A 55,910-nucleotide genomic window follows, 5' to 3' on the forward strand; every position below is an offset into this window, starting at 1 on the left:
CCCCCGGCCCTTCCGCCCGCGCCGCCGGAGGCGACAGGCGGGGGCCGGCCGTCGCCACCGGGACCGGTTCGACCTCGCCCAGGTGCCGTTCGGGGCCGCCGAGCGGGGTGAACCCGTCCACCGGCACCAGGTACGGCTCCACCGCCCGCGCGGTGAACTCCATCGCCCCCGAAGCCGACTTGCGCAGGTCCAGGTGGTGCAGCCAGCCCGCGTCGTTCCGCTCCGGATGGTCGGTCCGCTCGTGGTACAGGCCCCAGCGGGACTCGGTCCGGGCCAGCGAGGCCCGGGCGGCCATCTCCGCGCAGTCCCGGATGAAGGACACCTCCGCGCACCGCATGAGCTCGTGCGCGGTGGTGGCCCCCATCCGCTCGATCTCCCCGGCCATGCGGGCGAACGCCTCGACGGCCAGCGACAGCTTCGCGCCGGTCTTGGGCGGAGCCACGTAGTCGTTGACGAAGCGCCGGAGCTTGTACTCCACCTGCGGCTGCGGCGGCCCGTCCGGGTTGCGCAGCGGCCGGTAGACCAGCTCGTGGGCCGCCGCCAGCTGGTCGGCCGGCAACTCGCCCTCGTACGCGGTGTACCGGGACGCGTCCTCGCCCGCCAGGTCGCCGAAGACGAACGCCCCGATCATGTAGTTGTGCGGTACGGAGGCCAGGTCCCCGGCCGCGTACAGCCGGGGCACGGTGGTGCGGGCGTGCGCGTCGACCCGTACGCCCGAGGCGGAGTGGCCGCCGCACAGGCCGATCTCCGAGATGTGCATCTCGATGTCGTGGGTGCGGTAGTCGTGGCCCCGGTTCGCGTGGAAGGTGCCGCGCGTCGGCCGCTCGGTGGTGTGCAGGATCGATTCGAGGGCGGCGACGGACTCCTCGGGAAGGTGGCTTAGCTTGAGGTACACCGGGCCCCGGTCAGAGGCGAGTTCGGCCGCGAACTCCGACATCATCTGGCCCGACCAGTAGTCGCAGTCCACGAACCGCTCGCCGTGCCGGTTGACCTGGTAGCCGCCGAAGGGGTTCGCGACGTAGGCGCACGCCGGGCCGTTGTAGTCCTTGATCAGCGGATTGATCTGGAAGCACTCGATCCCGGTCAGCGCGGCGCCCGCGTGGTAGGCCATGGCGTAGCCGTCGCCCGCGTTCGTGGGGTTCTCGTAGGTTCCGTAGAGGTATCCGGAAGCCGGGAGTCCGAGTCGTCCGCAAGGTCCGGTGGCGAGGATCACCGCGCCCGCGCGGACCGTCACGAAGGCGCCGGTACGGGTGTTGAGGGCGGCGGCGCCGACGGCCCGGCCGTCCTCGGGCGAGGTCAGGACGCGGACGGGCATCACCCGGTTCTCGATGCGGATGCGCTCGCGCATCTCGCGGCGGCGCAGCTGCCGGTAGAGGACCTTCTTGACGTCCTTGCCCTCGGGCATCGGCAGCACGTACGAGCCGGAGCGGTGGACCTGGCGGACCGCGTACTCGCCGTGCTCGTCCTTCTCGAACTTCACCCCGTACGACTCCAGGCGCCGCACCATCGCGAAGCCGCGGGTGGCGGTCTGGCGGACCGTGGACTGGTCGACGACGCCGTCGTTGGCGCGGGTGATCTCGGCGACGTAGTCGTCGGGCTCGGCGCGGCCGGGGATGACGGCGTTGTTGACCCCGTCCATGCCCATGGCGAGGGCGCCGGAGTGGCGCACGTGGGCCTTCTCCAGCAGCAGGACCCGCGCGCCGCGCTCGGCGGCGGTCAGCGCGGCCATGGTGCCGGCCGTGCCGCCGCCGATGACGAGGACGTCGCAGGAGAGTTCCTCGGCGTCGCCGAGCGCGGGGATGTCCATGGTGGGGCCCTTCAGAGGGAGTCGATGATCTGCCGGCGGAGGTCGGCGCGGGCGGGGTGCGGGGCGCGCGAACGGGGCTGGGGGACGTCCAGCACGCGGACCGTGTCACCGCCGAGGAGGGCGACGCGGTCGCCGAGGAACAGGGCCTCGTCGACGTCGTGGGTCACGAAGACGACGGTGGCGCCGGTGCCGGCGAGGACGTCCACGAGGAGGTCCTGCATCCCGGCGCGGGTCTGGGCGTCGAGCGCGCCGAACGGTTCGTCCATGAGGACGGCGCGGGGGCGCGCGGCGAGGGCGCGGGCCAGCTGGACGCGCTGGCGCTGGCCGCCGGAGAGCTGGTGCGGGAGCCTCCGCGCGTGCTCGGCGAGGCCGACGCGGGCCAGCCAGTCCTCGGCGCCACGGCGCCGCTCGCCGCGCGGGACGCGGCGGATGGCGAGGGGCAGCTCGACGTTGCCGCGGACGGTGCGCCAGGGCAGGAGGGCGTCGTCCTGGAACACCAGCGCCCGGTCGGCGTCCGGGCGGGTGATCTCCCGCCCGTCCTGCCGTACGGTGCCGGCGAGCGGGGGCAGCAGCCCGGCCAGGGTGCGCAGCAGCGTGGACTTCCCGCACCCGGAGGGCCCCACGACGGCCAGCACCTCCCCGGCGCGGACCCGGAGCCCGAGCCCGTCGAGGACGGGGCTGCCGTCCCGGCCGAGCCGGACCCCGTCCAGGTGGAGGTCGGCGCCGGGGGGTGCGGTGGCGGGCGCGGTGCCGGTGAGCGCCGGCGCGGTCGCGGGCATGGGTCACTCCTGTCGGTCGAGTCGTCGGACGCCGGTCGCGCCGCGGGTGTGCCGCTGCGCGGACGGTTCCGGGGTGTCCCGGGGTGTCCCGGAGGGTCACGGAGCGGCTGGTTCGCGGGGCGCGCGGCGCGGTCGCGGGCGGGACGACGCCGCGGTGGGGGCGCGCGACGGCAGCCACCGCGTCAGCCGCAGGCCCAGGCGTTCCACCGCCGTCGACGTCAGCCACCCCAGGGCGCCGATGGTGGCCATGCCGACGAAGACGCCGGGGTAGTCCACCACCGTGTAGTCCTGCCAGGTCCGGTACCCGACCCCGTACTCGCCGGAGATCATCTCCGCCGAGATCACGCAGATCCAGGACACCCCGATCCCGACCGACAGCCCGCCGAAGACCCCCGGGAGCGCCCCCGGCAGGACCACCGAGAACAGCACGCGCCGCCGCCCCCCGCCCATCGTCAGCACCGCCTCCTCCCACACCGGGGACTGAGCCGCCACCGCGTGCCGCGTCGAGACCAGCACCGGGAAGAACGCCGCCGCGCAGGTGATGAAGACGATCCCCTGCTCGTTGGACGGGAAGAGCAGGATCGCGACCGGGACCAGCGCGATCGCCGGGATCGGCCGCAGCACCTCCACGAGCGGTCCCACCAGGTCGCAGACGGTCCGCGACCGGGCGATCGCCGTGCCCGCCGCCACCCCCAGCACCGCCGCCAGCGCGAAGCCCGCCGCGATCCGGCGCAGGCTGTAGCCGAGGTCCTGCCAGTACGGGCCGGTCGACGCCCGCTCCGCGAACCTGGCCGCGACCTCCCCGACGGTCGGGAACTGCTCGAAGCGGAGCCACAGGTTCACGTCGAGCGAAGTCAGCAGCTGCCACAGTGCGAGGGCCGCCCCGAGGGACGCCACCCGCAGCAGCCGGCGACCCGGGCTCATGAGGCCAGGCCTGCGGCCTCGGCATACGACACGATCCGCGCGGCGGACCCCCCGCGCCGGTCGACGTACGACTTGGCACCCGACCCGGTGACGAACGCCCGCAGTTCGGAACCCTCCGCCACCCACACGGCCTTGTCCGCGAACCAGAGCGTGCCGGTCACCGCGTCCGGGACGTAGGCCGCCCGGACCTCCTTGCCGCGCGCCGCCCTGAGCAGGGCCGCGGGGGAGTCGAACGTCTCGGCGCGGGAGGCGCCCTGCACCCACAGCTCGGCGCGGGGCGTACCCGCGCCCGCCGACGGGTACGCGGCCGCGCCCGCCGACACCCGCTCCAGCGGCTCCGCGTCCACGAACGCGTCCACGTCCACGTCGTCGACCAGCTTCGCGTCCTTCAGCACCGGCACGTCCTGCTTCAGCGCCTCGATCAGCTCCGGCCGCAGCGCGGGGTCGAAGGTCGCGATGCCGTTCGCGCCGTTGTAGAGGTAGACCACCTCCGCCGGAAGCCCGGTCTCCTTCGCCACCGACTCGGCCGCCGCGACCGGCTCGGCGCGCAGGTAGTCCGTCGCCTTTCGCTGCGCCCGCAGGAAGTCGTCCAGTACGCCGGGCCGCGCGGCCGCGAACTTCTGCCGTACGGTCACGCCGTGGAAGGTCGGCCGGTTCAGCTCGGCGCCGTCGTACAGGGCCTTGGCCTTCCCCTCGTACACCAGCTGCCCCGGCCAGGCCACGAACTGCGACAGCGCGTCCGCGCTGCCCGCCTGGAGCGCCGAAGCGCCCACGCTGGGCTGCTGGTTGAGCTTCTGGATCCCCTTCTCCGGATCGATCCCGGCGCGCCGCAGGGCCCGTACGAGGGTGCCGTCCGCCGCCGAGCCGACGGAGGTCGAGACCTTGCGGCCCCGCAGGTCGGCGAGGGAGTCCAGCTTCGAACCGGGCGCCGTCACCACGGTGTTCAGGCCGCCGCGCAGGTTGTAGCCGGTCACGGACACGAGGCGGGTCGGCTGCTTCAGCTCCCTGCCGCGCGCCGCGTTGATGAGCAGCGGAAAGTCGCCCATCGAGCCGATGTCGATCTTCCCGGCGGTCATCTGGGCGGTGATGGGCGCGCCCGTGGCGTAGTCCTGCCAGTCGACCTTGTACGTGACCCCGTCCTTCTTGCCGCGCGCGGCCAGCTCCTCCTCGAAGTAGCCGAGGGAACGCAGCAGGGTGCCGGCGGTGACGGTGTTGATCGTCTTGGACTGGTAGCCGACGGTCACGGTCACCGTCTTCGGGCCGCCCTTGGCGTCGGCGTCGCCGCCGCACGCGGTGACCAGCGGTGCGAGCAGCAGCAGGAGGGCGGCGGGTGCGGCGGGTGCGAGGGCTCTCGTACGGCGCATCGGATGGGGGCCTTTCACCGGAGCAGGTAGGGCATGTTGACGGTCACCGCGCCCGTGGGGCAGCGGGCGGCGCACGGGCCGCAGTACCAGCACTCGTCCACGTGCATGTACGCCTTGCCGTTGTCCTCGCGGATCGCGAGCGAGTCGAGCGGACACATGTCGACGCAGAGGGTGCAGCCGTCGATGCACAGGGATTCGTCGATGGTCACGGGCACGTCGGCGCGCTGGGGGACCAGAGGCACGGCTGTCTCCAGGGAAGGGGTGAGGGGAAGGCTCAGAGGGAGCGGCGCAGCAGGCCGCTCATGGTGATCCGGTCGCCGCGGAAGCGGATGAACTCCAGGTCCACGGGCCTGCCGTCGCGCAGGTGGGTGAGGCGTTCCAGCATCAGGACGGCGGCCCCGCGCGGGGCCTGGAGCACGGCGGCGGAGTGCGCGTCGGCGTTGACGGCCTCCAGGGTGATCTCGGCGTGGCCGAGGGGCTGCCCGGTCAAGGTCTCCAGCAGCCGGAAGACGTCCGTGTTCTCCAGGTCGCAGCCGAGCAGTCCGGCGCCGATGTCGAGGGGGACGTAGGTGAGGTCGAGGGAGAGCGGCAGCCCGTTCAGCCGCCGCAGCCGTTCGATGTAGAGCACCTCGGCGTGCTCGGGCAGCCGCAGCCGGCCGGCGACGGGGGCGGGCGCGCGGACGGGGCCGACGGTACGGACCTCGTTGGTCACCCGGCCGTGTTCGTGCAGGGTCTCGGCGAGGCCCTGGAGGCGGTCGAGGCCGTGCGGGTACTTCTCGCAGACTACGACGGTGCCCACGCCCGGCCGACGCTCCACGAGCTGCTCGCCGCGCAGCAGGTCGAGGGCCTGGCGGACGGTGTTGCGGCCGGCGCCGTAGTCGGCGGCGAGGGTGTCTTCGAGGGGCAGGACCCCGTCGGGGTAGCCGCCCGCCAGGATTTGGTGGCGCAGCAGGTCGGCGAGCTGCCGCGCCTGGTCCGCGCGCAGCCGGCGCCGGCGCGCGGCGGCGACCGGGACGGTGTGCTCACGGGTGCGTTCGGCTGGCATGGCACGGAACATACCGACGGGCCCCGGCCCGTGGTGTTGCCGCAGTGTTGCGCCACCGGGCGGCGCTCACGCACCGCTGTGACCTGTGGTTTCGGCGGGGCGGCGGGAAGATCCGCCACCCCGCCGACGCGGGTCGTCCCGAGGTGTGGACTAGCGGGATCCCACGATGCGGCCGATGACCTCGCCGAGGCCCACCCGGGTGCCGTTGGCGCCGGGCGCCCACGCGGTCAGGGTGACGGTGTCGCCGTCCTCCAGGAAGGTGCGCTTGCCGTCGGCGAGTTCGATCGCGTCGCGGCCGTTCCAGGTCAGCTCCAGCAGCGAGCCGCGCTGGTCGACGTCCGGGCCGCTGACGGTGCCGGAGCCGTAGACGTCGCCGGTGCGCAGGGAGGCGCCGTTGACCGTCATGTGCGCCAGCTGCTGGGCGGCGGTCCAGTACATGGTGGCGAACGGCGGGCGCGCCACCTCCTGGCCGTTGATGGAGACGGTGATGTGCAGGTCGAAGCCGCCGGGGCGGTCGCTGTCGGCGTCGTCGAGGTAGGGCAGCAGCGGGAAGTCCCGGGCGGGCGGGGCGACGCGGGCCGCGTCGAGGGCCTCCAGCGGGGTGACCCAGGCGGAGACGGAGGTCGCGAAGGACTTGCCGAGGAAGGGGCCCAGCGGCACGTACTCCCAGGCCTGGATGTCGCGCGCGGACCAGTCGTTGAGCAGGAACAGGCCGAAGACGTGGTCCTCGAAATCGGCCAGCGGGACCGGGCTGCCCAGCTCGGAGGGGGCGCCGACGACGAAGCCGACCTCGGCCTCGATGTCGAGCTTGACGGACGGGCCGAAGACGGGCGCCGGGTCGGTGGGCGCCTTGCGCTGCCCGCAGGGGCGTACGACGTCGGTGCCGGACACGACGATGGTGCCGGAGCGGCCGTGGTAACCGATCGGCAGGTGCTTCCAGTTGGGCGTGAGCGCGTCGCCGTCGGGGCGGAACATCTTGCCGACGTTGGTGGCGTGGTGCTCGCTCGCGTAGAAGTCGACGTAGTCGGCGACCTCGTACGGGAGGTGCAGCGCGACCTCGTCCAGCGGCAGCAGGTGCGGCTCGACGGTCGGGCGGTGACCGGGGTCGGTGACCCAGGCGGTCAGCGCGCGGCGCACGTCCCGCCAGGCGGTGCGGCCGGCGGCCAGCAGCGGGTTGAGCGAGGCCTGTCCGAGCAGTCCGGCGTAGGGGGACCCGAGCGCGACCGCGGCCGCCCCGGCGTCGAGCACGTGCCCGCCGATGCGCACGCCGATCCGGCGGCGGGGGTCCCCGGAGGTGGAGAAGACGCCGTACGGGAGGTTGTGCGGGCCGAACGGATCGCCCTCGGGAACATCGAGGGGGCTCTGCTGGGGCATGGGGTACTGCCTCACTTTCGATGCGGTCCGGGGGTGTCCCGGGGGCTGGTTGACACGTTACGTGGCTGATGGGGCCTGTGGGAGGCCGGATTCGGGCGCTATTTGTAGGACTTGTCCAACGAGGTCCGTATCCTTGGCGCCGTGACTTCCGCCCCGCCTCCGGCCCTCCCTTATGCCTTGATCGCCACTGACCTGGACGGGACTCTGCTGCGCGCCGGAGACACCGTCTCGGCCCGCTCGTACGCGGCCCTCGCGACGGCGCGCGCCGCCGGCGCACAGCACATCATCGTGACCGGACGCCCCGTCCCGCAGGTACGCCACGTCCTGGACGGTCTTGGCTACACGGGGCTCGCGGTGTGCGGGCAGGGCGCGCAGGTGTACGACACGGCGTCCGGCACGCTGCTGCGCTCCGTGTCGATGGACCGGGAGCTGGCGGAGGTGGCGCTCGGGAAGATCGAGGCGGAGATCGGCGAGGTCTACGCGGCGGTCAACCAGGAGGGGGTGGACGCGGAGATGCTGATAGGGCCGGGCTACCGGATGTGGCATCCGCACCTGCCGACGGTCCGGGTGCGGCGGCGGGCCGATCTGTGGGCCGCGCCGATCAACAAGGTGCTGTTGCAGCACCCGGAGCTGGACGACGACGAGCTGACGCGGGTGGCGCGGGGAGTGGTGGGCCACCTGGTGAACGTCACCATGGCCGGGGAACACACGGTGGAACTCCAGCCGCCGGGCATCGACAAGGCGAGCGGGCTGGCCCTGGCGGCCGAACTCCTGGGCGTCGGCCGGTCCGGGACGATCGCGTTCGGGGACATGCCGAACGACGTCCCGATGTTCGCGTGGGCCGCGCACGGGGTGGCCATGGCCAACGCGCACCGCGAGCTGGTGGCGGTGGCCGACGAGCTGACCCTGTCGAACGAGGAGGACGGCATCGCGGTCGTCCTGGAACGCCTGTTCGCCTAGCGGCGAGCCGCCGGGGAAGGTCCGGCCCCGCCGGTGATCGGGTGACGGGGGCCCGGCCGGTCAGACGGCTGCGCGGGGGATGCGGCGTTCCCAGGTGCGGTGGAAGACGATCTCGGTGCCTTCCCGGCAGACGAGTTCGTTCGAGGTGAGGAAGCCGCCCTCGTCGCACGAGATCTCCGACCGGGTCTCCACCCTGGTGTCCCAGGACAGGTCGGGGCGGTGCAGGCGGATGCGCCACTGCGAGCGGGTCCGGGCCGACAACGGGTCCCCCTCCTGGATCTCGTAGACCTCCGCCGCGTCCTCGCTGAACTCCAGGCCGTCCGGGTACACCCGCGTGCCCCCGTGCCGGGGGTCGACCTCCAGCCGCCAGGTCCCGCGCGCGACGTCCCGTACGACCACCCGCTCCGGCCGCGGCTCGTCCAGCGTCGCCGGGACGGTCACGCCCAGCGGAGCCGACTGCTCCGGCGGCTCGAAGGTGATCTCCGGTCCGGCGGTGGCCGTGCGGACCGGGAGCGTCAGCGCGCTGCCCGCCGGCTCCAGGGTCCAGCCCGCCTCGGAGCCGGCCCGCGGCCAGATCCACGGCCAGTACGCGGAGGACAGCGCCAGCCGGATCCGGTGCCCGGGCGGGAAGGAGTGGCCGATCGCGTTCAGCTCGAACGTGACGTCCTCGTACGCCCCCACCGGCCACCGGGCCGCCTTGTCCCGCCCCTGCCGCGCCGAGAGGTTCAGCGCGCCCCGGGTGACCAGCGTGGAGGAGCCGTCCGCCGCCACGTCACACAGCCGCGCCACCACCTGGCCGTACGGGACGTCCATGCGCAGGCGCAGGGTGACCGCGGGGCGTCCCAGGATCTCCACCCCCTCCTCCCCGCCGACCGGGAACTCGAAGCACGCCGACTTCGCGTCCTCCTCCCGCTGGTCCGGCGGCAGGTCCGCCTCGTTGCCGAACGGGAGGAACCGCCCCGCGTCCAGCCCCGTGTGCTGCGGGGAGGCCACCAGAACCGGCGCGCCCTGGAGTTCGTAGGAGACCGGTACGACGGACGGCGACGGCCACGCCCGATCCCCGACCCAGCGGCCCTCCAGCCGCTCGTACACCGTCGCCGGACGGTGTGATCGCGAGATCCAGGACCGCAGGACGGGCTCGGCCATGACCCCGTTGTCCACTCCCTTCAGCCAGTGGTCCCACCACCGCAGCGTCTCCTGGAGGAACCCGATCGCCGGACCCGGCGCAAGCCCTCGGTCCGGGTACTGGTGCGACCAGGGCCCGATCAGCCCCCGCACCCGGTCGGCCGGCAGGTGCGCCACCAGCCGCAGCACCGCGTCCCGGTACGGGTCGTGCCAGCCGCCCACCGCCAGCACGGCCGCGCCGATCGCCCCGTAGTCCTCGCAGACGCTGCCGTGCTTCCAGTAGTCGTCCCGCGTCTGGTGCGACAGCCAGGTGTGGACGAGGGGTTCCACCGACTCCAGCCGCGCCAGCCACTGCTCCCGCCAGCCGTCGCCGGCGTACAGCGGGTCCGGCGGCCGCGCCGAGAACGCCAGCATCGCCGCCGCCCACGCGTGCATGTCCACGGCCAGCACCGAGCCGCCCATGTAGTGCGCGTCGTTGTCGTACCGGTCGTCCGTCGAGCAGACGGTGACCACCGCCTTCAGCGGCTCCGGTGCGAGCGCCGCGATCTGGAGCGAGTTGAAGCCGCCCCAGGAGATCCCGAACATCCCCACCGACCCCGTGCACCACGGCTGCGCCGCCAGCCACTCCACCACCGCCACCCCGTCGGCGAGTTCCCGCGCGTCGTACTCGTCGCCCGGCGCACCCCCGCTGCACCCGTGGCCGCGCACGTCCACCCGTACGGACGCGTAGCCGTGGCCCGCGTACCAGGGGTGGCGCTGCCAGTCGCGCGGCGCGGTCCAGTCCGTCAGCCGGTACGGGAGGTACTCCAGCAGCGCCGGAACCGGCTCGTCCGTCACCGGGCGCCAGATCCGCGCGTACAGCTCCACTCCTCCAGGCAGCGGAATCCGGACATCCTCGCGTGTGGTCTCGTACGGGAAATCAGTGCGGATGATCATGCGGAAACCCTCACGAATCGCCTGCCAATCGCCTCAGTGGACGGGGTGCGTCGTGCGCCGCGGCCACGGCGCCGGCGCGAGTACGACCAGGCCCATCGCCACCGCCACGGCGCCGTTGACGCCGAGGTGCGCGGGGTTGGGTGGCCAACACGCCGAAGGCGGCGAGGCCGCCGGTGATCTTCCACACGGCGGCGCGCATCGCGTCGGGCGCGAGCGCGTACTCGGCGGAGTGCTTTCGTCCGGCCAGATGGCGGCGCCCGGCGACGTGGTGGAGGTCCCGTAGGCCGCCGGATCCCGGGGCTCGTCCCTGGCGGTCGCAGTTCTGGACAAAACGTATGCTCCGGTTGATTCGGCTCCTCACGAACATACCGGTGTGGTTCGGGCGCTGCGCGCGTGACGGCGCCCCCGTGGCCGGGAAGGCGCTCTCCGTGATCGAAAACGGACGGGATACGCTGGCTTGAGTGATGGCAGCGACACATCGACAATCCATGTGATCGTCAGCGTGATCGTCAGCAGACAGGAGTACCCCTCGTGACCGTCGTCGGGCCGTTCGGACTGAGCGTGCGGGACCAGGCTCTTGAAACCGATGTCCAGGCCGGACTGGCCGCCGTCGAGGCGGGTCTGCTGGAAGCCACCAAGAGCGAAGTCCCCTTCATCACCGAAGCCGCGCAGCACCTGGTGCGCGCCGGAGGCAAGCGGTTCCGCCCGCTGCTGGTCATGCTCGCCTCGCGCTTCGGTGATCCCTACGCACCGGGGATCGTGCCGTCCGCCGTGGTCGTGGAGCTCACCCACCTGGCGACGCTCTACCACGACGACGTCATGGACGAGGCGGACGTGCGCCGCGGGGTGGCCAGCGCCAACGCCCGCTGGGGCAACTCCGTGGCCGTCCTGACGGGTGACTTCCTGTTCGCCCGTGCCTCGCACATCCTGGCGGACCTCGGGCCCGAGGCCGTACGGATCCAGGCCGAGGCCTTCGAGCGGCTGGTGACCGGCCAGATCCTGGAGACGGCCGGCCCGCGCGACGGGCGCGACCCCGTCGAGCACTACCTGGACGTCATCGCCGGCAAGACCGGCTCGCTGATCGCGGTCTCCGGCCGCTTCGGCGCGCTGATGTCCGGCGCCGACGAGTCGGTCGTGGACATCCTGACCCAGTACGGCGAGCGCCTCGGCACCGCCTTCCAGCTCGCGGACGACGTCCTGGACATCGCCTCCGACTCGCACGAGTCCGGCAAGACCCCGGGCACCGACCTGCGCGAGGGCATCCCGACGCTGCCCGTGCTGCGGCTGCGCGAGATGGCGGCCCGCGACGGGAACCCGGACGACCTGGAACTCGTACGGCTCCTGGACGGCGACCTGACGGACGACGCCCTGCACGCCGACGTGCTGGCCCGGCTGCGGGTGCACCCCGCGCTGGAGCGGGCCCGCCGCGACACGATCCGTTACGCGCAGGACGCGCGGGCCACGCTCGCGCCGCTGCCGGAGTGCTTCGCGAAGTCGGCGCTGGAGGAGCTGTGCGACGCGGTGGTGCACCGCGCCGGATAGCGGCGCCCGCGGGGCACCGCGTACGACAGACGGCACGGGCCCGGGCCCGGCATCCCCTACGGGTGGGGGATGCCGGGCCCGGGTTTTGTCATCCCTGGGGCGTACGCGGAGTTGATTCCGGGGAGTGACGCCGCGCCCCCCCTCCTTTGGTCAGATAGAGGCACATCCCCACCAGATCGGGTGAGAGTGGCGCCGCGGGGTGGACGTGACGCATCTACGGAGGCAGGGCATACAGATGGCAACGAACTCGAAGACCCGCAAGGCCGCACGGTACGCCGTACCGGCGGCGGTGCTCGGCGTGGCCGCGGCGACCATCGCCATGGTCCCGGCGTTCGCCAACGGATCCGGCCCGGACCTGCCGAAGGTCACGGCGCAGGAGCTCATCGAGAAGATCGCGGCCTCGGAAGTGGAGCAGCTGTCCGGCACCGCGAAGATCAGCACCGACCTCGGCCTGCCGACCATGGCGAGCGGCCTCCTCGGCGGTGGCGGTGTCGCGGGCGGCTCGGCCAACCCCGAGGACAAGATCACGCAGCTGGCGAGCGGGACGCACACCTTCCGCGTCGCGGCCGACGGCGAGGACCGCCAGAAGCTCACGTTCCTGGACGGCAAGGACGAGTACACGCTGCTCCACAACGGCGCCGACGTGTGGGGATACGACAGCAAGTCGAACGAGGTCTTCCACGAGAAGGACGCCGACGCCGCCAAGGGCGAGCACAAGAAGGGCGAGCGCGCGAAGGGCGAGGGCCTTCCCGCCTCGCCGCAGCAGCTCGCCCAGGACGTCCTGAAGGCCGCGGGCCCGACCACGGACGTCACGGTCGGCGACACCGCACAGGTCGCCGGGCGGGACGCCTACCAGCTGGTCCTGAAGCCCAAGCAGAGCGGCTCCACCATCGGCTCGGTGCAGATCGCGGTGGACGCCAAGAACGGCGTTCCGCTGCGCGTGCAGGTGCTGTCCAGCCAGGGCGGCAAGCCGATCGTGGACGCGGGCTTCACCAAGGTCGACTTCGCCAAGCCGGCCGCCGACACCTTCGCCTTCACGCCGCCCAAGGGCGCGAAGGTCACCGAGGGCGCGGCGGAGCAGGGCGAGGGCCGCAAGGGCCACGACAAGGAGTTCAAGGCCCTGGAGTCCTTCCCGGGCCTGGAGGGCCTGACCGGCGGCGGCGAGAACGGCGACGTGAAGGTGCTCGGCGAGGGCTGGGCGACGGTCGCCCGCATCGACTCGGGCGCCGGCAAGGGCCTGAAGGACCTGGAGGGCGCGGCGAAGGACAAGAACGCGCCCAAGCAGGCCCAGCAGTTCCTCGACTCCCTCGGGGACAAGGTCAAGGGCAAGTTCGGCGAGGGCCGGATCTTCTCGACCCGCGTGGTCAACGCCCTGATCACGGACGACGGCAAGGTCTACATCGGTGCGGTCACCAAGGACGCGCTGGTGAAGACGGCCGACGCCAACAAGTAGCGGCGCCGGCCTGAAGAAGGGTGGGCGGGGACTGTGTCCCTGCCCACCCTTCGGCCGTTCCGGCCCCCGGTACAGCGACCCCGCTGTACGGTGAAAAACATGTCGAGACACGTCACCATCCGCCTGAACGAAGAGTTCCACGAACGCCTCAAGGCGCGCGCGGCGGCACTGGGGACGACCGTCACCGCGTTGATCACCGAGGTCACGGAGCGCGAACTCGACGAGGACCGGAGCAACTTCCTGTCCGGCATCGAGGAGTTCGCCGACCACTGGGGCTACTTCCAGGAGCGGTTCGGCAATTGAAGATCACCATGGAGTGGGCCTGGACCGCGCTGGCCCACCATCTGCCCTCGGATCCCGCCGTGTGGGATCCCTCCGGGGTGGCCGCAGCGGTCGCCCGGCACCAGAACGACCTCGTCCTGGTCCCCGAACAGCCCGCCCCCGACACCGCGTGGCGGGCCGCCGCGTTTTTGCACACCCTCGCGGTCTGCCCGGCACTGGAGTCCCCGATGAACGAGTTCTACGCGGCCGCCGCGACCCGCTCGTACCTGCGGGTGGCCGGGGCCAGGCAGCTGCCCTCGCCGGAGGAGCTCGGCGATCTGGTCGAGGCGGCGAAGCTGGGGCGCGCGGACGTCGCCGCGGTGGCCGAGGAGCTGCGGGCCCGGATCCAGGAGCCGCAGCCGACCCCCTTACGGGCGGGGACCGAGGGCGCGTAGCACCACCGGGGCCTCGTCCGGGTGCAGCCGCAGCTCGGTGGCGCCGTCCTCGGACCGGAAGGCGATGCTGATGTCGTCGGCGGAGACCGGCTCCAGGGGCGGGAAGTCGATCGCGGCCGTCTCGGTGCGCCCCTTCTCGCGCCAGCGGGCGGGCCCGCCCGGCGGCAGTTCGACGTGGCCCTCGCGCCAGTGCCCGCCGGTCAGTTCGCGGTCCCGCAGGTCGCAGGGGACGTACACGAGCCGGCCCCGGGCGTGGTGCCCAAGACGCCGCAGCCGCCACCACTTCCCCACGAGTCGTGCGGGGTTGCCGACGGTGACGACCACGGCGATCAGGACGAGCAGGGCGGTGATGATCTCCGACATGGCCCGATCGGATCACGGGCGGACCCGGAATCCAAGTGGTTTAGACCATGTTGTCGATCACGCGCCCACCGGGCCTCGCGGCCTTCTCAGAACGTGATCTTCCAGCTGTTGATGTAGCCGACGTCCTGCGCCGCCGTGTCCTTGACCTGGAGCTTCCAGACGCCGTTGGCCACCTCGCTGGAGGCGTTGACGGTGTAGCTCTGGACGAGGTTGTCGGCGCTGCCTCCGCTGCGGTTGTGGAGGTTGTAGACGGTGCCGTCGGGAGCGACCAGGTCGACGACCAGGTCGCCGCGGTACGTGTGGACGATGTTCACGTCCACCTTCGTGGTGGCCGGGGCGTTGCCCGCGACGCCCGAGACCGTGATCGGCGAGTTCACCCCGGCGGCGGGGGAGTCCGGGATGTTCACGTCCGCCGTGTTCTCGAAGGACGGGCCGGGCGGCACCGGGGTGGCCGCGCCGAGGTTCCAGATCGCGTAGGCGATGGCGTCCGCGTTGCGGTCCAGGGCGGTGTCGTTGATGTTCGCCGTGGTGTCGCAGGAGGAGTGGTAGCAGCGGTCGAAGGCCTGACCGGAGGTGCCGCCCCACTTCTGCGCCTGGGCCGCCGTCTTGGTGTAGTCGGCGCCGGAGAACAGGCCGCCGACCGGGACGCCCGCGCTCTTGAACGGCGCGTGGTCGGAGCGGCCGTCGCCCTCGGTCTCTATCTCGGTCGGGATGCCGAGCCCGGCGTAGTAGTTCTTGAAGGTCTGCTCGATGGCCGGGTCGTCGTCGTAGACGAAGTAGCCCGGGTTCGGCGAGCCGATCATGTCGAAGTTCAGGTAGCCGGAGATCTTCGCCTTCTCGGCCGCCGGCAGGTTGTTGACGTAGTACTTCGAGCCGATCAGGCCCAGTTCCTCCGCGCCCCACCAGCCGAACCGCAGGTGCTTCGTCGGCTGGAGCCCCGCTCTGGAGACCGCGAGCGCGGCTTCCAGGACGGCCGCCGAGCCGGAGCCGTTGTCGTTGATGCCGGGGCCCGAGGTCACCGAGTCCAGGTGGGAGCCGGACATCAGGACCGAGTTGGGGTCGCCGCCCGGCCAGTCGGCGATCAGGTTGTAGCCGGTGGCGCCGCTGGAGGTGAAGGTCTGCAGCGTGGTCGTGAAGCCGGCCGCGTCCAGCTTGGCCTTCACGTAGTCGATCGAGGCCTTGTAGCCGGCCCGGCCGTGGGCGCGGTTGCCGCCGTTGGCGGTGGCGATGGACTGGAGCTGCGTCAGGTGTGCCTTGACGTTGGCCAGCGGGATGTCGGGCGGCGTCGGCGCCGCGGTGACCGCGGAAGGCGCGGCGGTCGCGGAAGGCGCGGCGAGCGCGGCGGGTGCGGTGGAGGCGAGCAGCCCCGTGACCGCGATCGCGGTCACGGCGGCGAGACGCCGGGAGACGGACAGGCTCATGTGGGGGCTCCGGGATTCCGTTTGGGGATGTGAACGGAACGTGCGGGGATGGCGCGGGTGAGCGTTCGTGCGTCAGTGCGAGCCCGATGGTCAGTGAGAGTGTGACTGTCCGTCAAGACCAGATTTTGGACAGGGGAGTTCGGAAAACGGACGATCCCCGCTGCGGGAGTTCCGCAGCGGGGATCGTGGGGCGATCGGGAGTCTTGTTACGCGGGCTCGCGGGCCGGCGCGACCTCGGCGGCGGCCGCTCCGCCGGGGGCCGCCCCGGGGGCCGCCGTGCCCTGCGCGGCGACCGCCTCGGCCGCGGCGAGCCGGACCCGCGAGCGGCGGGCCGTGCGCAGCGCGTCCCAGGTCAGCAGCGCCAGCGCGACCCAGACCAGGGAGAAGCCGGCCCAGCGCTCCGGCGGCATCGCCTCGTGGAAGTAGACGACGCCCAGCCCGAACTGGAACACCGGCGCCAGGTACTGGAGCAGGCCGAGGGTGGACAGCGGAACCCGGATCGCGGCCGCCCCGAAGCAGACCAGCGGGATCGCCGTGACCAGCCCGGTCGCCGCCAGCAGCGCCGAGTGCCCGGCGCTCTCGGTGGCGAAGGTGGACCGCCCCTGCGCGCCCAGCCACAGCAGGTAGCCGAGGGCGGGCAGGAACAGCAGCGCGGTCTCGGCGGCCAGCGACTCCACGCCGCCCATGTTGAGCTTCTTCTTGATCAACCCGTACGCGGCGAAGGAGAAGGCCAGGACCAGGGAGATCCACGGCGGCCGCCCGTACCCGATGGCCAGCACCAGGACGGCGGCGACGCCGATGGCGACCGCCGACCACTGGGCACGGCGCAGCCTCTCGCCGAGCAGCAGCACGCCGATCGCGATCGTGACCAGGGGGTTGATGAAGTAGCCGAGGCTGGCCTCGACGACGGCGCCGTTGTTGACGGCCCAGATGTACAGGCCCCAGTTCACGGAGATCACCGAGGCGGCCAGGGCGGTCAGGCCCAGCTTGCGGGGCTGGCGCAGCAGCTCTCGTATCCAGCTCCAGCGGCGCAGGGCCAGCAGCGCCACACCGACCACGGCCACCGACCACACCATGCGGTGGGCCAGGATCTCGACGGCTCCGGAGGGCTTCAGGAGCGGCCAGAAGAGGGGGACCAGGCCCCACATCCCGTACGCGCCGAATCCGTAGAGCAAACCCGTGCGCTGCTCGGTCTGTGCCTTCACGGGGCCTCCAGTGCGAAATTCAGCCAACCTCACGAAGGTAGCGTCGCGGGCCCCGGATGTCATGCCCGTTCACACGAGATACTCATGACATGCCCGGGGCCTTGTGCGGCGGGGCCGGTGTTTGCCGCCCGGGCGGCGTCGGCGACCGAGGCCCGTGTCGGCCGCTCAGGCCAGCGCGGCCGCGATCGCCTGCGCCACCGGGGTCGTCGGCCGCCCGATCAGCCGGGACAGGTCGCCGTCCGTGGCGGCGAGGCGGCCGCGCGAGATCGCCGCGTCCACGTCGACGAGGAGCGCCGCGAAGCCCTCCGGGACGCCGGCGCCCGTCAGGATCGACAGGTGCGCCTCCGCGGGGACCTCCGCGTACGCGACCTCGCGGCCGGCCTGCGCGCCGACCTCGGCGGCGTACTCCGCCAGGCTCCAGGCGGTGTCGCCGGACAGCTCGTAGATCCGGCCGAGGTGACCGTCCTCGGTCAGCACCACGGCCGCCGCGGCGGCGTAGTCGGCCCGCGCCGCCGAGGCGATCCGGCCCTCGCCCGCGCTGCCCACGACCGCGTCGTGCTCCAGGACGACACCCAGGTTGCCGGTGTAGTTCTCGTGGTACCAGCCGTTGCGCAGGAAGGTGTACGGGAGCCCGGAGTCGAGGATCGCCTGCTCGGTGACCTTGTGCTCGGCGGCCAGCTCGAAGTCGGCCTCGGGCCCGCCCAGGATTCCGGTGTACGCCAGCTGCGCCACGCCCGCCGACGTCGCGGCATCGATCACGGCGGTGTGCTGCGGCACGCGGCGCCCGACCTCGCTGCCGGAGATCAGCAGCACCCGGTCGCCTGCGTGGAAGACGTCGGCCAGGCTCGCCGCGTCGTCGTAGTCGGCGATCCGTACGTCGACGCCGCGCTCGGCCAGGTCGGCGGCCTTCTCCTTGTTCCGGACGACGACGGCGAGGCGGTCGGCGGGGATCCGGTTCAGCAGCTCGTCGACGACGAGACGGCCGAGGGCTCCGGTGGCTCCGGTGACGACGATGCTCATGCTGATCTCCTGCTTTCCTTGCTGCGGGGTGATGTCACTACCGTAGGGAGAGCGCTAACTTTTCGGTAGTACCCACTTTGAAGTAAGGTACTGGCATGGGAGTAAGTGTCGAAGTCACGGTGAAGGCCCCGATGTGCCCCTCGCGGGGGGTGCTGGAACACGTCACCAGCCGCTGGGGCGTGCTGGTCCTGGCCACCCTCGTCGAGCGCTCGTACCGCTTCAGCGAGCTGCGCCGGGAGGTCGGCGGCGTCAGCGAGAAGATGCTGGCCCAGACCCTGCAGACGCTGGAGCGGGACGGGTTCCTGGTCCGCGACGCCAAGCCGGTGATCCCGCCGAGGGTGGACTACTCGCTCACGGAGCTGGGGCGCGAGGCCGCCGAGCAGGTGTGGGCGCTGGCGCGCTGGACCGAGCGGCGCACCGCCGACGTCCAGGCGGCCCGGCTCGCCTACGACGCGGCCCGGACCTCCTGAGCGGGGGTCCGGGCCGGGGGCGGGCGACGGCGGCGGGTCAGCCGACGACGGTCCAGGTGTCGTTGCCGGCGAGGAGCGTGGCGAGGTCGCCCTTGCCGCGCTGGTCGACGGCGGTGTCCAGCTGCTGCGCCATGAGCGTGTCGTAGACGGGCCGTACGACGTCGCGCAGGACCCCGATGGGCGTCTGGTGCAGCGTGTCGGCGTCGGCGAGCCGGGAGAGCGCGAAGGCGGTGGTCGGGGACACGGCGTGCGCGTCGTGGACCAGGATCCGCGCCTCGTTCTCGGGCGTCACGGTCACCACCTCCAGATCGCCGGTGGCGTGGTCGCGGACGACGCCCTTGGCGCCGTCGGCGCCGAAGCGGATCGGCCGGCCGTGCTCCAGGCGGATGACGGCCTCCTGCGCCTGGTCTTTGTCCTTGAGGACCTCGAAGGCGCCGTCGTTGAAGATGTTGCAGTTCTGGTAGATCTCCACCAGCGCGGTGCCCTGGTGGTCGGCGGCCGCGCGCAGCACCTCGGTGAGGTGCTTGCGGTCGGAGTCCACCGTGCGGGCGACGAACGTGGCCTCCGCGCCCAGCGCCAGGGACACCGGGTTGAACGGCGCGTCCAGGGAGCCCATCGGCGTGGACTTGGTGACCTTGCCGAGCTCGGAGGTCGGCGAGTACTGGCCCTTGGTCAGCCCGTAGATCCGGTTGTTGAACAGCAGGATCTTCAGGTTCACGTTGCGGCGCAGCGCGTGGATGAGGTGGTTGCCGCCGATGGAGAGCGCGTCGCCGTCACCGGTCACGACCCACACCGACAGGTCGCGCCGCGAAGTGGCCAGGCCCGTCGCGATCGCGGGGGCGCGGCCGTGGATGGAGTGCATCCCGTAGGTGTTCATGTAGTACGGGAAGCGGGAGGAGCAGCCGATCCCGGAGACGAAGACGATGTTCTCCTTCGCCAGGCCGAGCTCGGGCATGAACCCCTGGACGGCCGCGAGGACGGCGTAGTCACCGCAGCCGGGGCACCAGCGCACTTCCTGGTCGGACTTGAAGTCCTTCATGGACTGCCTGGCGTCCGCCTTGGGGACCAGCGAGAGCAGGTGGGGGGCGTCGGTCACCTCAGTCATTGATGGCCTCCTCGAGAACCTTCGCGAGCTGCTCGGCCTTGAACGGCATTCCGTTGACCTGGTTGTACGACTGGGCGTCGACCAGGTATTTCGCGCGGATCAGACCTGCGAGCTGCCCGAGGTTCATCTCCGGCACCACTACCTTCTGGTAACGCCCCAGGACCTCCCCGAGATTCCTCGGGAAGGGGTTGAGATGGCGCAGATGGGTCTGCGCGATCGGCACCCCGGCGCCCCGCAGCCGGCGAACGGCGGCGGTGATGGGGCCGTAGGTGGAGCCCCAGCCGATGACGAGGGTGTCGGCCTGCCCCGGGTCGTCGACCTCCAGGTCCGGCACCGCGATGCCGTCGATCTTGGCCTGGCGGGTGCGGACCATGAGGTCGTGGTTGGCCGGGTCGTACGAGATGTTGCCCGAGCCGTCCTGCTTCTCGATCCCGCCGATCCGGTGCTCCAGCCCGGGTGTGCCGGGCACCGCCCACGGCCGGGCCAGCGTCAGCGGGTCCCGCTTGTACGGCCAGAACACCTCGGTGCCGTCGGCCAGCTCGTGGTTCGGGCCCGTCGCGAACGGGGTCTTCAGGTCCGGGAGGTCGGCCACGTCCGGGATCCGCCACGGCTCGGAGCCGTTCGCGAGGTACCCGTCGGAGAGCAGGAACACCGGCGTCCGGTACGTCAGCGCGATCCGGGCCGCGTCCAGCACCGCGTCGAAGCAGTCCGCCGGGGTCCGCGGCGCCACGATCGGCACCGGGGCCTCGCCGTTGCGCCCGTACATGGCCTGGAGCAGGTCCGCCTGCTCGGTCTTGGTCGGCAGACCCGTCGAGGGGCCGCCGCGCTGGATGTCCACGACCAGCAGCGGCAGCTCCAGCGACACCGCCAGCCCGATCGTCTCCGACTTCAGCGCCACACCCGGCCCGGAGGTGGTGGTCACCGCGAGGGAGCCGCCGAAGGCCGCGCCCAGCGCCGCCCCGATCCCGGCGATCTCGTCCTCGGCCTGGAAGGTCCGCACGCCGAAGTTCTTGTGCCGGCTCAGCTCGTGCAGGATGTCGGAGGCCGGGGTGATGGGGTACGAGCCCAGGTAGAGCGGCAGATCGGCCTGCCGGGCCGCCGCGATCAGCCCGTACGACAGCGCCAGGTTCCCCGAGATGTTGCGGTAGGTCCCGGTCGGGAAGTCACGCGTGGCCGGGGCGACCTCGTAGGAGACGGCGAAGTCCTCGGTCGTCTCGCCGAAGTTCCAGCCGGCCCGGAACGCGGCCACGTTCGCCTCCGCGATCTGCGGCTTCTTCGCGAACTTCTGCCGCAGGAACGCCTCCGTCCCCTCGGTCGGCCGGTGGTACATCCACGACAGCAGGCCCAGAGCGAACATGTTCTTGCTGCGCTCGGCCTCCTTGCGCGGCAGCCCGAAGTCCTTCAGCGCCTCCACCGTCAGCGTCGTCAGCGGCACCGGGTGGATGCTGTAGGCGTCCAGCGAGCCGTCTTCCAGCGGCGAGGTCTCGTACCCGACCTTCGCCATCGGGCGCTTGGTGAACTCGTCGGTGTTGATGATGATCTCCGCGCCGCGCGGCACGTCCGCGATGTTCGCCTTCAGCGCGGCCGGATTCATCGCCACCAGCACGTTCGGGGCGTCGCCCGGCGTCAGGATGTCGTGATCGGCGAAATGCAGCTGGAACGAGGAGACACCCGGCAGGGTGCCGGCGGGCGCCCGGATCTCGGCGGGGAAGTTCGGCAGCGTGGAGAGGTCGTTCCCGAAGGACGCCGTCTCCGAGGTGAACCGGTCACCCGTCAACTGCATACCGTCACCCGAGTCGCCGGCGAACCGGATGATCACCCGGTCGAGGCGGCGGATCTCCTTGCCTTTTCCGTTCCCACCCGCGTGGTCGGCCGTCCGTTGCTCGCCGACCACAGCCCCTTCGGCCCCGTCGGCCTGCTCGGCTGGGCTACTGACCTGGCTGGTCACTGAACTGGACCTCCTTCGAGGCGGGCGCTCGCTCCCGAGGTCAACCCTACGTCCGTGAGGGTGTGCATCCTCGGGGCGCCCGAATTCTGGACCGCCCCCGCGGGCGGCCTGTCCGACAGACGCCGTGCTGCATACCTGACAGAGTGTCAGTCGATCAAGACCGGAGATAGGTGAGAACCGCCAGTACGCGCCGGTGATCCCCGTCACTCGGGGACAGCCCGAGCTTCATGAAGATATTGCTGACGTGCTTCTCCACCGCTCCGTCGCTGACCACGAGCTGCTTGGCCACCGCCGAATTCGTGCGGCCCTCGGCCATCAGGCCCAGCACCTCGCGCTCGCGCGGGGTCAGGCCCGCCAGGACGTCCTGCTTGCGGCTGCGGCCCAGGAGCTGGGCGACGACCTCCGGGTCCAGGGCCGTACCGCCCTTGGCCACCCGGACCACCGCGTCCAGGAACTCCCGGACCTCGGCCACGCGGTCCTTCAGCAGATACCCCACTCCGGTACTCGAACCGGCCAGCAGTTCGGTGGCGTACTGCTCCTCCACGTACTGCGACAGCACGAGCACACCTATGCCCGGGTAGTCGCGCCGCAGCCGCACGGCCGCCCGTACGCCCTCGTCGGTGTGGGTCGGCGGCATCCGTACGTCGGCCACCACCACATCCGGCAGCGCGCCCTCCGCCGCGAGATCCGAAACCGTCTTGATCAGGGCTTCCGCGTCCCCGACGCCGGCCACGACGTCATGCCCCCGGTCGGTCAGCAGCCGGGTCAGGCCCTCGCGCAGCAGCACTGAATCCTCGGCGATGACCACCCGTACCCTGTCTTCCACGATTCAGCAGCTCCCGCGTTCACGACCGTCCGGCAATCCCTGGCACAGCCAAGCATCCCAGCCTCGGGGCCCGATCAAGGGCGGTTCCGAGCCAAAGCGTGGCGCGCGAGCAGGGTTTTCGTGAGCGGGCGGGTGCGGGGCGGTACGGGTGGACCCGTATCGGACACTCCCCAGGGCGTGTCCGGCGGATCATGGCCGGGCCCGGGTCGGACCCCGATCCACCGGACACCCCCTAGTGCTGTGCGCGCCAGGGGAGCTCGGCGGTGACGGTGGTGCCGCCGCCGGCGGGGGAGTCCACGACCAGCACCCCGTCCACGGCGTCCAGCCGCTCCGCGAGCCCGGCCAGCCCGCCGCCCGGCCGGGTGTCCGCCCCGCCGCGGCCGTCGTCGCAGACCTGGAGCAGCAGCCGCTCCCCGGACTTCCACACGTCGACGCTCGCGCAGCGGGCCCGCGCGTGCTTGCTGATGTTCTGCAGCAGCTCCGAGACCGTGAAGTACGCGATCCCCTCGATCGCCGCCACCGGGCGGCCCGGCAGCTCCACCGCCACCTTCACCGGCACCGCGCACCGCGACGCCACCGACGAAAGCGCCGCGTCCAGGCCCCGGTCCGTCAACACCGCCGGGTGGATCCCGCGCGCCAGGTCTCGCAGCTCCTGGAGGGCGATCTTCACCTCGCCGTGCGCCTCGTCGACCATCCGCGCGGCGGCCTGCGGGTCCTCGGTCAGCTTCTCCTTCGCCAGCCCCAGGTCCATGGCCAGCGCCACCAGCCGGGCCTGCGCCCCGTCGTGCAGGTCCCGCTCGATGCGCCGCAGGTCGGCGGCCGCGGTGTCGACGACGACGCCCCGGTCGGACTCCAGCTCGCTGATGCGGTGCGCGAGCCGGGAGGGCCCGAGCAGCCCCGCGACCAGGAGCCGGTCGACGCTGGTCAGCGCCCGCACCACCCACGGCGTGACCAGCGTGAACGCCAGTCCGATCAGGCAGGCCAGGGCGATCTCGGCCGGGCTGTCCAGGTAGAAGGAGTAGTCGTCGTTCTCGAAGAGTTCGAGCCCGGGCTGGTCGGTGTAGGTGGGGAAGACCCAGAACCAGAGCGGGTACAGGAGCATGGCCCACCCGTACGTCCAGAACACCACCGACAGCGTGAAGGTGAACACCGCCCACGGGAAGTGGATCACCGAGTACAGCGCGTGGCGCCAGGCGCTGCCGCTCCCCAGCACCGCCCCCATCGCGGCGAGCACCCCGGGCTTACGGGCCCGGATCGGCTCCGGATCGGCCACCTCCACGCCCAGCAGCCCGCGCACCCGGGCCCGCTCCAGCTGCCCGAACCCGCGGCACATCGCGAGCACCCCGGCCAGAACCGGAATCCCGAGGAAGGTGACGAGCAGCCCGGCGCCGAGGCTGACCCCGGCGATGGCGAGCGCGAAGTACACCGTGCTGAGCGGCAACCCGACCACCACGAACCCGAACTCCCGCCAGGCCCACCCCGACACGGGCGCCCGCAACACCCGTCCGACCCCGCCACGGTTCCCCATAACCCCACTCCGCCCTTCCAAGACCCTGTCCACCCCCCAACCCTGACCCCACCCCACCCCCCAAACCATCCGGCCCGTAGGCGTCCCGCCCGGGGGGTTAACCCCACCTCTCCCGACCCTGCCGACGTAAGAGGCACGGCCTGCTGGGGCGGCGCCCGAGGAGGCGAGCCCGCAGGCCCCGGGCGGCCCGCCGCCGACCGAGCCGGCCGGGCGCACCCAGCGGGCCGGTCCCCGCCGGGGCCGGGCAAACTCCGGTCGCGGCGGCGTTCGAGGCACGGCCTGCTGGGGCGGTGCCCGAGGAGGCGAGCCCGCAGGCCCCGGGCGGCCCGCCGCCGACCGAGCCGGCCGGGGCACCCAGCGGGCCAGTCCCGGCCCGGACCGGGCAACTCCGGCCCCGCCGGCCCTGGAGGCGCGAGGTCTGGGGAACGGCGGCCCGCAGGGCCCACCGAGCCGGCCGGGCGCACCCAGCGGGCCGGTCCCCGCCGGGGCCGGGCAAACTCCGGTCGCGCGGGTCTGGGGCGGCGCCCCAGGAAGCGGGCCCGCAGGGTCCGGGTGGCCCGTGCCGGGCGCCGCTTCCCCCGGTCCCGCCGGCCCGCAGGGCCCGGCCTGCCCGGCCGGGGCGGGCGCTACTTGCCCCGGTCCCGCCACGGCAGCTCGGCGGTGACGGTGGTGCCGCCGCCGGTCGGCGAGTCCACCGCCAGCACCCCGTCCACCGCGTCCAGCCGCTCCCCGAGCCCCGCCAGTCCCGACCCGGCCAGGGCACTGGCTCCGCCCCGCCCGTCATCCGACACCCGGATCAGCAGCCGCGCCCCCGACCGCCACACCTCAACCCCCGCCCCCCGCGCCTGCGCGTGCTTGCTGACGTTCTGCAGCAGCTCCGAGACCACGAAGTACGCGATCCCCTCGATCGCCGCCGCCGGCCGCGCCGGCAGCTCCACCGCCACCCGAACCGGAACCACGCACCGCGACGCCACCGACGACAGCGCCGCGTCCAGCCCCCGGTCCGTCAACACCGCCGGGTGGATCCCCCGAGCCAGATCCCGCAGCTCCTGGAGCGCCAGCTTCACCTCGCCGTGCGCCTCGTCCACCATCGCCGCCGCCCCCTCGGGATCCTCCAGCAGCTTCTCCTTGGCCAGGCCCAGCCCCATCGCCAGCGCCACCAGCCGTGCCTGCGCCCCGTCGTGCAGGTCCCGCTCGATCCGCCGCAGATCCGCCGCCGCCGTGTCCACGACGACCCCCCGGTCCGACTCCAGCTCCGCGATCCGCCGCTCCAGCTCGTCCGACGGGGACAGCAGCCCTCGTACCATCGCCCGGTCCACGTTCGTCAGCCCGCGCGCCACGTACGGCAGCACCGGCCACAGCACGAACAGCCCGACCAGCGCCACCGTGAAGGTCAGCACCCCCCACGGCAGCCGCACCAGCTCGTACAGCACGTTCCGCCAGGCCACCGGGTCCTTGAGCGCCGTCCACAGCCACGGGAAGAACCCGCCCGCCCGCTTCGGACGCGGCAACGGACTCGGCTCGTCCACCCGTACGCCGAGCAGCGCCCGCGCCCGCGCGCGCTCCAGCCGTCCCAGCTGGCGAGACAGGAAAAGACCGCACGCGAGCAGCGGCAGCCCGATCGCGGTCACGGACAAACCGCCCGCGGTCACTACCATGAAGAGGGTGTAAACAAAGCCGATCAGCGCCGCCGGCAGATTGGCCAGCAGGTACGCGATTTCCTTCCAGGTCCCGGCGTTTAGGGCCGGACGTACCCGAGGCGGCCGGTCATGGTCGGAGGCTTGATCGATCACGGTCATGCGGCACAGCCTGCCAAGCGGCGTCGGCTGATGCCATGGGGTGGCCGGGGTGCTGTGAACGGGGGATAACCCCACCCCGTGTGAGGCAGGCCCTAGACTCCCGTGCGTACCAGATCATGCGACAGCGACAACCACAGCACCGACAGTGGCCGAGGAGCGAGGAACGGACGTGTCAGACCCGACGGTATCGAACGCAACCGTGCTCGCGGCGGACTACTTCCGGAGTTATTCGGTCGTCGGCCTGCTCGCGGTCCTCGGTGTGCTCTTCGTCGCCGTGGCCTTCGGCGCCGGCCGCCTGCTGCGGCCCGTCGTCCCGACGCCCGAGAAGCTGCTGACGTACGAATGCGGAGTGGACCCGGTCGGCGAGGGCTGGGCGCACACCCAGGTCCGCTACTACGTCTACGCGTTCCTCTACGTCATCTTCGCCGTCGACTCGATCTTCCTCTTCCCGTGGGCGACCGTGTTCGCCGCCGCCGGTTACGGCGCCACGACGCTCGTGGAGATGTTCATCTTCCTGGGCTTCCTGGCCGTCGGCCTGCTCTACGCGTACAAGAAGGGCGTCCTCGAATGGACGTGACACCGGTGGGGACACCGGCCGAGCCGCAGCTGCCCCAGCCGCCCCAGTCACCCCAGCTGCTTCCGGAGCCCAAGCGTCTGGGAGTCCTCTCCCGCCTTGCGCCCGAACCCATGAAGGTGGTCCTGAACTGGGGCCGCCGCTACAGCCTGTGGGTGTTCAACTTCGGCCTCGCCTGCTGCGCGATCGAGTTCATCGCCGCGTCGATGGCCCGGCACGACTTCATCCGCCTCGGCGTGATCCCGTTCGCGCCCGGCCCGCGCCAGGCCGACCTGATGATCGTCTCGGGCACCGTCACCGACAAGATGGCCCCGGCCGTCAAGCGGCTGTACGAGCAGATGCCGGAGCCGAAGTACGTCATCTCCTTCGGCGCCTGTTCCAACTGCGGCGGCCCGTACTGGGACTCGTACTCGGTGACGAAGGGCGTCGACCAGATCATCCCCGTCGACGTCTACGTCCCCGGCTGCCCGCCGCGCCCGGAGGCCCTCCTCCAGGGCATCCTCAAGCTCCAGGAGAAGATCGCCCGGGAGTCCCTCGCGGACCGCTACGCCACGGATCCGTCCGTCGCCCAGCTCACCAGCGGCCTGGTCACGCCGCCGCCCGCACCGGGGGCCGGCGCATGAACCTGTACGACACCCTTCCCGACGCGGCGGCCACGGTGTTCGGCGCGGAGGCCGTCGGCTCGTCCGCGTACGACGTCCTGACCGTCGACGTCCCCGTCGGCTCCTGGATCTCCTCCCTCGAAATCGCCCGCGACAAGCTGGGCTGCACCTACTTCGACTGGCTGAGCGCGGTCGACGAGCCGGGCACCGGCTTCCGCGTCTGCGCGCACGTCGTCTCCCTCGAAAACCACCGCGTACGCCGTCTCCTCCTGCGCACGACGGTCCCGCACGCCGCGCCCTCCCTCCCGTCCGCCGTCGCGGTGTACGCGGGCGCGGAATGGCACGAGCGCGAGACCTTCGAGATGTTCGGCGTCGTCTTCACCGACCACCCCCACCTCGTCCCCCTCCTCCTCCCGGAGAACTTCGAGGGCCACCCGCTGCGCAAGGACTTCGTCCTCGCCGCGCGCGTCGCGAAGGCCTGGCCGGGCGCGAAGGAGCCGGGCGAGGCCCACGACCCGGATGCCCCGAAGCGCCGCCAGATGCTCCCCCCGGGCGTCCCGGACCCCAACGACTGGGGCCCCCTCAAGGGCCAGCTCCCCCCAGCCCCCACCCGCCCCACCCGCACCCCCCGCACGGGCACGCCCACCCGCACCCCGCGCGAGGGCGCCGCCGCCACCCGCACCCCGCGCGAGGGCGCGGCCACCCCGCCCCGCCGCACCCGCTCAGTAGCGGACGGCTCGGCAAGCCAGGCGACCCCGGACGCGCCGGCCGACGCCCCGTCGGCCGGAACCCCGGAGTCCCCGGCCCGCCCGCCCCGCCGCACCCGCTCGGTAGCGGACGGCTCGGCAAGCCAGGCGACCCCGCCGGAGCCGGCCACCGGCGAACCCGGCTCCCCGGCGAGGCGCACCCGCTCCGCGGGCCAGGCAGTACCCGCACCGGAGGCGGGGACGGAGCCCCCGACCCCGGACACCCACCCGGTTGCCGACGGCTCGGCCGACCCGGCGGGTACGGACGGCTCCGCCGAGACCCCGGCCCGCCCCGCGCGGCGGAGCCGCTCCGCCGCCGACGGCTCGGCGAGCCAGGCAGCCGCTGCCCCGGCGGGCACGGACGCTCCCGCCGAGACCCCGCCCCCGGTGAGTGGCGACGCCCAGAGCCGGCCCCCCGGCGGAGCCGAGCGCCGCAGGCCCGCCCCCCGGAGCGCGGACGCGCCCTGGCACAACCCGAAGCCCGCCTTCGAGGAGCCGGAGCCCACCGCGCCCCCCAAGCCAGACACCGACCCCGACACCGGAGGCGACGCGTGAACGACGTCCTCGACGTCGCCCTGCGACTGATCGTCGTCTTCGCCGTGTTCCTCGTGCTCCCGCTCGTCGTCGGGCAGACGGAGCACAAGGTCATGGCCCACATGCAGGGCCGACTCGGCCCCATGTACGCCGGCGGCTTCCACGGCTGGGCCCAGCTCGTCGCCGACGGAGTCAAGTTCGCGCAGAAGGAGGACGTCGTCCCGGCCAACGCCGACCGGCGGATCTTCCAGCTCGCCCCCGCCGTCGCGCTGCTCCCGTACCTCCTCGTCCTCATCGCCGTCCCCATCGGCCCCGGCGACGGCGCCGTCGGGCAGGTCATCGACGCCGGCCTGTTCTTCGTACTCGCCGTCATGGGCGTCGGAGTCCTCGGCTCGCTGATGGCCGGCTGGGCCTCCGCCAACAAGTTCTCCCTCCTCGGAGGCCTCCGCACCGCCGCGCAGCTGCTCGCCTACGAGCTCCCCATGCTGCTCGCGGCCGCCTCGGTCGCCATGGCCGCCGGAACGGTCTCCCTCCCCGGCATCGTCAACGCCTTCGAGTGGTGGTGGCTGCCCTGGCAGATCGTCGGCGGCCTCGTCTTCTTCACCGCCGGCCTCGCCGAACTCCAGCGGCCCCCCTTCGACATGCCCGTCGCCGACTCGGAGATCATCTTCGGCGCGTACACCGAGTACACCGGACTCCGCTTCGCGCTGTTCCTGCTCGCCGAGTACGCCGGCATCGTCGTCCTCTGCGCCCTCACCACCGTCCTCTTCCTCGGCGGCTGGCACGGCCCCTTCGGCGCCGACGGCCTCGGCTGGGTCTGGACCCTGCTCAAGACCGCCATCCTCGCCTTCGTCGTGATCTGGCTCCGCGTGAGCTACCCCCGCCTGCGCGAGGACCAGCTCCAGAAGCTCGCCTGGACCACGCTCATCCCGCTCGCGCTCGCCCAGATCGCGCTCACCGGCATCGTGAAGGTGGCGATCCAGTAATGCCCATCCCCGGATCCGGCCTCGCCAAGGGCCTCGCCGTCACGCTGCGCACGATGACGAAGCGCTCGCACACCGCCCAGTACCCCGACGTACAGCCCGAACTGCCGCCGCGCTCGCGCGGGGTCATCGGCCTGTTCGAGGAGAACTGCACGGTCTGCATGCTCTGCGCCCGCGAGTGCCCCGACTGGTGCATCTACATCGACTCCCACAAGGAGACGGTCCCCGCCGCCACCCCCGGCGGCCGCGAACGCAGCCGCAACGTCCTCGACCGGTTCGCCATCGACTTCTCCCTCTGCATGTACTGCGGCATCTGCATCGAGGTGTGCCCCTTCGACGCCCTCTTCTGGTCGCCGGAGTTCGAGTACGCGGAGACCGACATCCACGAGCTCACCCACGAGCGCGACAAGCTGCGCGAGTGGATGTGGACCGTGCCGGCCCCGCCCGCGCTGGACCCGGCCGCCGAGGAGCCGAAGGAGATCGCCGCCGCCCGCAAGGCCGCGGAGAAGGCCGAAGCCGCGGCCGAAGCCGCCGCGGCAGCCGAAGCCGCGGCCGCCGCCGAGGCGGCGACCACCCCCGACGCGGACCCCGGCACGACCGGCGGCACGACCCCCGACACCCCGGCCGGAGGCACCGCCTGATGCTGCTCACCGCCCACCTCGCGGCCGCGGCCCAAGGCCCCGCCCCCGGCCCCGGCTTCCTGTCCCCGACCGGCGTCGAGATCGCGTTCGTCCTCGTGGGCCTCGCCACCCTCGGCGCGGCCGTCATCACCGTCAACACCAAGCAGCTCGTGCACGCCGCCCTCTGGCTGGTCGTCGCGCTCGGCGGCATCGCCGTCGAGTACCTGCTGCTGACGGCCGAGTTCATCGCCTGGGTCCAGGTCCTGATCTACCTCGGCTCCGTGGTCGTCCTCCTCCTCTTCGGACTGATGCTCACCAAGGCCCCCATCGGCCGCTCCCCGGACGCCGACTCGGGCAACCGCTTGGTCGCCCTCGGCGTGGCCGGCGTCGCGGCCGTCGCGCTCGTCTGGGTCGTCGTCGACGCCTTCCGGACCACCTGGATCGACCTCGACGGACCGGCCCAGGGCTCCACCAAGGTCTCCGGCGAGATCCTCTTCCAGCACTGGGTGCTGCCCTTCGAGGCGCTCTCCGTCCTCCTCCTCGCGGCCCTGATCGGCGCCATCGTGCTGTCCCGCAAGGACGACGCGACCACCGCCGCGACCGGCGCCACCACCGCCGACGGCCCCGACGAAAGCAAGGGGCAGCGCTGATGCACCTCGCCTACCCTGCCGTGCTCGCGGCGCTCCTCTTCTGCACGGGCCTGTACGGCGTACTGGCCCGCCGCAACGCCATCCTGGTCCTGATGTCCGTCGAGCTGATGCTCAACGCCGTCAACCTCAACCTGGTGGCCTTCGACGTCTGGCTGCGCGACACCCTGCACGCCGGCCAGGCCCTCACCCTCTTCACCATCGCCATCGCCGCCGCCGAGATCGGCATCGGCCTCGCGATCGTGCTGATGGTGTACCGCAACCGGGGCACCTCGGACGTCGACAAGATGCGCGACACCGCCGAGGGCCACGAGCCCGAGCAGCGGGATCGGCCCGACCAGACCACAGCCCGGCCGGAGGTCGCCGCGTGAGCACCACGACCCTCGCGGTCCTCGTCCCCCTCCTCCCGTTCCTGGGCGCGCTGGCGGGACTCCTCCTGGGCCGCACCGCGCCCGGGTTCGTCCGCCCGCTCGCGCTGCTGCCGACGCTGGCCGCCGCCGTACTGGCCGTGCTCGTCGCCATCCGGCAGGGCGGCGGCCCGCCGATCAGCACGGCGACCGAGCTGACCCCGACCGGCTCCGTGCCGATCGACCTGTCGCTGTACCTGGACGGCTTCGCCGTGCTGGTCGCCGTCCTGGTCGGTGTCGTCGCCACCTGCGTACAGCTCTACTCGACGGCGTACCTCCGCGAGGACCCGCGCTACCCGTCCTACGCCGCTCTGGTCTCACTGTTCACCTCCGCCATGCTGCTCGTCGTCTACTCCGGCGACCTGATGGTGCTGATGGTCGGCTGGGAGGTCATGGGCATCTGCTCGTACTTCCTGGTCGGCCACTACTGGGAGACCGAGGCGGCCCGCTCCGCCTCCCTGAAGGCCTTCCTCGTCACCAAGCTCGGCGACGTCCCCTTCCTCATCGGCCTGTTCGCGCTCGCCACCGACGCCGGCTCCTTCCGGATCACCAAGATCCTGGGCACCGTCGCCGCGGGAGGACTCGACCACCCGACGCTGATCGCACTGCTCCTGCTCGCCGGCGTCGCGGGCAAGTCCGCGCAGTTCCCGCTGCACACCTGGCTCCCGGACGCCATGGCGGGCCCCACCCCGGTCTCCGCGCTGATCCACGCCGCGACGATGGTCGCCGCCGGTGTCTACTTCATCGCCCGCCTCCTGCCGGTCTTCGCGGCCTCGCAGGCCGCACTGGTGGTCATGGCCGTCATGGCGGCCGTCACGATGATCGGCTCGGGCCTCGCCGCCCTGGCCCAGGACGACATCAAGCGCGTGCTGGCCTACTCGACGATCGGCCAGCTCGGCTACATGACCGGGGCCCTGTCCGTCGGCGACCGCGAGGCCGCCGTCTTCCACCTCCTCTCCCACGGCGCCTTCAAGGCGCTGCTGTTCCTCGGCGCGGGCGTGATCATCCACGCCGCCGGCACGAACTCCCTGGCCGCCATGTCCCGGATGGACGGCCTGGCCAAGCGCGTCCCCGACGCCTTCTGGACGATGACGATCGCGCTCCTCGCGCTCGCCGCGATCCCCCCGTTCGCCGGCTTCTTCTCCAAGGAAGCCGTCCTCGTCGCCGCCGAGCAGACCGCGACCGGCCACTCGGACCTGGCCCCCGTCACGGCCGGCTGGGTCGTCCTGGTCGCCGGCGTGCTGACCGCCCTGCTCACCGCCGCCTACGCCGCCCGGCTGTGGCTGATGGCCTTCCGGGGCCAGGGCGCCGCCGCCCCCGACCACGGCAAGGAACCCCTCGCCATGACCGGCGTGCTGTGGCTGCTGGCCGTCCCGTCGATCGCCTTTGGACTCGCCTTCGACTCCATCACCGACTGGTTCGACGGAGGCGAGCTCACCCCGACGCTGACCACCTCGCTCCTCGGCACGGGAGCGGCCCTCGTCGGCGCCCTGCTCACCTACGGCCTCTGGCAGCGCGCCACCGCGAAGGCCGCCGCGGCTCCCGCCGCGATCGGCGCCGCGGCCGCGGCCGGAGCCGGTACCGGCCAGCCCGCCGCCGTGTCCGCCACGCTGTCCGCGGCCACCGCCGCCGCGGCCTCGGCGGCCGAGACCCCCGAGGTGGCCGAGGTGACCCACGACCACCCCGCCGTCCCGGCCGGACCCGCCCCCGACCCCGGTCGCGCGCTGCTCGGCCCCCTGTACCGCCACGCGGCCGACGGCTTCCACCTCGACGCCGTCTACGACCGGCTCTTCGTCCGCCCCGTCCGGGCCGCGGCCGGCCTCGTCCGCTTCCTCGACCGCGAGGTCGTCGACACGTACGTCCGCGGTGCGGGCCTCGGCCCCCGGCTGCTCGGCGCCCTCGTCCGCCGCGCCCAGACCGGCAACGTGCAGAGCTACCTGAGCGCCCTGCTCGCCGGCGCCGTGGTCCTGGCGATCGCCACCGCCGTCCTCGCCAACGTCAACGCCGGATCGTGAGCCGTGAGTCAGCCGTGATTGATATCAGCCCGTCCGTGATGCAGTTCCTTCTGGCGTTCATCGTGGCCGCACCGCTCCTCGGCGCCGTCGCGGCCCTCCTGCCGGCCCCGCCCGGGCTCAAGGGCAAGAGCCCCGAACAGGCCGTGCTGCGCCACGGCGTGACCGTGACCGGCGTGATCCTCGCCGCGGCGATCGCCCTCACCCTGGGCTTCGACCACGACGCCCCGTCCCGCTTCCAGGCGACGACGGACATCAGCTGGATCCCGGCGCTGGACGTCCGGATCCACCTCGGCATCGACGGCATCTCGCTCCCCCTCCTCCTGATGACCGCGCTGCTGTTCTTCCTCTGCGCGCTCTACAGCTACTTCAAGCTCCCCGAAGGCCCTTCCCCGAAGGCCTTCATCGCACTGCTCCTCGTCCTCGAATCCGGCACCCTCGCGACCTTCGCCGTCCTCGACCTGCTGCTGTTCTTCCTCGCCTTCGAGATGGTCCTCATCCCGATGTACTTCCTCATCGCCCGCTGGGGCGGTGCTCAGCGGCAGGCCGCCGCCTGGAAGTTCATCCTCTTCACGCTCCTCGGCTCCGTCGTCATGCTGCTCGGTCTGCTGCTGATCGGACTGAACAGCGGCACGTTCGACATGGTGGCACTCGCCTCTGACAACGGCCGCGAACTGACCCACACCACCCAGCTCCTGGCCGTCTTGGCCATCGGCATCGGCCTCGCCGTGAAGACCCCGATGTGGCCGCTGCACAGCTGGCTGCCGGACGCCCACACCGCCGCCCCCACCGTCGGGTCCGTCCTGCTCGCGGGCGTCCTGCTGAAGATGGGCACCTACGGTTTCGTCCGCATCCTGCTCCCCATCACGCCCGACGGCATGCAGACCTTCGCCCCGTACCTGGGCGCCTTCGCCACCACCGGCATCGTCTACGGATCCCTCGCCTGCCTCGCGCTCGCGCGCCACGGCAACAAGGGCGACCTCAAGCGCCTCATCGCGTACTCCTCCGTCGGCCACATGGGCTTCGTGCTCCTCGGCATCGCGTCCATGAGCCCCACCGGCGTCAACGGCGCGCTCTTCGCCAACATCGCCCACGGCCTGATCACCGGCCTCCTCTTCTTCCTGGTCGGCGCCCTCAAGGACCGCTACGGAACCGCCGACCTCGACACCCTCGCCGGGGCCACCGGCGCGGCGCTCTACGGCCGCGCCCCCCGCCTCGGCGCGTTCCTCGCCTTCGCCGCCGTCGCCTCGCTCGGCCTGCCGGGCCTGGCCGGATTCTGGGGCGAGATGCTCGCCCTGTTCGGCGCGTTCGACCCGGCCGAGGGACTGTCCCGGCCAGCGTTCCTCACGTACACGGCCATCGGCGCCTTCGGCACCCTGCTCACCGCCGCCTACCTGCTGATCGTCGTACGGCGCGTCTGCATGGGCGACCCGAAGGCCAAGAGCGCCGCCCCGGCGGCCCTCCCGGACATCCAGCACTACGAGTTCGCCGCCTGGACCCCGCTGGTCGCCCTCACCGTCCTCGCCGGCCTGTGGCCCGCCGTCCTCCTCGGCCTCACCGATCCGGCCGTCCAGAAGCTCCTCGCCGGAGGCAACTCATGACGGTCCTGTCCGCCGTTCCCGCCCTCGCCGCCGCGCCCGCCGGGACCCCGAGCCTGGTCCAGTCCGTCGACTGGCTCGCCATCGCACCCGTGGTCATCGCCGCCGCCGTCGGCCTCGCCGTACTCGTCGCCGACCTCTTCGTTGGGGAGGAGCGCAAGCCGCTGCTCGGCTGGATCTCCGTGGCCGGCCTGGCCGCCGCGACCCTCAGCCTGCTGCCGCTGCGCCCCGGGGACCGCGCCACGTTCTGCCTGACCACCGACCCCGCCGCGTGCAGCTACACCGCCGACCACTTCACGCTGGTCATCCAGTTCCTCGTACTGGCCGGCGCCCTGGTCACCGCCCTGCTGTCGGTGACCGCCGTCCGCGACACCCGCATGCCGGCCGGCGAGTACTGGTTCCTGCTGCTCTCCTCGGCGGCCGGCGCGGCCCTGCTGCCCGCCTCCCGCGACCTCGCCACCCTGATCGTGGCCCTCGAAGTCGCCTCGCTGCCCGCCTTCGCCCTCGTCGGCATGCGCCGCGGCGACCGGCTCTCCTCCGAGGCCGCCCTCAAGTTCTTCCTGTCCTCCGTCACCGCCACCGCCGTCTCGCTGATGGGCGTCAGCTTCGTCTACGCCGTCACCGGATCGCTGCACCTCACCCAGGTCGCCGACCGCCTCGAAGACGTCCCCGGGCAGCTCGACACCCTCGCCATGGCGGGCGTCGCGCTCACCCTCGTCGGCTTCGCCTTCAAGACCGCGGCGGTCCCCTTCCACTTCTGGGTCCCGGACACGTACGTCGGCGCGCCCCTGCCCATCGCCGGCTACCTGTCGGTGATCGGCAAGGCCGTCGGCTTCACCGGCCTCATCCTCGTCACCGTGATCGCCTTCCCGGCGTACTCCGACATCTGGGGCCCGGCCCTCGCCGTCCTCGCCGCGCTCACCATGACGCTCGGCAACGCGGCCGCGCTGCGCCAGTCCGCGGACCGCGTGAACGGCGCCGTACGGCTGCTCGCCTGGTCCTCGGTCGGCCAGGCCGGCTACCTGCTGGTCCCGATCGCGGCCGCCGCCTACTCAGACCGCGACCAGATCGGCTCCACCGTCGCCTACGCGCTGATGTACGCCGCCGTGAACCTCGGCGCCTTCGCCGTGGCCGCTCTGGTCGCCCGTACGAAGCCCCGGCAGCGCCTCAGCGACTACCGGGGCCTGTACGCGCAGCGCCCGCTCGCCGCCCTCTCGCTGGCCTTCTTCCTGCTCTGCCTGGCCGGGCTGCCGCCCGGCATCATCGGGCTCTTCGCCAAGGTCACCGTCTTCCAGTCCGCCGTCGACGCGGGCCTGGGCTGGCTGGCCGTGATCATGGCCATCAACGTCGTGATCGCCCTCTACTACTACCTGCGCTGGACGGCGCTGCTCTTCCGCGCCCCCGAGGAGGGCGTCGCCCCGGCCGCCGGCGCCGCCTCCGCCCGTACGCGGGTCCCGCTGCCGGTCACGGCCGCCATCGTCCTCACCGCCGTCACCGCCGTGGTGCTCTCTGGCGCCCCGCAGCTGGTCCTGCGCTTCGCCTCGGGCAGCCTGTTCCCGCAGTAGGCCGCGCGGCGCCCGCCCCGCGGCCGCCCGCCCTCACCCGTACGGCGTAACGCCCGAAGCCGCCCGCCGCCCCCGCCCCAGGGGCGGCGGCCCCGGCGTGCTCGGGGAACCTGCCGCGCTCACCTCGCGTTGACCAGGAAGGGAGGGTCCACTGGACCGTAGACCCTCAAATCCATGACGGGGCTCCCCTGCCGCACCATTTGGAGGGCGTACCGTGCACCGCCGGCACAACGGGCTGAAGACCGCCGTACTCCTGGGCGGGCTGTCCGCACTCATCATCGTCATCGGGAGCTTCTTCGGGCGGACCGGCCTGATCGTCGCCGTCCTGATCGCCCTCGGGACCAACGCCTACGCGTACTGGAACAGCGACAAGCTGGCTCTACGCGCGATGCGCGCCCGTCCCGTCAGCGAGTTCGAGGCCCCCGCGCTCTACCGCATGGTGCGCGAACTCTCCACGTCCGCGCGCCAGCCCATGCCCCGGCTCTACATCTCCCCGACCGAGGCCCCCAACGCCTTCGCCACCGGCCGCAACCCGCGCAACGCCGCGGTCTGCTGCACGGAGGGGATCTTGCGCATCCTCGACGAGCGCGAGCTGCGCGGCGTCATCGGGCACGAACTGAGCCACGTCTACAACCGGGACATCCTCATCTCCTCGGTCGCCGGAGCCCTGGCCTCCGTGATCATGTTCCTGGTGAACTTCGCCTGGCTGATCCCGGTCGGCCGGTCGAGCGACGATGAGGGCCCGGGCCTCTTGGGTATGCTGCTGATCATGATCCTGGGCCCCATCGCGGCGTCCGTGATCCAGCTCGCGATCAGCCGCTCGCGCGAGTACGAGGCCGACGCGTCCGGCGCCCAGCTCACGGGCGACCCGCTCGCGCTGGCCAGCGCCCTGCGCAAACTGGACGCGGGCACCAAGCAGCTCCCGCTGCCGCCGGAGCCCCGCCTGGAGACCGCGAGCCACATGATGATCGCGAACCCCTTCCGACCGGGCGAGGGCCTCTCGCGGATGTTCTCGACCCACCCCCCGATGGCCGAGCGGATCGCCCGGCTCGAACAGATGGCAGGACACCGGCAGTGAAGACAATCCTGAACGTCATTTGGCTCATACTCAGCGGCGTCTGGCTGTTCCTCGGCTACTGCCTGGCGGGTGTGCTCCTCTGCATCACCATCATCGGCATCCCGTTCGGCATCGCGGCCTTCCGCATCGCCGTCTACGCCCTCTGGCCCTTCGGCTACACCACGGTCGAGCGCCGCGACGCGGGCGCCGGCTCCTGCATCGGCAACGTCCTGTGGCTGCTCCTGGCCGGCTGGTGGCTGGCCCTGAGCCACATCGTCACCGGCATCGCCCTCTGCGTCACGATCATCGGCATCCCCTTCGGCATCGCCAACTTCAAGATGGTCCCGCTGTCCCTGCTCCCGCTCGGCCGTGAAATCGTCCCGACGGACGCACCGTTCGCCTCCCGCTGAGCGCAGAAGCGCAGGTCGGGGCGATTGTCAGTGGCGTCGGTCACCATGAACACATGAACGGGACCGAGCAGTTGCCGATGCAAGGCGCACACCGCGTACGCAACTCCGCGCGCGGCCAGGGGAACCGGCTGCCGGGGTCACCCGGCGCCGGTGCGCCGACCGCGGCCGAGGACATATCCGGGCGGGCGTGACGCCCCGGCCCGGGGGCCGCCGTCTCCGCGCCGCGGAGCGCGGGTTCGGCCTCCGACGCGGCCGGGAAGCTCCGGCCCGAGGTGGCTCCAGGTCGGGGTCCCAGGCCGTGATTCCAGGCCGCGGGCCTTGCGCGCCGGGCGTTCAGGCCCCGCGCGTGAGCCGCGCGCGCACCCCGTAGGTCACCGCGCCCAGCGCCAGCACCGCCGCACCCGCGACCGCCGAAGCGGCCGGCAGCGCGCAGGCCAGCACCACACAGCCGGACAGCCCGACCGCTGCCACGGCACGGCCCTTGACAGCTGAACCGAGAGTCCACGCGGAGGCGTTCGCGATCGCGTAGTAGGCCAGCACTCCGAAAGAGGAGAAGCCGATCGCGCCCCGCAGATCACCGGTCGCCGCGAGCGCCACCACCACCGCGCCCACGGCCAGCTCCGCATGGTGCGGCACCTGATACCGGGGATGTACGGCGGCCAGCGCGCGCGGGAGATGGCCGTCCCGGGCCATCGCCAGGGTGGTCCGCGACACCCCGAGCAGCAGCGCGAGCAGTGAACCCAGCGCGGCCAGCGCCGCGCCCACCCGGACGACGGGGGCCAGTCCGGGCCATCCGGCCGCGCGCACGGCGTCGGCCAGCGGGGCCGCGGACCCCGCCAGACCGTCGGCGCCCAGCACCGACAGCGCCGCCACCGTGACCGCGGCGTACACGCACAGGGCGATCCCCAGGGCGATCGGCACCGCCCGCGGGATCGTGCGCTCCGGATCGCGCACCTCCTCACCCAGGGTGGTGATCCGGGCGTAGCCGGCGAAGGCGAAGAACAGCAGCCCGGCCGCCTGCAACAGTCCGCCCCCGGACCAGCCCCCGGCGGCCCCGCCGCCCAGCCGTCCGGCGTCGGCCGCGCCGGAGGACAGGCACACCACGACGACCCCGGCCAGCACCGCCAGCACCACCGCCACGATCACCCGCGCGATCCGGGCGGACTTCTGCACGCCGCCGTAGCTCGCCGCGGTCAGCGCCACCACCGCCGCGACGGCCACCGCGTGCTGCTGCCCCGGCCAGACGTACGCCCCGACCGTGAGCGCCATCGCCGCGCAGGACGCGGTCTTGCCGACCACGAAACCCCAGCCCGCCAGGTACCCCCAGAAGGGGCCGAGCCGCTCGCGCCCGTACACGTACGTCCCGCCGGAGGCCGGATGGCGGGCGGCCAGCCGCGCCGAGGAACGCGCGTTGCAGTAGGCCACGACCGCCGCCAGGGCCAGGGCGCCGAGGAGCGCGCCCCCGGCCGGGCCCGCCGCGCGCGCCGCCGGGGCGAGCGCGGCGAAGATGCCGGCCCCGACCATCGCGCCCAGCCCGACGACGACCGCGTCGCGGACCCCCAGGGTGCGCTTCAACTCGTTGTCCACGGGCGGAGGGTAGCCGGGCCGGATGACGTGCCGGGATCCCGTCCGCATGCCGTCGCGCTCCGTCCGCCGGGCAGGTCAGGCGACGCCCTCCCGGCCGGGCAGCGGCGGCCGGTTGCGCTCCCAGCCGTCGAGCGCGGTCAGGCAGGCGTGGTCGAGGTGGCGCAGTCCGCTCAGGTCGAGCCGCACCGACGGCCCGTGCGGCAGCGCCTCCAGGGCGTCCAGCAGCTTCGGCAGCCGCAGGAAGCTGGCGTTTCCCAGGACGCGGACGCACAGCTCATCGCCCTCCCACACCTCCTCGACGTGCACGTGGGAGGTTTCCCAGGCGGCCTTGGCGACGGCCAGTCCCAGGCCGATGAGCACGCCCTCGAAGAGGTTGGTGGCCACGATCGCGGCGGCCGTCGCCACCAGCACCACCGCCTCGCCCCGGTGCGTCCGCCACAGGACGGCCACCGCCCGGGCCGGCAGCAGCTTCCAGCCGGCGTGCAGCAGCACCCCGGCGAGCGCGGCGAGCGGCACCACCTCCAGGGCCTGGGGGAGTGCCACGGCGAACAGCAGCAGCCAGCCGCCGTGCATGATCCGGGCCGCGCGGGTGCGTGCCCCGGCCTCCACGTTCGCGGCGCTGCGCACGATCACGGCGGTCATCGGCAGCGCCCCGAGCAGCCCGCAGACGGCGTTGCCGAAGCCCTGGGCGACGAGTTCGCGGTCGTAGTCGGTGCGGTCCCCATCGTGCATCCGGTCCACGGCGGCGGCGCTGAACAGCGTCTCGGCGGAGGCGATCAGCGCGAGCGCGACCACCGTCCCGACGACCCCGACGGAGGCCAGCACTCCGAAGTCCCCCCAGGCGGGCGGGGACACGGCCTCCAGCACCCCCGTGACCCGCACCTTCGCCACGGGCAGCTCCAGCAGTACGGCCGCGCCGGTGGCGGCCGCCACCCCGACCAGCGCGCCCGGTACGAGGCGCAGCCGGTCCGGTACGCGCCGCCACGCCACCAGGACGGCCACGGTCGCGGCGCCCAGCGCCACGGCGGCCCAGTCGGCCCGCCCGCCGAGCTCGGTCATCCCTCCGAGCTTGCCCAGGGTGTCCCCGGGTGCCGGGACACCGCCCAGCGCGTACAGCTGCCCGGCGATCAGCACGAGCCCGATCCCGGCCAGCATCCCGTGCACGACGGCGACGGAGATCGCCCGGAACCACCGCCCGAGCCGCAGCACGCCCATGCCCAGTTGCAGCACGCCCGCCGCCAGCACCAGTACCCCGAGCGCGGCCAGGCCGTACGCGTGCACCGCCTCGTAGACGAGCACGGTCAGCCCCGCGGCCGGGCCGCTGACCTGGAGCGAACTCCCCCGGAACCACCCGGTGACCAGTCCGCCGACCACCCCGGTGACGATCCCCAGCTCGGCCGGCACCCCGGAGGCGACGGCCACCCCGACACAGAGCGGTAGCGCCACCAGTGCGACGACCACGGACGCCCCGAAGTCTTCGCGGAAACTACCGGCCCCAGGCATGCGAGAACCCCCTGCCACACGGTGTGATGGATGACACCCAGCGTGCTGGGCGCATCCGCCCACGCCTAGTGACCACAGGGAGCCCGGGAAGGAGCATGCGCCGCGCACGCCCCGCACACACCCTTGCGCGCACCCGTGGCCGGGGGGCCGGGAAACGCCAATGGGGGCACGGCCAGGGCGGTCGTCGAGGCGGGCCCCGGCGCTGTGCCCCTGCTGTGCCCCCGTGTGCCCCGCGGGGCTGCTCTAGCGGCGTGCGCGCAGGTCGAAGACGCTGATCAGCGGTAGTTCACGAACTGGATCGCGAAGTCCAGGTCCTTGCCCTTGAGGAGCTGCTGGATGGCCTGGAGGTCATCGCGGCTCTTGGAGCTGACGCGCAGCTCCTCGCCCTGGACCTGGGCCTTGACGCCCTTGGGGCCCTCGTCCCGGATGATCTTCGCGACCTTCTTGGCGTTCTCCTGGGAGATGCCCTCCTCGATGCTGGCGAAGATCTTGTACTCCTTGCCGGACAGCTGCGGCTCGCCGGCGTCGAGCGCCTTGAGCGAGATCCCGCGCTTGACCAGCTTGGTCTCGAAGACGTCGAGAACGGCCTTGACGCGCTCCTCGGAGTTCGCCTCCATCAGGATCTTGTCGCCGGACCAGGCGATCGAGGCGCCGGTGCCCTTGAAGTCGTAGCGCTGCGAGAGTTCCTTGGCGGCCTGGTTGAGGGCGTTGTCGACCTCCTGCCGCTCGACCTTCGAGACGATGTCGAAACTGGAGTCGGCCATGTGCTGTGGCTCCTTGAAATCGGCTGTGTTGTGCCCCGGAGGGCGCGGCCGGACATCCCCGGCCCGCTCGGCAAAGCCTAGCCACCACGCCCGCCGGGAGCGCTGATCAATCAGGTGGCGAAGCACCCCCGGACATCAGGTATCGTTTACGTCGTTGCCAGGGAGCGCCGCCGAAAGGCGGAAAAATGGCAGCAATCTTGGCGGTGTGCCCGAGTGGCCAAAGGGAGCAGACTGTAAATCTGCCGGCTCAGCCTACCCAGGTTCGAACCCTGGCGCCGCCACGCGATGCAAGACCCCCGTTACTGCGGAAGCGCAGTGGCGGGGGTCTTCTCGTTGTCGCCCGCGGCCGCCGTACCTGCCCGCCAGGGCGCAGTCACCCCATCGGCCGCTCCGGCCGCACCGATGCAGGCGTCCGGTCGTTCTCCCGGCGTGAAATGGACTTCGGACACACGTGGCAAAGCGGGCGGCGGGGTGCTCCTCGCCCTGCTCGGCGCCGGCATCCCGGCCCTGGTGGGAGCGGCACTGGACCAGCACGTCGGGCAGCCGTACCAAGAGACCCGGCTCTACTTCGGCACCGCCCGCCCCGACGGCCTGCCCCCCGTCGCGGAACCGGAGTTCCTCCGCTTCCTGGACCGGGAGATCACCCCCGCCTTCCCCGAGGGCCTCACCCTCCACGACGGCCGTGGCCAGTGGCGCGGCCAGGACGGGAAGACCATCCGCGAGACCTCGTACGAACTGGTCCTCCTCTACCCGGAGAAGGAGGCCGAGGAGCGCGGCGTGCGCATCGAGCGGATCCGGCAGGCGTACGAGGACCAGTACCGTCAGGACTCGGTCGGCCGGTCCGACGACAAGGTGAGCGCCGAGTTCTGACCCCGTGAACAGGACGGCGCTCAGTTCCCCGCGACGTCCTTCACGGCCACCTCGACCGGCGTCGACCCGGAGACCAGCTCCAGCGTCAGACCGGCCGTCGCCGGAGTCTCGATCAGCTCCGCCAGCACCGCGGCCACGTCGTCGCGCGGGACCGACCCGCGCCCCGTCCGCGCCCCCAACCGGACCAGGCCCCGGCCCGCGTCGTCGAGCAGCGAGCCGGGGCGCAGCACCGTCCACTCCAGACCCAGCCGGGTCCGGACGTGGTCGTCGGCCTCGCCCTTGGCCCGCAGATAGGCGTCGAACACGTCGTCACCCTCGTGCCAGGCGTCCGCGCCCATCGAAGAGACCATCAGGAAGCGGCGCACCCGCGCCCGTTCGGCGGCGTCGGAGAACAGCACCGCCGCGCCCCGGTCCACGGAGTCCTTGCGGGCCACGCCGCTGCCCGGACCCGCGCCGGCCGCGAACACCGCCGCGTCCGCGCCCTGCAGGATCCCCGCCACGTGCTCCACCGAGGCCGACTCCAGGTCGCACAGCACCGGTTCGGCGCCCACTTCCCTGAGGTCGTCGCCCTGCGCCGGATCGCGGATGATGCCCGCGACCTCGTACCCGCGTGCGGAGAGCAGCCGCTCCAGCCGCAGCGCGATCTGACCGTGTCCACCCGCGATGACGATGCGCATGTCCCGACCGTACGACGAGCCGGGCGCGCACGCCCGCGAACGGCGGGCGAACGCTCAGGGACCGGGCTCCATACGGCCCTGCCGGGGCAGGTCCAGGGCCACCGCGACGGCGGAGTCGCAGTACTCCCGCACGGCACTCGTACGGGCTACCACCCGGCCCCGGTGGATCACGATCCGGCTGTACGCCAGGGACAGCACCCCCGCGATCCGGTCCCCGCGCACGGCGAGCAGCTCCGCCGGGAAGCCGGCCTCCACCCGCACCTCCGGCAGCCCCATCGCCTCGCGGGCGGCGCCGCTGACCGACGCGTAGGCCTCGGCGGGCCGCAGCCCGCCCTGGGAGGCCAGCAGGTACGCCGCCTCCAGCGGATCCCCGCGGCCGACCGGGTTCCCGGCGTCCCGCAGCGCCCCGCTCCCGGCCGCGACCCGGACCCCGGCGGCGCGCAGCAGCCGCACGGGCGCGGTGCGCAGGCCGCGGCGCTCCAGGGCCGCGCAGTCGCCCTGGGGCAGGCAGGTCACCCGTACCCCGGCCGCGGCCAGCTGGTCGGCGGCCCGGTGCGCCACGTCCAGCGGGAGCCGGGACAGGCCGCCGCAGGGGCCGATGGTGACCCCGGGGCGCAGCCCGCCGGACATCGCCGCGAGCCGCGCGAGGCGGCCCGGATCGTCACCGTCCGTGTGCAGGTCCACGGGGCAGCCGTGCTCGGCGGCGAGTTCCAGGACGGCTTCGAGGAAGCCGGTCGGGTCGGGGTCCAGGTCCGGGCAGCCGCCGATCACCGCAGCGCCCATCTTCACGGCGTCGCGCAGCATGGCGAGCCCGTCGGCGCCGGCCACGCCGGTGAGCAGGCGGGGCACCGCGACGGCGGTGAGGTCGGTGAGCCCGCGCAGCGAGCGGCGCGCCTGGAGCACGGCCTCCATGGGGCCGAGGCCGTGCATGTCGCCGATCCGCACGTGGGACCGTACGGCCGTGGCGCCGTGGCCGAGCTGGAGCAGGGCCGCCTCGGTGGCGCGGCGCTGAACCTCGTCGGGCGTGTACGAGACCGGCCCCTCGCCGTCGGCCGTCAGGGCGGTGTCCCCGTGGGCGTGCGGCTCGGCGGGGGCCGGGAGCAGCAGGTAGCCGCCGAGGTCCACGCGGGAGAGGGCGGGGGCGGGGAGGCTGCCCGCGGTGCCGACGGCCTGGATCCGGCCGCCGCTGAGCCGGACGTCGACGGTGCGGCCGTCGGTGAGGCGGGCCCCGGCGAGCAACAGGGTGGTGGACTCGGCGGCGGCCGCGTTCCCGCTGCCCCCCTGGCTCCCCTTGCCTCCCTGGCCGGCCGGGCGGAGGTTCCCGGCGCCGCCGCCCTCGCCGCCGCGGCCGCTGCGCGGGGAGTGGGACGGCTGCTGCGGCTGGCTGTCGGACATCGCGCTCCTGCGGTGGCTCGGGCGGTTCCTGGGCCGTGGCCGTGGCCGAGGGGCCCAAGATCACGCAGCGTGCTCAGAGCCTAGGGCGCGGGGGTGCCCGCTTCAGGGAAGAGCGCAATAGTCGTACCGGTGTGGTGCACACGCGCCCCGGCGCGTGCGGGGCCGCCCGGCGTGGTGGTGGTGCGCGGGTGGTGGCTGGGGTTGATGATTGGGGCTGGTGGTGAGCCCGGTCACAAAAGGGGCCGAAATCGGCCCGGGAGGCGTCTGGTCCTTGATCGGGAATCACCGGCGGACCCCCTCGGAGCCCGGTCCCCCCAAAGGATTTGGGCGATGGGCGCGCAACCGTGTAATGTCTTCCTCGCTCGCCCCAATAGCTCAGTCGGTAGAGCGTCTCCATGGTAAGGAGAAGGTCTGCGGTTCGATTCCGCATTGGGGCTCTGGTGAGAGAGGTTCCCCGCCCTCGGGTGGGGAGCTGATCACATCAAAGCGGCGTAGCTCAGTCGGTAGAGCAAGCGGCTCATAATCGCTGTGTCACCGGTTCAAGTCCGGTCGCCGCTACACATAGTAGCCGATTGCGGGGTCGGTCTCCCGGTCGGCTACTCTTGTATGCGTTCATCCGTCCCAATTGTCCGTCAAGGAGCACTCACGTGGCTGCCACCGACGTCCGCCCGAAGATCACGCTGGCCTGCGTGGAGTGCAAGGAGCGGAACTACATCACCAAGAAGAACCGGCGTAACAACCCGGACCGCATGGAGATGAAGAAGCACTGCCCGCGCTGCAACTCGCACACCGCGCACCGCGAGACCCGCTGACCCCAGCGAAGTCTCGAATACAGGCACCGTCATGAGGTCGTCCCCTTCATTGGGGGCGGCCTTGTGTCGTTTCGGCGGTCGCCTTTGTTTTCGTGTCCGTTCAATCAGGAGGTAGTGAGCCATGGCGCTCGACCAGTCCTTCGTGGGGCGGAGCTACCCGCCCACCGATCCGTACGAGGTCGGCAGGGAGAAGATCCGCGAATTCGCGGTAGCGGTGGGTGACGCCAATCCCGTCTACACCGACCCCGAGGCGGCCAAGGCGTTCGGTCACCTGGATGTGATCGCCCCTCCGACTTTTGTGTTTGCCATCACTTTCGCGGCGGCGAGCCAGGTCATCGAGGACCCGCAGCTGGGTCTGGACTACAGCCGCGTCGTGCACGGCGACCAGAAGTTCGCGTACTCCCGCCCGGTGCGGGCCGGTGACCGCCTGTCGGTGTCCTCCACGATCGAGGCCGTGAAGTCGATGGCCGGCAACGACATCATCGACATCCGCGGCGAGGTCCACGACGAGACCGGCGAGCACGTGGTGACGGCGTGGACGAAGCTCGTGTCCCGCGCCCCCGAGGAGGCCTGAGATGACTGCGCAGATCCAGTACGCCGACGTCGAGGTCGGCACCGAACTGCCGTCGGGCTCCTTCCCGGTGACGCGCGCCACGCTGGTGCGGTACGCGGGTGCGTCGGGTGACTTCAACCCGATCCACTGGAACGAGAAGTTCGCCACGGAGGTCGGGCTGCCGGACGTGATCGCGCACGGCATGTTCACGATGGCCGAGGCGATCCGCGTCGTCACCGACTGGGTGGGCGACCCGGGCGCGGTCGTGGAGTACGGCGTGCGGTTCACCAAGCCGGTCGTGGTCCCGAACGACGAGCGGGGCGCGGTGATCGAGGTCTCGGCGAAGGTGGCCGCGAAGCTCGACGACAACCGCGTCCGCGTGGACCTGACGGCGATGAGCGCGGGCCAGAAGGTCCTGGGGATGTCCCGCGCGGTCGTCCAGCTGGGCTGAGGCCTGGGGCGGGCGGGTGCCGGGCGGGTGGTGCAGGCGGTGCGGGCGGTGCGGTGCGGGCGGGTGTGGGCGGGACCTGAGCGTCCCGCCCGGGTCTCGCGGTCGGCTGTCGTGGTCGGCTGTCCCGGCTGGCTGTCCTGGTCGGCTGTCCCGGCCGGTTGTCCCGGCCGACTGCCCTGGTCGGCCGCCTTGGCCGGGGTTGATCCAGAGTGACGTTCGTCGCTCCTTGGCTGCTCGGCCCGGCGGCGCCGGTGTGTGGGCCTCGGTTCCGGCGCGTGCTCGGCTGCCGGGTGCGGTGGTGGGCTGAGCTACAAACGTGACCTGCAAGAAGAGGGCCGCCGGGGGCTCGGCTGGGACGTCACCTGCCGGTTCGAGCACCCGTGATGGCGGCCCGTCCCGGGTGCGGCTCCTTTCGTGCGGCACGGTTCGCCCGTGCCTCCGTAGGAGACCACTGGGTCGGCTGGGTTGGGGGAGTGGTCCCCCGGCCCCAGCCGACTCCAGCCGCCGTGTCCGGCCGACTCCAGCCGCTGTGTCCGGCCGGCCCCAGCCGCCGTGTCCGGCCGGCCCCAGCCGCCGTGTCCGGCCGGCCTGGTCGGCCTGGGCGCCTGGCCGGCCTGGGTGCTGGGTCGACCTGGGTGCTCTGGGCGCTCTGGGTGGTCGCGCCCGCTCTTCCGTCCTCGTGGGCACGTGGCAGTGGAAGCGCTGCCGGCCGTGGGTGTGGGTCGGTCTCCACGCTCGAACCGGCAGGTGACGGCTCAGCCCAGCCCCCAGCGGCCCTCTTCTTGCAGGTCACGTTTGTAGCTCAGCCCAGTACCCGGCCGGCGGCCGAACGCCAGCCGCAGCCGTGCTGTAGCCGTAGCCCCGCAGCCGCAGCCGCAGCCGCAGCCGCAGCCGCAGCCCCCGCAGCCGCAGCCGCAGCCCCCGCAGCCGCAAGCGTGTGCGTACACCGCCCCGGTTGACGGAGTTAGTGATTGAGCACTAACTTTGAACCATGGCAAGGATGAGCGCAGAAGAGCGGCGCGAGAGCGTCATTCGCGCGGCGATGCACGAGTTCGCGCGCGGCGGCTACTACGGGACCTCCACCGAGGCGATCGCCAAGCGCGTCGGGGTCTCGCAGCCGTACCTCTTCCGGCTCTTCCCCAACAAGCAGGCGATCTTCCTGGCCGCCACCACGCGCTGCATGGAGGACATCCGGCTCGTCTTCGAGGAGGCGGCCAAGGGTCGCAGTGCCGACGAGGCGCTCGTCGCCATGGGGGAGGCGTACATGAAGCTGATCGCCGATCACCCCGACAAGCTCCAGATGCAGCTCCAGGTGTACGTCACCGTCGCCGCCGCCGAGGCCGCCGGGGAGCCGGGGTTCGGCGAGCTGGTGAGGGCCGGCTGGGAGAACCTGTGGGACACCGTCCACGTGCCCCTCGGGGCCGATGTCGAAGTGACCACCAACTTCATGGCGCACGGGATGCTCATCAACACGCTCTCCGCACTCGGGTTCCCGCGCGAACACCGGGTCTGGGAGGGGTGCTAGCCCTCGGGGAGGGGCGCTGGTGCTCCGTAGGTGAGGGGGCGGGTGCAGCGCCCGCCCGATCCGCGCGGGCGTAGCCCGCCCGAACCGCGTTCCACGCGCGGCGCTTTCATGGCCGCGAAAGTTAGTCAGCGATCACTAACAAAGCATTGCAGGGGGAATCGTGACCACCACGCACACCGCCATCGACGACGGCACCCGCCTCAGGGGACCCGCCGTCTGGGCCCTCGTCATCACCGGAACCGCCGGCTTCATGGCCGCCCTCGACAACCTCGTCGTCACCACCGCGCTCCCCGCCATCCGCGAGGATCTCGGCGGCAAGCTGGAGGATCTCGAATGGACGGTGAACGCCTACACCCTCACCTTCGCCGTCCTCCTCATGCTCGGCGCCGCCCTCGGTGACCGGTTCGGCCGGCGCAGGCTCTTCATCGCCGGCCTCACCCTCTTCACCGGCGCCTCCGCCGCGGCCGCCCTCTCGCCCGGCATCAACGAGCTCATCGCCGCCCGCGCCGTCCAGGGCGTCGGCGCGGCGGTGATGATGCCGCTCACGCTCACCCTGCTCACCGCCGCCGTCCCGGCCGCCCGGCGCGGCATGGCCCTCGGCATCAACGGGGCCCTCACCGGCCTCGCCGTCGCCTGCGGCCCCCTCATCGGCGGCAGCCTCACCGAGCACATCTCCTGGCAGTGGATCTTCTGGCTCAACGTTCCCGTCGGCCTCGCCCTGATCCCGCTCTCCCGCCTCCGCCTCGCCGAGTCCACCGCCCCGAACGCCCGCCTCGACATCCCCGGCACGCTCCTCATCAGCGGCGGCCTCTTCGGCATCGTCTACGCCCTGGTCAACGCCAACGCCCACGGCTGGACCAGCGCCCCCGTCCTCACCGGCCTGATCGGCGGCGTCGCACTCGTCGGCGGGTTCATCCACCACGGCTTCCGCAACGCCAACCCCATGCTCCCCATGCGCCTCTTCCGCAGCCGGGGCTTCCTCGGGATCAACATGGCCAGCCTGCTGATGTTCCTCGGCATGTTCGGCTCGATCTTCCTGCTCAGCCAGTACCTCCAGGGCGTCGCCGGCTACTCGCCCACCGAGGCCGGGCTGCGGATGCTCCCCTGGACCGGAATGCCGATGGTCCTCTCCCCGATCGCGGGCATCCTCGCCGACCGGATCGGCAGCCGCCCCGTCATCTCCGCCGGTCTGGCCTTCCAGGCCGCGGGCCTCGTCTGGTACGCCATGACGCTGACCACCGACATCTCGTACGCCGCCCAGCTGCCCGCGCTGATCCTCAGCGGCATCGGCATGGGCCTGTACTTCGCGCCCGCCTCCTACGCCCTGATGGCCACCGTGGCCCCCGCCGACCAGGGCAAGGCCTCCGGCACCAACAGCGCCCTGCGCGAGGTCGGCGGCGCCCTCGGCATCGCCGTCCTGGCCACTGTCTTCTCCGCCCAGGGCGGCTACGAGAGCCCGCAGGCCTTCACCGACGGCACCGTCCCCGCCCTGTGGATCGGCGCCGGGGCCGTCGCCCTGGCCGCGCTGTTCGCCCTGCTGCTCCCCGCGAAGGAGAAGGAAGGGGAGAAGCGGAAGAAGCGGAAGGAGGAGCCGTACCCGGCCGTCGGCGCCCGGACGGGCGCGGTCCCCGACGAGATCCCCGCCCGCTGACCGCCGACCCACCAGACCCCGAGGAGTCACGCCATGCCCGACGTCCCCTGGTCCACGCCCACGCGGCCCGAGCCCGCCGCCGAGGTCTACGTCATGGCCTCCCGCTTCGAGACCGCCGGCCTGCTCGGGGCCCTCCGGTTCTTCCTCCGGACCCCGGGGATCATCCTCCAGGTCCGCAAGGCCCCCGGCGCCAACGGCGTCGCCCTGCGGGCCCGGGTGTTCAGCCGCACCTTCCTCACCCTCTCCGCGTGGGAGGACCGCGAGGCGCTCTACCGCTTCGCCCGCAGCGAGCCGCACCGCTCCACCTCCCGCGCCGCGAGCGCGTTCACGAAGGAGTCCGTCTTCACCTTCTGGAGCGTTCCGGCCGCCGAGCTGCCCATCAGCTGGGCCGAGGCCGAGCGCCGCCTCGCCGAGCAGCGGCACCGGCAGCGGACGACCGGCTGAGCGCCTCCGGCGCGTACGGTCCGTGGCCCCGCAGGGATGCGAGGGGCACGGACCGTACTCTTGTCCCCGTGCAGGAACTCCACGACGCCCCCCTCGCCCCGCTGACCACCTTCCGCCTCGGTGGTCCCGCAGCCCGCCTCGTCACGGCGACCACCGACGCCGAGGTGATCGACGCCGTCCGCGCGGCCGACGACAGCGGAACCCCGCTCCTCGTCATCGGCGGCGGCAGCAACCTGGTCATCGGCGACCAGGGCTTCGACGGCACCGCCCTGCGCATCGCGACCACCGGCTTCACCCTGACCGGCACCACCCTGGAGCTCGCCGCGGGGGAGAACTGGAGCGCGGCCGTCGCCCGTACGGTCGAAGCGGGCCTCGCCGGCATCGAATGCCTCGCCGGAATCCCCGGCTCCGCCGGCGCCACCCCGATCCAGAACGTCGGGGCGTACGGCCAGGAGGTCTGCGACACCGTCACCGAGGTCGTCGCCTACGACCGCACCCGCCGCGAGACGGTCACGCTGACCGCCGCCGAGTGCGGGTTCTCGTACCGCAACAGCACCTTCAAGGACCAGCCCGACCGGTACGTCGTCCTGCGCGTCCGCTTCGCCCTGGAGGACGCCGGCGGGCTGTCCGCGCCGATCAAGTACCCCGAGACCGCCCGCGCCCTCGGCGTCGAGGCCGGAGACCGGGTCCCCGCCGCCACCGCCAGCGCCACCGTGCTGCGGCTGCGCGCCGGCAAGGGCATGGTGCTGGACCCCGCCGACCACGACACCTGGTCCGCCGGCTCCTTCTTCCACAACCCGATCCTCGGCGACGAGGCGTACGCCGCCTTCCTCGCCCGCGTCGCGGACCGCCTCGGCCCCGACACCGCCCCGCCCGCCTACCCGGCCGGTGACGGACGTACGAAGACCAGCGCGGCCTGGCTGATCGACAAGGCCGGATTCACCAAGGGCTACGGCACCGGCCCCGCGCGCATCTCCACCAAGCACACCCTCGCGCTGACCAACCGCGGCGAGGCCACCACCGAGGACCTCCTCACCCTGGCCCGCGAGGTCGTCGCGGGCGTCCACGCGGCCTTCGGTGTCACCCTGGTCAACGAACCGGTGACGGTCGGCGTCAGCATCTGAAGGAGCCCCGGCCCCCCATGCAATGCCCCCGGCACGGTGCCGGCACGGACCCCACCCGCCTCGTGGGCCGCGAGATCCAGGGCGCCGTCGCGTCCTGGCACGTCTACGAAGGCGAACGCTCCGAGGCGCCGCTCGACGTCTGGCTGATCGACAGCGAGGGCGAGTCCACCCGGATCACCACCGGGTCCGACGGCTGCCTCATCGTGGAGTCCGCCACCCCGCACGAGCCGTACGACATGGGGGAGTGGGGCCGCATCGAGGTCGGCGAGGACCTCGGCGACCACCCCTTCCTGCGCCACCTCGGCGACACGGTGGCGACCGTCGCCGAGTTCGCGGCCCCGCGGACCGGGCGCACCCACCTGGAGATCGGCTTCGCCGACGGCGACCGGGTCCGGGCCGACTGCTGGGAAGGCGACCTGCGGCTCACCCGCTGACGGCGCCGCCCGCTACGAAGCCAGCCAGTGGTCGATCCCGGCCAGCAGCTTCGCCTGTACGTCCTCGGGCGCGGCCGAACCGCGTACCGACTGCCGCGCCAGCTCGGCGAGTTCCGCGTCGGTGAAGGCGTGGTGGCGGCGCGCGATCTCGTACTGCGCGGCCAGCCGGGACCCGAACAGCAGCGGGTCGTCGGCGCCGAGCGCCATCGGCACCCCGGCCTCGAAGAGGGTGCGCAGCGGGACGTCCTCGGGGCGTTCGTAGACCCCCAGGGCGACGTTGGAGGCCGGGCAGACCTCGCAGGTGACCTGCCGGTCGGCGAGCCGCTTGAGGAGCCGGGGGTCCTCGGCGGCCCGGACGCCGTGCCCGATGCGGGCGGCGTGCAGGTCGTCGAGGCAGTCGCGGACGGAGGAGGGCCCGGTCAGCTCACCGCCGTGCGGGGCGGCGAGCAGGCCGCCCTCGCGGGCGATGGCGAAGGCCCGGTCGAAGTCGCGGGCCATGCCGCGGCGCTCGTCGTTGGAGAGGCCGAAGCCGACGATGCCGCGGTCGGCGTAGCGGACGGCGAGGCGGGCCAGGGTGCGGGCGTCGAGGGGGTGCTTCATGCGGTTCGCGGCGATCAGGACGCGCATCCCGAGGCCGGTCTCGCGGGAGGCGGCGTCGACCGCGTCCAGGATGATCTCGACGGCGGGGATCATGCCGCCGAGCAGGGGGGCGTAGGACGTGGGATCCACCTGGATCTCCAGCCAGCCGCTGCCGTCCCGGACGTCCTCCTCGGCGGCCTCGCGGACCAGGCGGCGGATGTCCTCGGGCTCGCGCAGACAGGAGCGGGCGGCGTCGTAGAGCCGCTGGAAGCGGAACCAGCCGCGCTCGTCGGTGGCGCGGAGCTTGGGCGGCTCGCCCGCGGTCAGGGCGTCCGGCAGGCGCACGCCGTACTTGTCGGCGAGCTCCAGGAGGGTCGATGGGCGCATCGAGCCGGTGAAGTGCAGGTGCAGGTGGGCCTTCGGCAGAAGCGTGAGATCGCGTGCGTGCTCCATCTGGCGATCCTGCCGTATCGGTCACCCGATTGGCAGCGCATTACCTGAACGGGATGTTGCCCGAACGTGAATCTGATGCCGGGGCGGTGTGGGGGCGCGCCGCGACGCCGACGGGGCCGCACGTGCCGGAGCGGCGACACCCCTGGTGGGGTGCCGCCGCTCCGGATGGTCGTGCGGGCCGCTCTAGGCCTTGGCCTCGGCCAGGAGGTTCTGGACGCGGGTCACGCCCTCGACCAGGTCCTCGTCGCCCAGGGCGTACGAGAGGCGGAGGTAGCCCGGGGTGCCGAAGGCCTCGCCCGGGACGACCGCGACCTCGGCCTCGTCGAGGATCAGGGCGGCCAGCTCGATCGAGGTCTGCGGGCGCTTGCCGCGGATCTCCTTGCCCAGGAGCTCCTTGACCGAGGGGTACGCGTAGAACGCGCCCTCCGGCGTCGGGCAGAAGACGCCGTCGATCTCGTTCAGCATCTTGACCATCGTCTGGCGGCGGCGGTCGAAGGCCTTGCGCATCTCCGCGACCGCGTCGAGGTTGCCCGAGACGGCGGCCAGCGCGGCGACCTGCGCCACGTTGGAGACGTTGGAGGTGGCGTGCGACTGGAGGTTCGTCGCGGCCTTGACGATGTCCTGCGGGGCGATGACCCAGCCCACGCGCCAGCCGGTCATGGCGTACGTCTTGGCGACGCCGTTGACGATGATGCACTTGTCGCGCAGGGCCGGGACCAGCACCGGCAGCGAGGTGAACTTCGCGTCGCCGTAGACCAGGTGCTCGTAGATCTCGTCCGTCATGACCCACAGGCCGTGCTCGGCGGCCCACTCGCCGATCGCGCGGGCGTCGGCCTCGCTGTAGACCGAGCCGGTCGGGTTGGACGGGGAGACGAACAGGACGACCTTCGTCCGGTCGGTGCGCGCGGCCTCCAGCTGCTCGACGGAGACGCGGTAGCCGGTGGTCTCGTCGGCGACGACCTCGACCGGGACGCCGCCCGCGAGGCGGATCGACTCCGGGTACGTCGTCCAGTACGGGGCCGGGACGATGACCTCGTCGCCCGGGTCGAGGACGGCCGCGAACGCCTCGTAGATCGCCTGCTTGCCGCCGTTGGTCACCAGTACCTGGGAGGCCTCGACCTCGTAGCCGGAGTCGCGCAGCGTCTTGGCGGCGATCGCGGCCTTCAGCTCGGGCAGACCGCCGGCCGGGGTGTAGCGGTGGAACTTCGGGTTGCGGCAGGCCTCGACCGCCGCCTCGACGATGTAGTCCGGGGTCGGGAAGTCGGGCTCGCCCGCGGCGAAGCCGATCACCGGGCGTCCGGCGGCCTTGAGGGCCTTCGCCTTGGCGTCGATGGCGAGGGTCGCGGACTCGGAAATGGCGCCGATACGGGCGGACACCCGGCGCTCGGAGGAAGGCGTTGCAGAGGTCATGTGGCCAATCGTCCCAGACGCCCCTGAAGCCCCGCACACCGTTTCAGGTACCGGACGAAGTGGGTCCGGATGGCGGCCCCGAGGATGCCGCGGCGACCTCCGGATGACCTCCCGGCGGCTTCTGTTCGACGTCAGGGCCCGGACCACGTACACTCACCTGTCGTTGGTCCTCGCCGATCGCCCAGAGCGTGAGCACTCCGTGCACTCGCTCGGATGCGGTAGGTTGGGGAACGCAAAGGGTCGTAGCTCAATTGGTAGAGCACTGGTCTCCAAAACCAGCGGTTGGGGGTTCGAGTCCCTCCGGCCCTGCTCCACACTCCTTCTCGGACGTGTGCGCAGGTACGTACTTCGATGCAACGCCGTGCGGCGCAACCGGGCGCGGCTACGGCCACGACCCGGATTCAGGTGAGAGACGTGACGGACGCCCTGGGCTCCATCGACATGCCTGACGCCGAGGACGACACCCGCGAGAAGAAGGCCCGCAAGGGCGGCAAGCGCGGCAAGAAGGGTCCTCTGGGCCGGCTCGCGCTGTTCTACCGTCAGATCGTCGCGGAACTCCGCAAGGTTGTCTGGCCCACTCGAAACCAGCTCACGACGTACACCACCGTGGTGATTGTCTTCGTCGTCATCATGATCGGTCTGGTGACCGTGATTGACTATGGGTTCCAGGAAGCCATCAAGTTTGTCTTCGGCTGATCCCCGCGGAGGGCGGCGCCTTGATGGGTGCCGCCCGTTTTCGCATGTTCGACCACCTTTTGTATCCAGGAAGAAGCAGCCACCGTGTCTGACCCGAACCTGAACGTGAGCCCCGACTCCGTCGAGTCCGTCGAGGACGAGCTCGACATCGTCGAGGCTGCAGACGCTGTGGACCCCGACGAGGCCGAGCTCGCCGACGCCGAGGACGGCATCGCCGCCGAGGACGCCGCGCTGCACGTCGAGGACGAGGCCGACGCCGACGTTGAGGACGCCGGCGACGACGAGGCTGCCGATGACGACGCCGAGGACGAGGGCGACGTAGAGGCCGAGGCCGACGCCGACGAGGAGGAGGCCGAAGAGGCCGCCCCCGCCGAGCCCGTCGACCCGATCCAGGCCCTGCGCGAGGAGCTGCGCCTGCTCCCCGGCGAGTGGTACGTGATCCACACCTACGCGGGCTACGAGAAGCGCGTGAAGGCCAACCTGGAGCAGCGCGCCGTCTCGCTGAACGTCGAGGAGTTCATCTACCAGGCCGAGGTGCCCGAGGAAGAGATCGTCCAGATCAAGAACGGCGAGCGCAAGAACGTCCGGCAGAACAAGCTGCCCGGTTACGTTCTCGTCCGCATGGATCTGACGAACGAGTCCTGGGGCGTCGTCCGCAACACGCCTGGTGTCACCGGCTTCGTCGGCAACGCGTACGACCCGTACCCGCTGACCCTGGACGAGATCGTCAAGATGCTCGCCCCGGAGGCGCAGGAGAAGGCCGCCAAGGCCGCCGCGGAAGAGGCCGGTCTGCCCGCGCCCGCCGTCAAGCGCACCATCGAGGTCCTGGACTTCGAGGTCGGCGACTCGGTCACCGTCACCGACGGCCCGTTCGCGACGCTGCAGGCGACGATCAACGAGATCAACCCGGACTCGAAGAAGGTCAAGGGTCTCGTCGAGATCTTCGGCCGCGAGACCCCGGTCGAGCTCAGCTTCGACCAGATCCAGAAGAACTGATCTTCTGAGACAAAGCTTCCGGACAGGTCAGATCGCCCCGTGAAGGGCGGTCTGACCTGCTCGGTTTTTAGCCCCGCTCCGATACCCGTTATCGTGGTGCGGTATGCCTCCATCCGGATGACCGGATTGGCGGCGAAAACTCTCACTAGGACCCGGAGAGAGCAATGCCTCCCAAGAAGAAGAAGGTCACGGGGCTTATCAAGCTCCAGATCAAGGCCGGTGCGGCCAACCCGGCTCCGCCGGTCGGCCCCGCGCTCGGTCAGCACGGCGTCAACATCATGGAGTTCTGCAAGGCCTACAACGCCGCGACCGAGTCGCAGCGTGGCATGGTCGTGCCGGTGGAGATCACGGTCTACGAGGACCGCTCCTTCACCTTCATCACCAAGACTCCGCCGGCCGCGCGCCTCATCCTGAAGCACGCGGGCGTGGAGAAGGGCTCCGGCGAGCCGCACAAGACCAAGGTCGCCAAGCTCACCGGCGCCCAGGTCCGCGAGATCGCCGAGCTGAAGATGCCCGACCTG

At 72.2% G+C, this 55,910-nt stretch carries 55 protein-coding genes and 4 tRNA genes (2 of these 59 cut by a window edge); 35 read left to right on the top strand and 24 right to left on the bottom strand.

Going from position 1 to position 55,910, the window contains the following annotated elements; translation table 11 throughout:
* The 7 genes from OG982_RS17560 to fahA all read right to left on the bottom strand — a co-directional run.
* Positions 1–1,807, bottom strand: partial view of a fumarate reductase/succinate dehydrogenase flavoprotein subunit gene (locus OG982_RS17560; protein ID WP_266785699.1) — the 5' portion only. 959 nt of this gene lie to the left of the window's left edge; the window shows 1,807 of its 2,766 coding nt (coding positions 1–1,807); it begins with the start codon at positions 1,805–1,807; the stop codon falls past the left edge of the window.
* Positions 1,808–1,818: 11 nt separating this feature from the next.
* Positions 1,819–2,586, bottom strand: coding sequence for an ABC transporter ATP-binding protein (locus OG982_RS17565; RefSeq protein ID WP_266785697.1), 768 nt, complete (start codon positions 2,584–2,586; stop codon positions 1,819–1,821).
* Positions 2,587–2,682: 96 nt separating this feature from the next.
* Complete coding sequence (locus OG982_RS17570) at positions 2,683–3,510, bottom strand: ABC transporter permease (protein WP_266785695.1); 828 nt, start codon at positions 3,508–3,510, stop codon at positions 2,683–2,685.
* A complete protein-coding gene (locus OG982_RS17575) occupies positions 3,507–4,874 on the bottom strand; it encodes an ABC transporter substrate-binding protein (protein ID WP_266785693.1) in 1,368 nt (455 codons plus the stop codon). The genes OG982_RS17570 and OG982_RS17575 overlap by 4 nt, the downstream gene beginning before the upstream one ends.
* A gap of 14 nt (positions 4,875–4,888) precedes the next feature.
* Entirely contained in the window at positions 4,889–5,116 is a 228-nt protein-coding gene (locus OG982_RS17580; RefSeq protein ID WP_189962398.1) for a ferredoxin family protein, read from the bottom strand.
* A gap of 32 nt (positions 5,117–5,148) precedes the next feature.
* Positions 5,149–5,919 carry a GntR family transcriptional regulator gene (locus tag OG982_RS17585; protein WP_266785687.1) on the bottom strand — a complete coding sequence of 257 codons (771 nt, stop codon included), beginning with the start codon at positions 5,917–5,919 and terminating at the stop codon, positions 5,149–5,151.
* A 150-nt stretch (positions 5,920–6,069) separates the two neighbouring features.
* Positions 6,070–7,293, bottom strand: a complete 1,224-nt coding sequence (gene fahA / locus OG982_RS17590) for a fumarylacetoacetase (RefSeq protein ID WP_266785685.1) — start codon at positions 7,291–7,293, stop codon at positions 6,070–6,072.
* Positions 7,294–7,434: 141 nt separating this feature from the next.
* Here fahA and OG982_RS17595 point away from each other — a divergent pair, with 141 nt between their 5' ends.
* The gene (locus OG982_RS17595; RefSeq protein ID WP_266785683.1) at positions 7,435–8,253 is read left to right on the top strand and encodes an HAD family hydrolase; all 819 of its coding nucleotides are present in this window, start codon (positions 7,435–7,437) and stop codon (positions 8,251–8,253) included.
* Positions 8,254–8,313: 60 nt separating this feature from the next.
* Here OG982_RS17595 and OG982_RS17600 read toward each other — a convergent pair whose 3' ends face one another.
* On the bottom strand, positions 8,314–10,314 hold the full coding sequence (locus OG982_RS17600; protein WP_266785681.1) for a CocE/NonD family hydrolase: 2,001 nt from the start codon (positions 10,312–10,314) through the stop codon (positions 8,314–8,316).
* 531 nt (positions 10,315–10,845) lie between these two features.
* On the opposite strand from OG982_RS17600, the gene OG982_RS17605 reads away from it, so the two are divergent.
* The 4 genes from OG982_RS17605 to OG982_RS17620 all read left to right on the top strand — a co-directional run bounded on the left by OG982_RS17605 (position 10,846) and on the right by OG982_RS17620 (position 14,025).
* Positions 10,846–11,856: a polyprenyl synthetase family protein gene (locus tag OG982_RS17605; RefSeq protein ID WP_266785679.1), complete on the top strand. Its 1,011-nt coding sequence runs from the start codon at positions 10,846–10,848 to the stop codon at positions 11,854–11,856.
* Between the two features lie 235 nt (positions 11,857–12,091).
* Positions 12,092–13,309, top strand: a complete 1,218-nt coding sequence (locus OG982_RS17610; RefSeq protein ID WP_266785677.1) for a sigma-E factor regulatory protein RseB domain-containing protein — start codon at positions 12,092–12,094, stop codon at positions 13,307–13,309.
* A 99-nt stretch (positions 13,310–13,408) separates the two neighbouring features.
* The gene (locus tag OG982_RS17615; protein WP_229895123.1) at positions 13,409–13,612 is read left to right on the top strand and encodes a ribbon-helix-helix domain-containing protein; all 204 of its coding nucleotides are present in this window, start codon (positions 13,409–13,411) and stop codon (positions 13,610–13,612) included.
* A complete protein-coding gene (locus tag OG982_RS17620) occupies positions 13,609–14,025 on the top strand; it encodes a hypothetical protein (protein ID WP_266948854.1) in 417 nt (138 codons plus the stop codon). Before OG982_RS17615 ends, OG982_RS17620 begins: the two co-directional genes overlap by 4 nt.
* Here OG982_RS17620 and OG982_RS17625 read toward each other — a convergent pair.
* The 4 genes from OG982_RS17625 to OG982_RS17640 form a co-directional block, all read right to left on the bottom strand.
* Positions 13,999–14,388, bottom strand: a complete 390-nt coding sequence (locus OG982_RS17625) for a hypothetical protein (RefSeq protein ID WP_266948856.1) — start codon at positions 14,386–14,388, stop codon at positions 13,999–14,001. The two genes, OG982_RS17620 and OG982_RS17625, sit on opposite strands and share 27 nt — an antisense overlap.
* Positions 14,389–14,474: 86 nt before the next feature.
* The gene (locus OG982_RS17630) at positions 14,475–15,809 is read right to left on the bottom strand and encodes a M28 family metallopeptidase (protein ID WP_266785670.1); all 1,335 of its coding nucleotides are present in this window, start codon (positions 15,807–15,809) and stop codon (positions 14,475–14,477) included.
* A gap of 206 nt (positions 15,810–16,015) precedes the next feature.
* The gene (rarD, locus tag OG982_RS17635; RefSeq protein ID WP_266785668.1) at positions 16,016–17,014 is read right to left on the bottom strand and encodes an EamA family transporter RarD; all 999 of its coding nucleotides are present in this window, start codon (positions 17,012–17,014) and stop codon (positions 16,016–16,018) included.
* A 165-nt stretch (positions 17,015–17,179) separates the two neighbouring features.
* On the bottom strand, positions 17,180–18,034 hold the full coding sequence (locus tag OG982_RS17640) for an SDR family oxidoreductase (RefSeq protein ID WP_266785666.1): 855 nt from the start codon (positions 18,032–18,034) through the stop codon (positions 17,180–17,182).
* Positions 18,035–18,129: 95 nt separating this feature from the next.
* Here OG982_RS17640 and OG982_RS17645 point away from each other — a divergent pair, with 95 nt between their 5' ends.
* Positions 18,130–18,504, top strand: a complete 375-nt coding sequence (locus OG982_RS17645; protein WP_266785664.1) for a helix-turn-helix domain-containing protein — start codon at positions 18,130–18,132, stop codon at positions 18,502–18,504.
* A 37-nt stretch (positions 18,505–18,541) separates the two neighbouring features.
* On the opposite strand, the gene OG982_RS17650 is transcribed toward OG982_RS17645, so the two are convergent.
* From OG982_RS17650 to OG982_RS17670, 5 genes are all read right to left on the bottom strand, one after another.
* Entirely contained in the window at positions 18,542–19,600 is a 1,059-nt protein-coding gene (locus OG982_RS17650; protein ID WP_266791896.1) for a 2-oxoacid:ferredoxin oxidoreductase subunit beta, read from the bottom strand.
* A gap of 1 nt (position 19,601) precedes the next feature.
* Entirely contained in the window at positions 19,602–21,557 is a 1,956-nt protein-coding gene (locus OG982_RS17655; protein ID WP_266785662.1) for a 2-oxoacid:acceptor oxidoreductase subunit alpha, read from the bottom strand.
* A 154-nt stretch (positions 21,558–21,711) separates the two neighbouring features.
* Complete coding sequence (locus OG982_RS17660; RefSeq protein ID WP_323139263.1) at positions 21,712–22,383, bottom strand: response regulator transcription factor; 672 nt, start codon at positions 22,381–22,383, stop codon at positions 21,712–21,714.
* A 232-nt stretch (positions 22,384–22,615) separates the two neighbouring features.
* A complete protein-coding gene (locus OG982_RS17665) occupies positions 22,616–23,911 on the bottom strand; it encodes a sensor histidine kinase (RefSeq protein WP_266785660.1) in 1,296 nt (431 codons plus the stop codon).
* Between the two features lie 626 nt (positions 23,912–24,537).
* Positions 24,538–25,710 (bottom strand): sensor histidine kinase, encoded by a 1,173-nt coding sequence (locus OG982_RS17670; protein ID WP_266785658.1) that lies wholly within the window; start codon positions 25,708–25,710, stop codon positions 24,538–24,540.
* Positions 25,711–25,879: 169 nt separating this feature from the next.
* Here OG982_RS17670 and OG982_RS17675 point away from each other — a divergent pair, with 169 nt between their 5' ends.
* The 13 genes from OG982_RS17675 (at position 25,880) to OG982_RS17735 (ending at position 37,656) form a co-directional block, all read left to right on the top strand.
* Positions 25,880–26,287 (top strand): NADH-quinone oxidoreductase subunit A, encoded by a 408-nt coding sequence (locus OG982_RS17675; RefSeq protein ID WP_266785656.1) that lies wholly within the window; start codon positions 25,880–25,882, stop codon positions 26,285–26,287.
* Complete coding sequence (locus tag OG982_RS17680) at positions 26,278–26,907, top strand: NADH-quinone oxidoreductase subunit B (RefSeq protein WP_266785654.1); 630 nt, start codon at positions 26,278–26,280, stop codon at positions 26,905–26,907. Before OG982_RS17675 ends, OG982_RS17680 begins: the two co-directional genes overlap by 10 nt.
* Positions 26,904–28,187 carry an NADH-quinone oxidoreductase subunit C gene (locus OG982_RS17685; RefSeq protein ID WP_266948858.1) on the top strand — a complete coding sequence of 428 codons (1,284 nt, stop codon included), beginning with the start codon at positions 26,904–26,906 and terminating at the stop codon, positions 28,185–28,187. The genes OG982_RS17680 and OG982_RS17685 overlap by 4 nt, the downstream gene beginning before the upstream one ends.
* A complete protein-coding gene (locus OG982_RS17690) occupies positions 28,184–29,152 on the top strand; it encodes a complex I subunit 1 family protein (protein WP_266948860.1) in 969 nt (322 codons plus the stop codon). Before OG982_RS17685 ends, OG982_RS17690 begins: the two co-directional genes overlap by 4 nt.
* Positions 29,152–29,790, top strand: a complete 639-nt coding sequence (locus OG982_RS17695; RefSeq protein WP_266948861.1) for an NADH-quinone oxidoreductase subunit I — start codon at positions 29,152–29,154, stop codon at positions 29,788–29,790. Before OG982_RS17690 ends, OG982_RS17695 begins: the two co-directional genes overlap by 1 nt.
* Positions 29,790–30,419: an NADH-quinone oxidoreductase subunit J gene (locus tag OG982_RS17700; RefSeq protein WP_266948862.1), complete on the top strand. Its 630-nt coding sequence runs from the start codon at positions 29,790–29,792 to the stop codon at positions 30,417–30,419. The genes OG982_RS17695 and OG982_RS17700 overlap by 1 nt, the downstream gene beginning before the upstream one ends.
* Positions 30,419–30,787 (top strand): NADH-quinone oxidoreductase subunit NuoK, encoded by a 369-nt coding sequence (gene nuoK / locus OG982_RS17705; protein WP_266948863.1) that lies wholly within the window; start codon positions 30,419–30,421, stop codon positions 30,785–30,787. Before OG982_RS17700 ends, nuoK begins: the two co-directional genes overlap by 1 nt.
* Positions 30,784–32,838, top strand: coding sequence for an NADH-quinone oxidoreductase subunit L (locus tag OG982_RS17710; protein ID WP_266785642.1), 2,055 nt, complete (start codon positions 30,784–30,786; stop codon positions 32,836–32,838). Before nuoK ends, OG982_RS17710 begins: the two co-directional genes overlap by 4 nt.
* A gap of 38 nt (positions 32,839–32,876) precedes the next feature.
* Positions 32,877–34,436 carry a NuoM family protein gene (locus tag OG982_RS17715; RefSeq protein WP_266949939.1) on the top strand — a complete coding sequence of 520 codons (1,560 nt, stop codon included), beginning with the start codon at positions 32,877–32,879 and terminating at the stop codon, positions 34,434–34,436.
* The gene (locus tag OG982_RS17720; protein ID WP_266785640.1) at positions 34,433–35,998 is read left to right on the top strand and encodes an NADH-quinone oxidoreductase subunit N; all 1,566 of its coding nucleotides are present in this window, start codon (positions 34,433–34,435) and stop codon (positions 35,996–35,998) included. Before OG982_RS17715 ends, OG982_RS17720 begins: the two co-directional genes overlap by 4 nt.
* Positions 35,999–36,212: 214 nt before the next feature.
* A complete protein-coding gene (gene htpX, locus OG982_RS17725; protein WP_266785638.1) occupies positions 36,213–37,076 on the top strand; it encodes a zinc metalloprotease HtpX in 864 nt (287 codons plus the stop codon).
* Positions 37,073–37,465, top strand: coding sequence for a YccF domain-containing protein (locus OG982_RS17730; protein ID WP_266785636.1), 393 nt, complete (start codon positions 37,073–37,075; stop codon positions 37,463–37,465). Before htpX ends, OG982_RS17730 begins: the two co-directional genes overlap by 4 nt.
* A 53-nt stretch (positions 37,466–37,518) precedes the next feature.
* Positions 37,519–37,656, top strand: a complete 138-nt coding sequence (locus tag OG982_RS17735) for a hypothetical protein (RefSeq protein WP_266785634.1) — start codon at positions 37,519–37,521, stop codon at positions 37,654–37,656.
* A 142-nt stretch (positions 37,657–37,798) separates the two neighbouring features.
* Here the strand turns inward: OG982_RS17735 and OG982_RS17740 are convergent, their stop codons facing one another.
* The 3 genes from OG982_RS17740 to OG982_RS17750 all read right to left on the bottom strand — a co-directional run bounded on the left by OG982_RS17740 (position 37,799) and on the right by OG982_RS17750 (position 41,319).
* Positions 37,799–39,100: an APC family permease gene (locus OG982_RS17740; RefSeq protein ID WP_266785632.1), complete on the bottom strand. Its 1,302-nt coding sequence runs from the start codon at positions 39,098–39,100 to the stop codon at positions 37,799–37,801.
* A gap of 27 nt (positions 39,101–39,127) precedes the next feature.
* Positions 39,128–40,555 (bottom strand): SulP family inorganic anion transporter, encoded by a 1,428-nt coding sequence (locus tag OG982_RS17745; RefSeq protein ID WP_266948865.1) that lies wholly within the window; start codon positions 40,553–40,555, stop codon positions 39,128–39,130.
* 275 nt (positions 40,556–40,830) lie between these two features.
* Complete coding sequence (locus OG982_RS17750; RefSeq protein WP_266785628.1) at positions 40,831–41,319, bottom strand: YajQ family cyclic di-GMP-binding protein; 489 nt, start codon at positions 41,317–41,319, stop codon at positions 40,831–40,833.
* 199 nt (positions 41,320–41,518) lie between these two features.
* Here OG982_RS17750 and OG982_RS17755 point away from each other — a divergent pair.
* Positions 41,519–41,600 (top strand) — tRNA-Tyr (locus OG982_RS17755).
* A gap of 190 nt (positions 41,601–41,790) precedes the next feature.
* Entirely contained in the window at positions 41,791–42,189 is a 399-nt protein-coding gene (locus tag OG982_RS17760) for a DUF3574 domain-containing protein (protein WP_266948866.1), read from the top strand.
* Positions 42,190–42,209: 20 nt separating this feature from the next.
* Here the strand turns inward: OG982_RS17760 and OG982_RS17765 are convergent, their stop codons facing one another.
* The gene (locus tag OG982_RS17765; protein WP_266785596.1) at positions 42,210–42,866 is read right to left on the bottom strand and encodes an SDR family oxidoreductase; all 657 of its coding nucleotides are present in this window, start codon (positions 42,864–42,866) and stop codon (positions 42,210–42,212) included.
* 54 nt (positions 42,867–42,920) lie between these two features.
* A complete protein-coding gene (locus OG982_RS17770; RefSeq protein WP_266785594.1) occupies positions 42,921–44,261 on the bottom strand; it encodes an amidohydrolase family protein in 1,341 nt (446 codons plus the stop codon).
* A gap of 364 nt (positions 44,262–44,625) precedes the next feature.
* Here OG982_RS17770 and OG982_RS17775 point away from each other — a divergent pair.
* From OG982_RS17775 to OG982_RS17820, 10 genes are all read left to right on the top strand, one after another.
* A tRNA-Thr gene (locus OG982_RS17775) sits at positions 44,626–44,698 on the top strand.
* 48 nt (positions 44,699–44,746) lie between these two features.
* A tRNA-Met gene (locus tag OG982_RS17780) sits at positions 44,747–44,819 on the top strand.
* 89 nt (positions 44,820–44,908) lie between these two features.
* Positions 44,909–45,073, top strand: coding sequence for a 50S ribosomal protein L33 (gene rpmG, locus OG982_RS17785; RefSeq protein WP_007265873.1), 165 nt, complete (start codon positions 44,909–44,911; stop codon positions 45,071–45,073).
* A 121-nt stretch (positions 45,074–45,194) separates the two neighbouring features.
* Positions 45,195–45,647: a MaoC family dehydratase N-terminal domain-containing protein gene (locus tag OG982_RS17790; protein ID WP_266785592.1), complete on the top strand. Its 453-nt coding sequence runs from the start codon at positions 45,195–45,197 to the stop codon at positions 45,645–45,647.
* A gap of 1 nt (position 45,648) precedes the next feature.
* Positions 45,649–46,077 (top strand): MaoC family dehydratase, encoded by a 429-nt coding sequence (locus OG982_RS17795; protein ID WP_266785590.1) that lies wholly within the window; start codon positions 45,649–45,651, stop codon positions 46,075–46,077.
* Positions 46,078–47,068: 991 nt separating this feature from the next.
* The gene (locus tag OG982_RS17800) at positions 47,069–47,602 is read left to right on the top strand and encodes a TetR/AcrR family transcriptional regulator (protein WP_266785586.1); all 534 of its coding nucleotides are present in this window, start codon (positions 47,069–47,071) and stop codon (positions 47,600–47,602) included.
* A gap of 160 nt (positions 47,603–47,762) precedes the next feature.
* Positions 47,763–49,253 (top strand): MFS transporter, encoded by a 1,491-nt coding sequence (locus tag OG982_RS17805; RefSeq protein ID WP_266785584.1) that lies wholly within the window; start codon positions 47,763–47,765, stop codon positions 49,251–49,253.
* A gap of 33 nt (positions 49,254–49,286) precedes the next feature.
* Complete coding sequence (locus OG982_RS17810; RefSeq protein ID WP_266785582.1) at positions 49,287–49,697, top strand: DUF3291 domain-containing protein; 411 nt, start codon at positions 49,287–49,289, stop codon at positions 49,695–49,697.
* On the top strand, positions 49,694–50,821 hold the full coding sequence (locus OG982_RS17815) for a UDP-N-acetylmuramate dehydrogenase (RefSeq protein WP_266791888.1): 1,128 nt from the start codon (positions 49,694–49,696) through the stop codon (positions 50,819–50,821). The genes OG982_RS17810 and OG982_RS17815 overlap by 4 nt, the downstream gene beginning before the upstream one ends.
* A gap of 17 nt (positions 50,822–50,838) precedes the next feature.
* Positions 50,839–51,255 carry a hypothetical protein gene (locus OG982_RS17820; protein ID WP_266785580.1) on the top strand — a complete coding sequence of 139 codons (417 nt, stop codon included), beginning with the start codon at positions 50,839–50,841 and terminating at the stop codon, positions 51,253–51,255.
* A gap of 12 nt (positions 51,256–51,267) precedes the next feature.
* Here the strand turns inward: OG982_RS17820 and OG982_RS17825 are convergent, their stop codons facing one another.
* Entirely contained in the window at positions 51,268–52,287 is a 1,020-nt protein-coding gene (locus OG982_RS17825; protein ID WP_266785578.1) for an adenosine deaminase, read from the bottom strand.
* 183 nt (positions 52,288–52,470) lie between these two features.
* Positions 52,471–53,697 carry a pyridoxal phosphate-dependent aminotransferase gene (locus tag OG982_RS17830; protein WP_266785576.1) on the bottom strand — a complete coding sequence of 409 codons (1,227 nt, stop codon included), beginning with the start codon at positions 53,695–53,697 and terminating at the stop codon, positions 52,471–52,473.
* Between the two features lie 236 nt (positions 53,698–53,933).
* Between OG982_RS17830 and OG982_RS17835 the strand changes: the two genes are divergently transcribed.
* The 4 genes from OG982_RS17835 to rplK form a co-directional block, all read left to right on the top strand.
* A tRNA-Trp gene (locus OG982_RS17835) sits at positions 53,934–54,006 on the top strand.
* Positions 54,007–54,111: 105 nt separating this feature from the next.
* The gene (gene secE, locus OG982_RS17840; RefSeq protein WP_030298162.1) at positions 54,112–54,393 is read left to right on the top strand and encodes a preprotein translocase subunit SecE; all 282 of its coding nucleotides are present in this window, start codon (positions 54,112–54,114) and stop codon (positions 54,391–54,393) included.
* A gap of 84 nt (positions 54,394–54,477) precedes the next feature.
* Positions 54,478–55,389: a transcription termination/antitermination protein NusG gene (gene nusG, locus OG982_RS17845; protein ID WP_266785574.1), complete on the top strand. Its 912-nt coding sequence runs from the start codon at positions 54,478–54,480 to the stop codon at positions 55,387–55,389.
* Positions 55,390–55,553: 164 nt separating this feature from the next.
* Positions 55,554–55,910 carry the 5' portion of a 50S ribosomal protein L11 gene (gene rplK / locus OG982_RS17850; RefSeq protein WP_266785572.1) on the top strand. The gene runs 78 nt beyond the window's last position, so 357 of the gene's 435 nt are visible here — the first part of the coding sequence; its start codon is at positions 55,554–55,556; the stop codon falls past the right edge of the window.

It is taken from the genome of Streptomyces sp. NBC_01551 (genome assembly GCF_026339935.1).
Classification (GTDB): domain Bacteria; phylum Actinomycetota; class Actinomycetes; order Streptomycetales; family Streptomycetaceae; genus Streptomyces.

Bases quoted from the DNA above. Each gene is read 5' to 3' on its own strand.
- OG982_RS17565 (WP_266785697.1), bottom strand. From the start codon at position 2,586: ATGCCCGCGACCGCGCCGGCGCTCACCGGCACCGCGCCCGCCACCGCA.
- OG982_RS17570 (WP_266785695.1), bottom strand. From the start codon at position 3,510: ATGAGCCCGGGTCGCCGGCTGCTGCGGGTGGCGTCCCTCGGGGCGGCC.
- OG982_RS17575 (WP_266785693.1), bottom strand. From the start codon at position 4,874: ATGCGCCGTACGAGAGCCCTCGCACCCGCCGCACCCGCCGCCCTCCTG.
- OG982_RS17585 (WP_266785687.1), bottom strand. From the start codon at position 5,919: ATGCCAGCCGAACGCACCCGTGAGCACACCGTCCCGGTCGCCGCCGCG.
- fahA (WP_266785685.1), bottom strand. From the start codon at position 7,293: ATGCCCCAGCAGAGCCCCCTCGATGTTCCCGAGGGCGATCCGTTCGGC.
- OG982_RS17600 (WP_266785681.1), bottom strand. From the start codon at position 10,314: ATGATCATCCGCACTGATTTCCCGTACGAGACCACACGCGAGGATGTC.
- OG982_RS17610 (WP_266785677.1), top strand. From the start codon at position 12,092: ATGGCAACGAACTCGAAGACCCGCAAGGCCGCACGGTACGCCGTACCG.
- OG982_RS17615 (WP_229895123.1), top strand. From the start codon at position 13,409: ATGTCGAGACACGTCACCATCCGCCTGAACGAAGAGTTCCACGAACGC.
- OG982_RS17625 (WP_266948856.1), bottom strand. From the start codon at position 14,388: ATGTCGGAGATCATCACCGCCCTGCTCGTCCTGATCGCCGTGGTCGTC.
- OG982_RS17630 (WP_266785670.1), bottom strand. From the start codon at position 15,809: ATGAGCCTGTCCGTCTCCCGGCGTCTCGCCGCCGTGACCGCGATCGCG.
- OG982_RS17640 (WP_266785666.1), bottom strand. From the start codon at position 18,034: ATGAGCATCGTCGTCACCGGAGCCACCGGAGCCCTCGGCCGTCTCGTC.
- OG982_RS17645 (WP_266785664.1), top strand. From the start codon at position 18,130: ATGGGAGTAAGTGTCGAAGTCACGGTGAAGGCCCCGATGTGCCCCTCG.
- OG982_RS17665 (WP_266785660.1), bottom strand. From the start codon at position 23,911: ATGGGGAACCGTGGCGGGGTCGGACGGGTGTTGCGGGCGCCCGTGTCG.
- OG982_RS17670 (WP_266785658.1), bottom strand. From the start codon at position 25,710: ATGACCGTGATCGATCAAGCCTCCGACCATGACCGGCCGCCTCGGGTA.
- OG982_RS17680 (WP_266785654.1), top strand. From the start codon at position 26,278: ATGGACGTGACACCGGTGGGGACACCGGCCGAGCCGCAGCTGCCCCAG.
- OG982_RS17685 (WP_266948858.1), top strand. From the start codon at position 26,904: ATGAACCTGTACGACACCCTTCCCGACGCGGCGGCCACGGTGTTCGGC.
- OG982_RS17695 (WP_266948861.1), top strand. From the start codon at position 29,152: ATGCCCATCCCCGGATCCGGCCTCGCCAAGGGCCTCGCCGTCACGCTG.
- OG982_RS17700 (WP_266948862.1), top strand. From the start codon at position 29,790: ATGCTGCTCACCGCCCACCTCGCGGCCGCGGCCCAAGGCCCCGCCCCC.
- nuoK (WP_266948863.1), top strand. From the start codon at position 30,419: ATGCACCTCGCCTACCCTGCCGTGCTCGCGGCGCTCCTCTTCTGCACG.
- OG982_RS17715 (WP_266949939.1), top strand. From the start codon at position 32,877: ATGCAGTTCCTTCTGGCGTTCATCGTGGCCGCACCGCTCCTCGGCGCC.
- OG982_RS17720 (WP_266785640.1), top strand. From the start codon at position 34,433: ATGACGGTCCTGTCCGCCGTTCCCGCCCTCGCCGCCGCGCCCGCCGGG.
- OG982_RS17735 (WP_266785634.1), top strand. From the start codon at position 37,519: ATGAACGGGACCGAGCAGTTGCCGATGCAAGGCGCACACCGCGTACGC.
- OG982_RS17740 (WP_266785632.1), bottom strand. From the start codon at position 39,100: ATGCGGACGGGATCCCGGCACGTCATCCGGCCCGGCTACCCTCCGCCC.
- OG982_RS17745 (WP_266948865.1), bottom strand. From the start codon at position 40,555: ATGCCTGGGGCCGGTAGTTTCCGCGAAGACTTCGGGGCGTCCGTGGTC.
- OG982_RS17750 (WP_266785628.1), bottom strand. From the start codon at position 41,319: ATGGCCGACTCCAGTTTCGACATCGTCTCGAAGGTCGAGCGGCAGGAG.
- OG982_RS17765 (WP_266785596.1), bottom strand. From the start codon at position 42,866: ATGCGCATCGTCATCGCGGGTGGACACGGTCAGATCGCGCTGCGGCTG.
- OG982_RS17770 (WP_266785594.1), bottom strand. From the start codon at position 44,261: ATGTCCGACAGCCAGCCGCAGCAGCCGTCCCACTCCCCGCGCAGCGGC.
- OG982_RS17790 (WP_266785592.1), top strand. From the start codon at position 45,195: ATGGCGCTCGACCAGTCCTTCGTGGGGCGGAGCTACCCGCCCACCGAT.
- OG982_RS17795 (WP_266785590.1), top strand. From the start codon at position 45,649: ATGACTGCGCAGATCCAGTACGCCGACGTCGAGGTCGGCACCGAACTG.
- OG982_RS17800 (WP_266785586.1), top strand. From the start codon at position 47,069: ATGGCAAGGATGAGCGCAGAAGAGCGGCGCGAGAGCGTCATTCGCGCG.
- OG982_RS17810 (WP_266785582.1), top strand. From the start codon at position 49,287: ATGCCCGACGTCCCCTGGTCCACGCCCACGCGGCCCGAGCCCGCCGCC.
- OG982_RS17820 (WP_266785580.1), top strand. From the start codon at position 50,839: ATGCAATGCCCCCGGCACGGTGCCGGCACGGACCCCACCCGCCTCGTG.
- OG982_RS17825 (WP_266785578.1), bottom strand. From the start codon at position 52,287: ATGGAGCACGCACGCGATCTCACGCTTCTGCCGAAGGCCCACCTGCAC.
- OG982_RS17830 (WP_266785576.1), bottom strand. From the start codon at position 53,697: ATGACCTCTGCAACGCCTTCCTCCGAGCGCCGGGTGTCCGCCCGTATC.